49 protein-coding genes, 1 tRNA gene and 3 pseudogenes (2 of these 53 cut by a window edge) are annotated in these 57,671 nt (G+C 71.2%); 29 read left to right on the top strand and 24 right to left on the bottom strand.

Features of this window, described 5'->3' with window-relative positions:
* Positions 1-551, bottom strand: the start of a protein-coding gene (locus O7608_RS12385; protein WP_289210095.1) for a cobyrinic acid a,c-diamide synthase CobB. It extends 1,039 nt beyond the left edge of the window; the window shows 551 of its 1,590 coding nt (coding positions 1-551); its start codon is at positions 549-551; the stop codon falls past the left edge of the window.
* 146 nt (positions 552-697) lie between these two features.
* Between O7608_RS12385 and O7608_RS12380 the strand changes: the two genes are divergently transcribed.
* Positions 698-1,561: an SURF1 family cytochrome oxidase biogenesis protein gene (locus O7608_RS12380; protein ID WP_289210094.1), complete on the top strand. Its 864-nt coding sequence runs from the start codon at positions 698-700 to the stop codon at positions 1,559-1,561.
* Positions 1,558-2,826: an APC family permease gene (locus O7608_RS12375; RefSeq protein ID WP_289210093.1), complete on the top strand. Its 1,269-nt coding sequence runs from the start codon at positions 1,558-1,560 to the stop codon at positions 2,824-2,826. Before O7608_RS12380 ends, O7608_RS12375 begins: the two co-directional genes overlap by 4 nt.
* Before the next feature lie 31 nt (positions 2,827-2,857).
* On the opposite strand, the gene O7608_RS12370 is transcribed toward O7608_RS12375, so the two are convergent.
* Together O7608_RS12370 and O7608_RS12365 are read right to left on the bottom strand one after the other, a co-directional pair.
* On the bottom strand, positions 2,858-3,160 hold the full coding sequence (locus tag O7608_RS12370; RefSeq protein ID WP_289210092.1) for a hypothetical protein: 303 nt from the start codon (positions 3,158-3,160) through the stop codon (positions 2,858-2,860).
* A gap of 421 nt (positions 3,161-3,581) precedes the next feature.
* Complete coding sequence (locus O7608_RS12365; protein ID WP_289210091.1) at positions 3,582-3,854, bottom strand: winged helix-turn-helix domain-containing protein; 273 nt, start codon at positions 3,852-3,854, stop codon at positions 3,582-3,584.
* 345 nt (positions 3,855-4,199) lie between these two features.
* On the opposite strand from O7608_RS12365, the gene O7608_RS12360 reads away from it, so the two are divergent.
* A complete protein-coding gene (locus O7608_RS12360) occupies positions 4,200-4,625 on the top strand; it encodes a DivIVA domain-containing protein (RefSeq protein ID WP_289210090.1) in 426 nt (141 codons plus the stop codon).
* 100 nt (positions 4,626-4,725) lie between these two features.
* On the opposite strand, the gene araA is transcribed toward O7608_RS12360, so the two are convergent.
* The 7 genes from araA to O7608_RS12325 all read right to left on the bottom strand — a co-directional run bounded on the left by araA (position 4,726) and on the right by O7608_RS12325 (position 13,492).
* Positions 4,726-6,234: an L-arabinose isomerase gene (gene araA / locus O7608_RS12355; protein ID WP_289210089.1), complete on the bottom strand. Its 1,509-nt coding sequence runs from the start codon at positions 6,232-6,234 to the stop codon at positions 4,726-4,728.
* Positions 6,235-6,274: 40 nt separating this feature from the next.
* Positions 6,275-6,964, bottom strand: coding sequence for an L-ribulose-5-phosphate 4-epimerase (locus tag O7608_RS12350; protein WP_289210088.1), 690 nt, complete (start codon positions 6,962-6,964; stop codon positions 6,275-6,277).
* Positions 6,964-8,646 (bottom strand): ribulokinase, encoded by a 1,683-nt coding sequence (gene araB / locus O7608_RS12345; protein ID WP_289210087.1) that lies wholly within the window; start codon positions 8,644-8,646, stop codon positions 6,964-6,966. The genes O7608_RS12350 and araB overlap by 1 nt, the downstream gene beginning before the upstream one ends.
* Before the next feature lie 61 nt (positions 8,647-8,707).
* Complete coding sequence (gene yjfF / locus O7608_RS12340; protein WP_289210086.1) at positions 8,708-9,733, bottom strand: galactofuranose ABC transporter, permease protein YjfF; 1,026 nt, start codon at positions 9,731-9,733, stop codon at positions 8,708-8,710.
* Complete coding sequence (locus tag O7608_RS12335) at positions 9,730-10,911, bottom strand: ABC transporter permease (protein WP_289210085.1); 1,182 nt, start codon at positions 10,909-10,911, stop codon at positions 9,730-9,732. The genes yjfF and O7608_RS12335 overlap by 4 nt, the downstream gene beginning before the upstream one ends.
* Complete coding sequence (locus tag O7608_RS12330; RefSeq protein ID WP_289210084.1) at positions 10,908-12,434, bottom strand: sugar ABC transporter ATP-binding protein; 1,527 nt, start codon at positions 12,432-12,434, stop codon at positions 10,908-10,910. The genes O7608_RS12335 and O7608_RS12330 overlap by 4 nt, the downstream gene beginning before the upstream one ends.
* 113 nt (positions 12,435-12,547) lie before the next feature.
* On the bottom strand, positions 12,548-13,492 hold the full coding sequence (locus tag O7608_RS12325; protein ID WP_289210870.1) for an ABC transporter substrate-binding protein: 945 nt from the start codon (positions 13,490-13,492) through the stop codon (positions 12,548-12,550).
* 524 nt (positions 13,493-14,016) lie between these two features.
* Between O7608_RS12325 and O7608_RS12320 the strand changes: the two genes are divergently transcribed.
* The 5 genes from O7608_RS12320 (at position 14,017) to mmsB (ending at position 19,401) form a co-directional block, all read left to right on the top strand.
* Positions 14,017-14,169 carry a hypothetical protein gene (locus tag O7608_RS12320; protein WP_289210083.1) on the top strand — a complete coding sequence of 51 codons (153 nt, stop codon included), beginning with the start codon at positions 14,017-14,019 and terminating at the stop codon, positions 14,167-14,169.
* Positions 14,170-14,195: 26 nt separating this feature from the next.
* Positions 14,196-15,179, top strand: a complete 984-nt coding sequence (locus tag O7608_RS12315) for a LacI family DNA-binding transcriptional regulator (RefSeq protein ID WP_289210869.1) — start codon at positions 14,196-14,198, stop codon at positions 15,177-15,179.
* A gap of 355 nt (positions 15,180-15,534) precedes the next feature.
* Entirely contained in the window at positions 15,535-16,677 is a 1,143-nt protein-coding gene (gene chvE / locus O7608_RS12310; protein WP_502959198.1) for a multiple monosaccharide ABC transporter substrate-binding protein, read from the top strand.
* Between the two features lie 7 nt (positions 16,678-16,684).
* Positions 16,685-18,223 carry a multiple monosaccharide ABC transporter ATP-binding protein gene (mmsA, locus tag O7608_RS12305; RefSeq protein ID WP_289210082.1) on the top strand — a complete coding sequence of 513 codons (1,539 nt, stop codon included), beginning with the start codon at positions 16,685-16,687 and terminating at the stop codon, positions 18,221-18,223.
* On the top strand, positions 18,220-19,401 hold the full coding sequence (gene mmsB, locus O7608_RS12300; RefSeq protein WP_289210081.1) for a multiple monosaccharide ABC transporter permease: 1,182 nt from the start codon (positions 18,220-18,222) through the stop codon (positions 19,399-19,401). The genes mmsA and mmsB overlap by 4 nt, the downstream gene beginning before the upstream one ends.
* A 336-nt stretch (positions 19,402-19,737) precedes the next feature.
* Here the strand turns inward: mmsB and O7608_RS12295 are convergent, their stop codons facing one another.
* Together O7608_RS12295 and O7608_RS12290 are read right to left on the bottom strand one after the other, a co-directional pair.
* Complete coding sequence (locus O7608_RS12295; RefSeq protein WP_289210080.1) at positions 19,738-21,090, bottom strand: condensation domain-containing protein; 1,353 nt, start codon at positions 21,088-21,090, stop codon at positions 19,738-19,740.
* An 8-nt stretch (positions 21,091-21,098) separates the two neighbouring features.
* Positions 21,099-22,487 (bottom strand): condensation domain-containing protein, encoded by a 1,389-nt coding sequence (locus tag O7608_RS12290; RefSeq protein WP_289210079.1) that lies wholly within the window; start codon positions 22,485-22,487, stop codon positions 21,099-21,101.
* 237 nt (positions 22,488-22,724) lie between these two features.
* Here O7608_RS12290 and O7608_RS12285 point away from each other — a divergent pair, with 237 nt between their 5' ends.
* From O7608_RS12285 to O7608_RS12265, 5 genes are all read left to right on the top strand, one after another.
* Positions 22,725-28,316 (top strand): non-ribosomal peptide synthetase/MFS transporter, encoded by a 5,592-nt coding sequence (locus O7608_RS12285; protein ID WP_289210078.1) that lies wholly within the window; start codon positions 22,725-22,727, stop codon positions 28,314-28,316.
* Positions 28,313-29,869, top strand: a complete 1,557-nt coding sequence (locus O7608_RS12280) for a class I adenylate-forming enzyme family protein (RefSeq protein WP_289210077.1) — start codon at positions 28,313-28,315, stop codon at positions 29,867-29,869. The genes O7608_RS12285 and O7608_RS12280 overlap by 4 nt, the downstream gene beginning before the upstream one ends.
* A 17-nt stretch (positions 29,870-29,886) precedes the next feature.
* A complete protein-coding gene (locus O7608_RS12275) occupies positions 29,887-33,303 on the top strand; it encodes a non-ribosomal peptide synthetase (protein ID WP_289210076.1) in 3,417 nt (1,138 codons plus the stop codon).
* A 106-nt stretch (positions 33,304-33,409) separates the two neighbouring features.
* A complete protein-coding gene (locus O7608_RS12270; protein ID WP_289210075.1) occupies positions 33,410-33,655 on the top strand; it encodes an acyl carrier protein in 246 nt (81 codons plus the stop codon).
* 58 nt (positions 33,656-33,713) lie between these two features.
* Complete coding sequence (locus tag O7608_RS12265; protein ID WP_289210074.1) at positions 33,714-34,916, top strand: PP2C family protein-serine/threonine phosphatase; 1,203 nt, start codon at positions 33,714-33,716, stop codon at positions 34,914-34,916.
* A gap of 27 nt (positions 34,917-34,943) precedes the next feature.
* Here the strand turns inward: O7608_RS12265 and O7608_RS12260 are convergent, their stop codons facing one another.
* Positions 34,944-35,837 carry a helix-turn-helix transcriptional regulator gene (locus tag O7608_RS12260; RefSeq protein WP_289210073.1) on the bottom strand — a complete coding sequence of 298 codons (894 nt, stop codon included), beginning with the start codon at positions 35,835-35,837 and terminating at the stop codon, positions 34,944-34,946.
* Between the two features lie 169 nt (positions 35,838-36,006).
* Between O7608_RS12260 and O7608_RS12255 the strand changes: the two genes are divergently transcribed.
* The 7 genes from O7608_RS12255 (at position 36,007) to O7608_RS12225 (ending at position 42,397) form a co-directional block, all read left to right on the top strand.
* A complete protein-coding gene (locus O7608_RS12255) occupies positions 36,007-36,867 on the top strand; it encodes an SDR family NAD(P)-dependent oxidoreductase (RefSeq protein ID WP_289210072.1) in 861 nt (286 codons plus the stop codon).
* Positions 36,868-37,002: 135 nt separating this feature from the next.
* Positions 37,003-37,839: a CPBP family intramembrane glutamic endopeptidase gene (locus O7608_RS12250; protein ID WP_289210071.1), complete on the top strand. Its 837-nt coding sequence runs from the start codon at positions 37,003-37,005 to the stop codon at positions 37,837-37,839.
* Positions 37,836-38,990 (top strand): sensor histidine kinase, encoded by a 1,155-nt coding sequence (locus O7608_RS12245; RefSeq protein ID WP_289210070.1) that lies wholly within the window; start codon positions 37,836-37,838, stop codon positions 38,988-38,990. The genes O7608_RS12250 and O7608_RS12245 overlap by 4 nt, the downstream gene beginning before the upstream one ends.
* Positions 38,987-39,646: a response regulator gene (locus tag O7608_RS12240; RefSeq protein WP_289210069.1), complete on the top strand. Its 660-nt coding sequence runs from the start codon at positions 38,987-38,989 to the stop codon at positions 39,644-39,646. The genes O7608_RS12245 and O7608_RS12240 overlap by 4 nt, the downstream gene beginning before the upstream one ends.
* A 192-nt stretch (positions 39,647-39,838) precedes the next feature.
* Positions 39,839-40,840, top strand: coding sequence for an NAD-dependent epimerase/dehydratase family protein (locus O7608_RS12235; protein ID WP_289210068.1), 1,002 nt, complete (start codon positions 39,839-39,841; stop codon positions 40,838-40,840).
* A gap of 50 nt (positions 40,841-40,890) precedes the next feature.
* Positions 40,891-41,715, top strand: coding sequence for an enoyl-CoA hydratase/isomerase family protein (locus O7608_RS12230; RefSeq protein ID WP_289210067.1), 825 nt, complete (start codon positions 40,891-40,893; stop codon positions 41,713-41,715).
* 76 nt (positions 41,716-41,791) lie between these two features.
* On the top strand, positions 41,792-42,397 hold the full coding sequence (locus O7608_RS12225) for a TetR/AcrR family transcriptional regulator (protein ID WP_289210066.1): 606 nt from the start codon (positions 41,792-41,794) through the stop codon (positions 42,395-42,397).
* Positions 42,398-42,418: 21 nt separating this feature from the next.
* Here the strand turns inward: O7608_RS12225 and O7608_RS12220 are convergent, their stop codons facing one another.
* Positions 42,419-43,588 (bottom strand): FAD-dependent oxidoreductase, encoded by a 1,170-nt coding sequence (locus O7608_RS12220; protein ID WP_289210065.1) that lies wholly within the window; start codon positions 43,586-43,588, stop codon positions 42,419-42,421.
* A gap of 267 nt (positions 43,589-43,855) precedes the next feature.
* On the opposite strand from O7608_RS12220, the gene O7608_RS12215 reads away from it, so the two are divergent.
* On the top strand, positions 43,856-44,611 hold the full coding sequence (locus O7608_RS12215) for a helix-turn-helix domain-containing protein (protein ID WP_289210064.1): 756 nt from the start codon (positions 43,856-43,858) through the stop codon (positions 44,609-44,611).
* Positions 44,612-44,954: 343 nt separating this feature from the next.
* Positions 44,955-45,027: transfer RNA gene (locus O7608_RS12210), tRNA-Arg, on the top strand.
* Positions 45,028-45,269: 242 nt separating this feature from the next.
* On the opposite strand, the pseudogene O7608_RS32170 reads toward O7608_RS12210, so the two are convergent.
* From O7608_RS32170 to O7608_RS12200, 3 genes and pseudogenes are all read right to left on the bottom strand, one after another.
* Positions 45,270-45,413, bottom strand: a pseudogene (locus tag O7608_RS32170) (IS701 family transposase); the annotation flags it as partial.
* A 45-nt stretch (positions 45,414-45,458) separates the two neighbouring features.
* A protein-coding gene (locus O7608_RS12205; protein ID WP_421357131.1) for an IS3 family transposase occupies positions 45,459-46,627 on the bottom strand; the annotation gives its coding sequence in 2 pieces (ribosomal slippage) (positions 45,459-46,372 and positions 46,372-46,627; 1,170 coding nt in all).
* A gap of 52 nt (positions 46,628-46,679) precedes the next feature.
* Positions 46,680-47,942 (bottom strand): annotated as a pseudogene (locus O7608_RS12200) (IS701 family transposase); the annotation flags it as partial.
* A gap of 126 nt (positions 47,943-48,068) precedes the next feature.
* Between O7608_RS12200 and O7608_RS12195 the strand changes: the two are divergent.
* Both O7608_RS12195 and O7608_RS12190 read left to right on the top strand, forming a co-directional pair.
* A complete protein-coding gene (locus O7608_RS12195) occupies positions 48,069-49,046 on the top strand; it encodes a tetratricopeptide repeat protein (protein WP_289210062.1) in 978 nt (325 codons plus the stop codon).
* A 5-nt stretch (positions 49,047-49,051) separates the two neighbouring features.
* The gene (locus O7608_RS12190) at positions 49,052-49,213 is read left to right on the top strand and encodes a hypothetical protein (RefSeq protein WP_289210061.1); all 162 of its coding nucleotides are present in this window, start codon (positions 49,052-49,054) and stop codon (positions 49,211-49,213) included.
* 178 nt (positions 49,214-49,391) lie between these two features.
* Here the strand turns inward: O7608_RS12190 and O7608_RS12185 are convergent, their stop codons facing one another.
* Entirely contained in the window at positions 49,392-49,853 is a 462-nt protein-coding gene (locus O7608_RS12185; RefSeq protein ID WP_289210060.1) for a VOC family protein, read from the bottom strand.
* Positions 49,854-49,876: 23 nt separating this feature from the next.
* Here O7608_RS12185 and O7608_RS12180 point away from each other — a divergent pair.
* Positions 49,877-50,521: pseudogene (locus tag O7608_RS12180) on the top strand (helix-turn-helix transcriptional regulator); the annotation flags it as partial.
* A 158-nt stretch (positions 50,522-50,679) separates the two neighbouring features.
* Positions 50,680-50,955: a WCX domain-containing protein gene (locus O7608_RS12175; protein ID WP_289211158.1), complete on the top strand. Its 276-nt coding sequence runs from the start codon at positions 50,680-50,682 to the stop codon at positions 50,953-50,955.
* Between the two features lie 55 nt (positions 50,956-51,010).
* Here O7608_RS12175 and O7608_RS12170 read toward each other — a convergent pair whose 3' ends face one another.
* Positions 51,011-51,649 carry a TetR/AcrR family transcriptional regulator gene (locus O7608_RS12170; protein WP_289210059.1) on the bottom strand — a complete coding sequence of 213 codons (639 nt, stop codon included), beginning with the start codon at positions 51,647-51,649 and terminating at the stop codon, positions 51,011-51,013.
* 80 nt (positions 51,650-51,729) lie between these two features.
* On the opposite strand from O7608_RS12170, the gene O7608_RS12165 reads away from it, so the two are divergent.
* Positions 51,730-52,623, top strand: coding sequence for an SDR family NAD(P)-dependent oxidoreductase (locus tag O7608_RS12165; RefSeq protein WP_289210058.1), 894 nt, complete (start codon positions 51,730-51,732; stop codon positions 52,621-52,623).
* Between the two features lie 40 nt (positions 52,624-52,663).
* On the opposite strand, the gene O7608_RS12160 is transcribed toward O7608_RS12165, so the two are convergent.
* Positions 52,664-53,611, bottom strand: a complete 948-nt coding sequence (locus tag O7608_RS12160) for a ketopantoate reductase family protein (RefSeq protein WP_289210057.1) — start codon at positions 53,609-53,611, stop codon at positions 52,664-52,666.
* 154 nt (positions 53,612-53,765) lie between these two features.
* Positions 53,766-54,083: a hypothetical protein gene (locus O7608_RS12155; protein ID WP_289210056.1), complete on the bottom strand. Its 318-nt coding sequence runs from the start codon at positions 54,081-54,083 to the stop codon at positions 53,766-53,768.
* A 227-nt stretch (positions 54,084-54,310) separates the two neighbouring features.
* Between O7608_RS12155 and O7608_RS12150 the strand changes: the two genes are divergently transcribed.
* Together O7608_RS12150 and O7608_RS12145 are read left to right on the top strand one after the other, a co-directional pair.
* Positions 54,311-55,090, top strand: a complete 780-nt coding sequence (locus O7608_RS12150) for a DivIVA domain-containing protein (RefSeq protein ID WP_289210055.1) — start codon at positions 54,311-54,313, stop codon at positions 55,088-55,090.
* 196 nt (positions 55,091-55,286) lie between these two features.
* Complete coding sequence (locus O7608_RS12145) at positions 55,287-56,330, top strand: hypothetical protein (RefSeq protein ID WP_289210054.1); 1,044 nt, start codon at positions 55,287-55,289, stop codon at positions 56,328-56,330.
* A gap of 78 nt (positions 56,331-56,408) precedes the next feature.
* Here O7608_RS12145 and O7608_RS12140 read toward each other — a convergent pair whose 3' ends face one another.
* The 3 genes in view from O7608_RS12140 to O7608_RS12130 are tightly spaced (each overlapping or abutting the next) and all read right to left on the bottom strand, a layout consistent with a single transcriptional unit that may run on beyond the window.
* Complete coding sequence (locus O7608_RS12140) at positions 56,409-56,873, bottom strand: hypothetical protein (protein ID WP_289210053.1); 465 nt, start codon at positions 56,871-56,873, stop codon at positions 56,409-56,411.
* Positions 56,848-57,540 (bottom strand): RNA polymerase sigma factor, encoded by a 693-nt coding sequence (locus O7608_RS12135; protein ID WP_289210052.1) that lies wholly within the window; start codon positions 57,538-57,540, stop codon positions 56,848-56,850. Before O7608_RS12135 ends, O7608_RS12140 begins: the two co-directional genes overlap by 26 nt.
* Positions 57,537-57,671, bottom strand: partial view of a S8 family peptidase gene (locus O7608_RS12130; RefSeq protein ID WP_289210051.1) — the 3' end only. It continues 1,236 nt past the right edge of the window; 135 of the gene's 1,371 nt are visible here — the last part of the coding sequence; its start codon lies beyond the right edge, outside the window — the gene reads right to left on this strand; its stop codon occupies positions 57,537-57,539. The genes O7608_RS12135 and O7608_RS12130 overlap by 4 nt, the downstream gene beginning before the upstream one ends.

Here is a 57,671-nt window from a genome sequence, read left to right as displayed (position 1 = left end):
AGCTCGCCCCGGTGCAGCGCGCCCAGCACCGGCACCCCGATGTCGTCGAGCGCCTCGCGCAGCACCTGCTCGTGACGGGCCGAACTGACCCGGTTGAGGATCACCCCGGCGAGCCAGATCAGGTCGTCGTAGGCCCGGAAGCCGTGCACCAGCGCACCGATCGACTGGCCCATCGCCGCCGCGTCGACCACCATCACCACCGGAGCCCGCAACGCGGTGGCCACCGTCGCCGTCGACGCACTGTCCGCCCGGGTGCCCAGACTGTCGTACAGGCCCATCGCCCCACCGAGCACCGCGACGTCCGCCCCGGCCGCGCCGTGGGCCAGCAGCGGACCGATCCGGCCGGTGCCGACCAGCATCGGGTCCAGGTTGCGGCCGGGCCGGCCGGCGGCGGCCCCGAGGTACGCCGCGTCGGTGTGGTCCGGTCCGATCTTCGCCCCGGCGGTGCTCAGGCCGAGCTCGCGCAACGCGGCGAGCAGCCCGATCGCCACCGAGGTCTTACCGTGTCCAGAGGCGGGGGCACTCACCACCAGGCGGGGCACGGACGGCATCTGCGACTCCTCTGTGCTGGTCTGCGGTTGCGGCGGTCGGGCTGAGCTGGCCGGTGCGGTGGTCGTGCCGGTCGCCGCGCGGGCCCCGTCACCCCCGGACGGAGTGGAGGGACAGCCGCAAGACGTTACCGGGTAGCCTCCGACATGTGTACCGGTTCCTGCTGACGCCCCGATGGTTGGGTCACCTCGCGCTGGCGGTGGTGGCCGCCACGGTGATGGTGCAGCTGGGCAACTGGCAGCTCGACCGCTACCACCAACGCAGCGAGGTCAACGACCGGATCGACGCCGCCGCCGACCAGATCCCGGTGGCGGTGACGCAGGTCGTCGGCCCGCCCGGGGCGGCCGCCGGTACCGCCGGTGCGCCGCCGCCGCAGTCGGCGACCTGGACCCGGGTCACCGCGACCGGGCGCTACGACGTCGACAACCAGGTCCTGGTCCGCAGCCGGACGGCGAACAGCCGGGTCGGTTTCGAGATCGTCACCCCGCTGGTGCTGGCCGACGGCTCCGCCGTCCTGGTCGACCGGGGCTGGATCCCGCCGGCCGACAGCGGCGCCGACGCGCAGCCGCAACTGCCGGCCACACCCACCGGTGAGGTGACCGTGATCGGGCTGGTCCGCCAGCCGGAGCCGATGTCCGGTGCGGTCACCCGCCGCGACGGCAAGTTGGAGACCCGCCGGATCGCCACCGGAGCCCTCGCCACCGAGCTGCCCTACCCGGTACGCGGCGGCTACCTGCTGCTGCAGGAGCAGACCCCGACGCCGGACCCGGCGTTCGTCGCGGTCGCCATCCGGCACGAGAACAGCTGGCAGAACGGCGGGTACGTGGCCCAGTGGTGGATCTTCGCCGCGATGACCCTGGTCGGGTACGGCTGGCTGGCCCGCCGGGAGGCGCACACCCGCCGAGCCGCCGAGCCTGGACCCACCGACCGGGCGGCCGCGACATCCAGACCCACCGACCGGGCGGCCGCGCAACAGCGGCAGACCGACCGGGCGGCCAACCCGCCGGCATGACCGCCGCCGACACCCCGCTGGCCCGCCGGCTCGGCACCCGCGACGCCGTCGTCATCGGGCTCGGGGCGATGATCGGCGCCGGGGTCTTCGCGGCGTTCGCCCCGGCGGCGGCCGCCGCCGGCGGATGGCTGCTGGCCGCCCTCGCGATCGCCGCCGTGGTGGCGTACTGCAACGCGATGTCGTCGGCCCGGCTGGCCGCCCGCTACCCGGAGTCCGGCGGCACCTACGTCTACGGCCGGCAGCGGCTCGGCGACCTCTGGGGCCACCTCGCCGGCTGGGGCTTCGTGGTCGGCAAGACGGCCTCCTGCGCGGCGATGGCGCTCACCGTCGGCAGCTACCTGGCACCGGCGTACGCCCGGCCGGTCGCGGTCGCGGCGGTGGTCGCGCTCACCGTACTGAACCTGTTCGGCGTGCACCGGTCGGCGTGGGCGACCCGGGTGATCGTCACCGTCGTGTTGACGGTGCTGGCCGCCGTGGTCGTCGTCGGGCTGCTCGGCGGTGCCCGACCGGTCCTCGGCACAGCGGGGGCCGGCGCGGCCGGCGGCGGACCGGTCGACGGGTGGGGGGTGCTGCAGGGTGCCGGCCTGCTCTTCTTCGCGTTCGCCGGCTACGCCCGGATCGCCACCCTCGGCGAGGAGGTCCGCGACCCGCAGCGCACCATCCCCCGGGCGATCCCGATCGCGCTGGGCATCACCCTGGCCGTGTACGCGCTGGTCGCGGTCGCCGTGCTGCGGGCGCTGGGCCCGGCCGGGCTGGCCGACACGCCGGCACCGCTGGCCGCCGCCGTGTCCCAGGTCGGTGCCGGCTGGTTGACCCCGGTGGTACGCATCGGCGCGGCCACGGCGGCGCTCGGCGCGCTGCTGGCGTTGATCCTCGGGGTGTCCCGGACCGTGTTCGCGATGTCCCGGGGCCGGCACCTGCCCGCCGGGCTGGACGCCGTGCATCCGCGTCGGCAGGTGCCGCACCGGGCGGAGATCGCGGTCGGCGTCGCGGTGGTGGCCCTGGTCTGCGTCGCCGACCTGCGCGAGGCGATCGGCTTCTCGTCGTTCGGCGTACTGGTCTACTACGCGGTGGCCAACGCCGCCGCGCTGACCCTGCACCGCGACGAGGGCGCGTTGCCGAGGGCCGTACCACTCGTCGGGATCGTCGGCTGCCTGCTGCTGGCCGCCACCCTGCCCGGTGCGGCGGTGCTCACCGGGCTGGCCGTGTTCGCCGTCGGCGTCGTCGTCTGGTGGGCCGGTCGCGGCGTGCGCGCCCGACGCTGACCGACAACCTACGCGTGGTCTGAGGCCATGATCATGGTTTCGGGACTACCGTGACGCTTGGCTCAGGACGGTCCACCGAGAGCAAGAAAACGCTCATCAGTAGCGAAATTGCCACGGTGAGCAGAGAGATAGCGAGAAAAACCTGATACGCGGTCCGGTGCTGCCGATCGGCACGCAGTCCCCAGATTGAAGCAACCGCCCCGGCAGCCCCTACCGCACCGGCCAGCAGGAAGTTCACGATCAACGTCGCCAGACCAAGGGCGGACAGGACCGCCACAAAAACAATTCTGAAGTTCGTCCGCTCCGAACTGAGGGACTCTTGCTGGGTTGACATGGTATTCCTCCTGCGCTGTTGACAGATCGTACAGGATCCCCCTCACGTCCACACGCCGACGAGGGGCCGGCGCGAGAACCCATCGCAATTGCGGCGGCCCTCGCACCGGCGTAGCTCGATCAGAATATCGAGCAGGTGAAATTGCCCGAGTGACCACCATTCGCCATACCGTTCAGGCGAAGGCACTCGTCGACCGTCTGCACGTCCCAGCCGCCGACCCCCAAAATAAACCGTTGCTTAGCCCACCGCGGCAGATCCGAGTCGGTGCGGCCGCCAGCGACAGCTGCGAGGCTGACCCGACACGAGAAGCCCGCCTTCCCGACCCTCCTTGTCACTTGCCCGGCTACCAGCCGCTGAGGTGGGCTGGTTAGTGACGATTGGATGCCAGGAAGCCAGGCGAAGTGTCGCTATGCCGCAACCCTCAGATCTCGAAATCCGGCTCGTCATCATCGTCGCCGTCGGGCAGTAGCCATCGGTCGCTGGGCTCGACGAACGTGCCCTTGCCCTGGTGACGGCGGACCAGCCGGCGGGCTTCCAGCCGTACGAGGACCATCTTGATGGTCGTGGCGCCGACCTTGTAGCGCTGGCTCATCTCGGCGATCGAGAGCAGCTTCTCCCCTGGCTTGAGCCGCCCGCTGACGATCGCGGCGGCGTAGGCGTCCGAAATGCGGACATAGTCGGGCTGCGTAGGCATTTCGAGTCTCCTTGCACGGCAACCCGATTCGATCACGAGACACGTGACCGCGACAAGGATTCGTTGACATAGGCGGCTTAGCCGCCTAAGTTTTGACGCGAGCACTCCTTGCACGGCAGCTTGGGGCGCTCACCTCCGGTCGGGGCGGTCAGCGAGTCATGCCGCTCGTTGGGCGTCCCGGCCCCGAAGGTTTGCCCTGGTCGCCGTACTGCCAAGGAGGGCTGCGGCGATTGGGGTGGGGTGGCCCCGTCGGGATCGGCAAGCGGCAGGGCCACCCCCGTCCAGACACACCCACGACACCGCCCGAACGGCACCAGCAGCGAAGACAATGGGGAGGAACACGTGATGCGAGAGCTCTGGCGACGCTGGCGACTGCGCTGGCAACGCCGCAAGATGGCCACCACCCCGCCACGTGACTGGCCGCAGGGCAGCGGCGTCTACCGCGTACCCGCTGGTCGCAGCCGCAACCAGCGACCCACCGCGTACCGGCCGATCCGCCCTTGGCAGATCCGCAGCCACCGCTTCCCGACGGCCCCCCGGCGCGGCGGCGGCCGGGGCCTCGACCCCGGCGAAGTCGCCGCCTTCCTCGAACGGATCGCCCACGACCTCGGCATCGTCTACGCCGAACTCGACCGCACCTACGAACAGAACGACCGCATCAAGGACGCGCTCCGCCGCTGGCAGACCAGCCAGGCCCTCGCCGCGCAGACCACCATGCACCTGCCCGCCTGGACCGGCACCAGCGCCACCACCCGGTACGCGGGGCAGTGACCGACCAGCCCCCGACCAGGCGTCACCCCGAAATCTCTGATCCGGGCATCCACCCGTCCTGCTGCCCGGGGCGCCAGCACCCGGGCAGCAGGACGGCGGCTCAGAAGCCCCGGGCCAGCCGGTGGTACGCCTGACTCCAGCGCAACTCGGCGGCGAACCGCCGGGTCGTCGTATCGGCGTCGATGACCGCCAACTCGGTGCCGGTCATCTCGGCCAGATCGTGCAACTCGTCCACCCCGACGGCCTGGGAGAGGACGGTGTGATGCGGGCCGCCGGCGGTCAGCCACGCCTCCGCCGACGTCGGCAGGTCCGGCTCGGGGCGCCACACCGCCCGGGCCACCGGCAACTTCGGCAACGGCTGTGCCGGCGGCACGACCTCTATCTCGTTGGCCACCAGGCGGAACCGTTCGCCCAGGTCGACCATGCCGAGCACGACGGCCCGGCCGGGTGCGGCGTCGAAGACCAGCCGTACGGGGTCCTCGCGGCCGCCGATGCTCAGCGGATGGATCTCACACGACGGGGTGTCGGCGGCGATGCTCGGGCAGACCTCCAGCATGTGCGCGCCGAGGATCCGCTCCTGACCGGGGGTCAGGTCGTAGGTGTAGTCCTCCATGAACGACGTGCCGCCGTCGAGCCCGGTCGACATCGCCTTCAGGGTGCGGACAAGTACGGCCGTCTTCCAGTCGCCTTCGCCGCCGAAGCCGTAGCCGTCGGCCATCAGCCGCTGCACCGCCAGGCCGGGCAGTTGCCGCAGCCCGCCGAGGTCCTCGAAGTTCGTGGTGAACGCCCGGAAGCCGCCCTCGGTGAGGAAGCCGCGCAGGCCCAGCTCGATGCGGGCGGCGTAGCGCAGCGAGTCGTGCCGGTCGCCGCCGGCCCGCAGCGCCGGGTCGACCCGGTACCGCTGCTCGTACTCGTCGACCAGGACCTTGACGTCGGGGTCCGGCACCGCGTCGACCGCCTCGACGAGCTCGTTCACCCCGTACGTGTTGACCGAGACGCCGAACCGGACCTGCGCCTCCACCTTGTCGCCTTCGGTCACCGCGACGTTGCGCATGTTGTCGCCGAACCGGGCCAGCTTCAGCGACCGCAGCTCGCTGTGGCCGATCGCGGCCCGCGCCCAGCCGGCGATCCGACCGACGACCCGGGGGTCGCTGACGTGGCCGGCGACGGTCTTGCGGGCCACCCCGAGCCGGGTCTGCACGTAGCCGAACTCGCGGTCGCCGTGCGCGGCCTGGTTCAGGTTCATGAAGTCCATGTCGATCTCTGCCCACGGCAGTTCGACGTTGGCCTGGGTGTGCAGGTGCAGCAGCGGCTTGCGCAGCGCGTCCAGCCCGGCGATCCACATCTTGGCCGGCGAGAAGGTGTGCATCCAGGCGATCACGCCGACCACGTCGGGTTCGGTGTTGGCCGCCAGGCAGACCCGGAGGATCTCCTCCGGGCTGGTCAGCACCGGGCGCCAGACGATCTCGACCGGCAACCCGTCGGCGGCGCCGAGCCGGCCGGCGATCTCCTGGGACTGCTCGGCCACCTGGCGCAGCGTGTCGTCGCCGTACAGCCCCTGGCTGCCGGTGAGGAACCACACCTGCGCGGACCGTTTCCCTGCCTCCATCACAGATCCCCCTTTAGTACAACAATCCGCCGGTCGCAGCTCACCGCTGGCCGTACACGTTCTGGTAGCGCTCGTACAGCGCGTCGATCGCGGCCTGCGGCAGCGGCTCGACCGGGCCGAGCTGACGGGCCAGGTGGATCGTGCGGGCGACGTCCTCGCACATCACCGCCGCCTTCACCGCCGCCTTGGCGGTGGCGCCGATGGTGAACGGACCGTGCTGACGCATCAGGACGGCCGGCGAGCGGTGACCGGTGAGCGTCTCGACGATGCCCCGGCCGATCGCGTCGGAACCGATCAACGCGAACGGCCCGACCGGGATCTCGCCGCCGAACTCGTCGGCCATCGCGGTCACCGCGCACGGGATCGGCTCGCACCGGGCGGCCCAGGCGGTGGCGTACGGGCTGTGCGTGTGCACCACCCCGCCGACGGCCGGCATGTGCCGGTAGACGTACGCGTGCGCCTCGGTGTCGCTCGACGGCGCGTAGTCGCCTTCGACCAGGGTGCCGTCGAGGTCGGTGACGACCATGTGCGCCGGGGTGAGCTCGTCGTAGCTGACCCCGGAGGGCTTGATCACCAGCAGGTCGGCGCCGGGCACCCGGGCCGAGACGTTGCCGCTGGTCCAGGTGACCAGACCCCAGCGGGTCAGGTGCTCGTGCAGCCGGCACACCTCGGCGCGCAGCCGGACGATCTCGGCGGCCACGTCGGCGCTGGGCTGAGCGGTGGTGGTCATCAGACGGAAGCCTCCCGGTCGGAGCGGGCGAGAGCGGCGTTACGGATGTCCCGCAGCCGGTGCATCGCCTTGTCGGCGCCGGTGCCGAAGTGGTCGTGCAGCAGCTGGTACTCGGCGTACAGCAGGTCGTAGCCGGCGGCGCGGTCGGCGTCGGGCCGGTAGACGGCGGTCTCCACCGCGCCCATCGCACCGGCGGCGGTGACCACGTCCGGGTACGCCCCGGCGGCGACCGCCGCGTGGATCGCCGAGCCGAGCGCCGGCGCCTGGTCGGAGCTGGCCACGCTGACCGGCCGGCGCAGCACGTCGGCGTAGATCTGCATGATCAGCTTGTTGCGCTTGAGGCCACCGGCGACGACGAACTCGGTCACCGGCAGCCCGGCCCGTTCGAACGTCTCCACGATGGTCCGGGTGCCGAAGGCGGTCGCCTCGATCAGTGCCCGGTAGATCTCGTCCGGCCGGGTGGCCAGGGTGAGCCCGACGATCAGCCCGGACAGGTGGTGGTCGACCAGGACCGACCGGTTGCCGCTGTGCCAGTCCAGGGCGACCAGCCCGTGCCCGCCGACCGGCTGCTCGGCGGCCTGCCGGGTGAGCAGCTCGTGCACGCTGAGCCCGAGGCGAGCCGCCTCGTCGTGCACCGCCGGCGGTACGGCGTGGTCGACGAACCAGGCGAAGATGTCGCCGACGCCGGACTGGCCGGCCTCGTAGCCGTACGCCCCGGCGGTGATGCCGCCGTCGACGACGCCGCAGATGCCGGGGACCTCGACCAGGTCGGTGCCGTTCATCACGTGGCAGGTGGAGGTGCCCATCACGGCGAGCAGCTGGCCGGGGGCGACCGCGCCGGCGGCCGGCGGGGTGACGTGGGCGTCGACGTTGCCGACGGCGACCGCGATACCGGCCGGCAGCCCGGTCCAGCCGGCGGCCTCGGCGCTCAGCCCGCCGGCCCGCGCACCCAGCGGCAGGATCGGATGCTCCAGCCGGGTCGCCGCGAAGTCGGCGAAGTCGGGGTGCAGCGCCGCCAGGTACGCCGGGTCCGGGTACCGGCCGTCCTGGTGGATGCCCTTGTAGCCGGCGGTGCAGGCGTTACGGGTCTCGGTGCCGCACAGCTGCCAGACGATCCAGTCGGCGGCCTCGATCCACCGCTGGGTACGGGCGTAGACCTGCGGATCCTCCTCCAGCACCTGCAGCGCCTTGGCGAACTGCCACTCGGCGGAGATCCGGCCGCCGTAGCGGCCGATCCACGGTTCGCCGCGCTCGTGCGCGAGGGCGTTGATCCGGTCGGCCTGCGGCTGCGCCGAGTGGTGCTTCCACAGTTTCGGCCAGGCGTGCGGCCGGTCGGCAAGCTCGGGCAGCTGGCACAGCGGGGTGCCGTCGGCGAGGGTCGGCAGCACGGTGCAGGCGGTGAAGTCGGTGGCGATGCCGATCACCTGCGCCGGGTCGACGCCGGCGTCGGCCACGGCCGCCGGTACGGCGTGCCGCAGCACCTCACGGTAGTCCTCGGGGTCCTGCAGCGCCCAGTCCGGCGGTAGCGGTTTGCCGCTGCTGGGCAGGGCCCGGTCGATGACGGCGTTGCGGTACTCGTGCACCGCCGAGCCGAGCTCCGCGCCGTCGGCGACCCGGACCACGACCGCCCGTCCGGACAGGGTGCCGAAGTCGATGCCGATGGTGTACTGGTCGGTGTTCACCCGTTCTCCCTGTGGTGGAGTCCTGTCTGACCACTATGGTGGATCTGACCGCTATGGCGAGTCATCTGCGCCGCCGGGTCACCAGGCGTTGCAGGATGATGAAGGCGAACAGCAGGGCGCCGATGACGATCTTCGTCCACCAGGAACTCAGGTTGCCCTGGAAGGCGATGATCGTCTGGATGAGACCGAGCACACCGACGCCGAGTACGGTGCCGAGCAGGTAGCCGGACCCGCCGGTGAGCAGCGTGCCGCCGATCACCACGGCGGCGATGGCGTCGAGTTCCATGCCCTGGGCGTGCAGGCTGTAGCCGGAGAGCATGTAGAAGCTGAGCAGCACCCCGCCGAGCGCGGCGCAGAAGCCGCTGATGGTGTAGACGGCGATCCGGGTCCGGGCGACCGGCAGGCCCATCAGCAACGCCGACTGGGGGTTGCCGCCGACCGCGTAGACGTTGCGGCCGAACGGGGTGTAGGACAGCACGTACGCCGCGATCAGGACGACGATGAGCGCGATGACCACGCTGATCGAGATGAACAGACCGTCACCGAACCGGATCCGGTGCTGCGCCATCGTGGTCCAGAACCCGTCGGTGATCGTGATCGAGTCCCGGGTGATCAGGTGGCACAGGCCGCGGGCGAAGAACATGCCGGCGAGGGTGGCTATGAATGGTTGGATGTCGAAGAAGTGGATGACCAGGCCCATCAGCAACCCGATCGTGGTGCCGATCAGCAGCACCACCGGGAGCACCACTCCGGCCGGCCAGCCCTCGCGCAGCAGTACGGCGGCGCAGACCGTGGTCAGCGCGACCACCGCGCCGACGGACAGGTCGATCCCGCCGGTGAGGATGACGAAGGTCATGCCGACCGCCACGACCAGCAGGAAGGCGTTGTCGACGAAGATGTTCAGCGCGACCTGTGGCCGGGAGAACCGGGGGTAGTTGAGCGCGCCGAGCCCGTACATGGTGGCCAGCAGGGTGAGCGTGGCCACCACCGGCAGGTGCCGCGACTGCGGCAGGTACCAGCGGTGCCGGGGGGCGCTCACCGTCGCAGCGGCGGCGGCCCGCTGCTGGGGGTCGCTGATGTCGATCATGCCTGTACCTCCGCCGCTGCCTGTCCGGCCGGGGTCGTTGCCGTCGGTGCGGCCGCTCGTGGTGCGTCGTCACCGGTGCCGCCGGACCGGGGAGCGGATGGGCCACCCGGACCGCCGGGACCACCCGGACCGCCGGGACCGCCCGGCCTGGTCTGGCCGCCACGGCGACCGAGGCCGGTGACCCGGGCCCGGAACGCCGGCGACTGCGCCAGGCAGAGCACGATCACCACGACCGCCTTGAACAGCAGGTTCGCTTCGCTGGGAATGCCGATGGTGTAGATGGTGATGTCGAGGGACTTGATGATCACCGCGCCGAGGACGCTGCCGGCCAGGGAGAACCGGCCACCGGTCAGGGCGGTGCCGCCGATCACGACCGCGAGGATCGCGTCGAGTTCGATCAGGTTGCCGGCGTTGTTGCCGTCGGCGCTGGAGACGTTGGAGCTGAAGATCAGCCCGGCGATGCCGGCGCAGAGCCCGGCGAAGACGTACGCCAGGACGATCAGCTGCCGGGAGCGGATGCCGGCCAGCCGGCTGGCGGTCGGGTTGCCGCCGACCGATTCGACGAGCATGCCGAGCGCGCTGCGGCGGATCAGCAGCGCGGCGGCGGTGACGACCCCGGCCACGATCAGCACCGACACCGGCAGGGTCAGCGCGTACCCGGCACCGATCACCTTGTACGGCGCGGAGTTGACGTTGATGATCTGCCCGTCGGTGATCAGCTGCGCCAGTCCTCGACCGGCGACCATCAGGATCAGGGTGGCGATGATGGGCTGGATGCCGATCAGCGACACCAGCGTGCCGTTCCAGAGGCCGAGCAGCAGCGACAGGCCCAGCGCCATGGCCACCGCGAGCAGCACCCCGGAGACGCTGTTCTGGTCGGTCAGGCCGCTGATGTGCAGGCAGGCGATCGCACCGGAGATGGCCATGACCGAGCCGACCGACAGGTCGATGCCGCCGGTGGCGATGACCACTGTCATCCCGACCGCGGCCAGGATCAGCGGGGTGCTGGCCCGCAGGATGTCGATCAACGAGCCGTACAGATGTCCGTCGCGCATCGTGATCGAGAAGAAGCTCGGAGTGAAGAACAGGTTGCTGACCAGCAGCACCACCAGAATCAGCACCGGCCAGAACAGCCGCTGCCGGCCGAGTCCGATCAGTCGTCGGCGTGCCTCGCTCATGCCGCCACCTCCCCGGCGATCGTGCGCATGATCCGCTCGGCGTCGACTCCCTCGCCGTTGGCCAGCTGGTCGATCATCTGCCGGTCCCGCAGGACGGCGATCTTGTGACTGAGCCGGAGGACCTCCTCCAGCTCGGCGCTGATGAACAGCACCGCCATGCCGCCGCTGGCCAGCTCGACCACCAGGCGTTGGATCTCCGCCTTGGCACCGACGTCGATACCCCGGGTCGGCTCGTCGACGATCAGCAGCCGCGGCTCGGTGATCAGCCACCGGGCCAGCAGGACCTTCTGCTGGTTACCGCCGGAGAGGTTGCGGATCGGCAGGTCCGGGTCGGCCGGCCGGATCTGCAGGGCGGCGATGTACTTGGCCACCAGCTCGTCCTGCCGGCGGCGGGGAATCGGCCGGGCCCAGCCGCGGGCCGCCTGCAGGGCGAGGATCAGATTCTCCCGTACGGAGAGTTCCTCGATGACGCCCTCGGCGCGCCGGTTCTCCGAGCAGAAGGCGATCCCGTTGGCCATCCCGACCCGGGGGCCGCGCACCGTCGTCGGCCGACCGTCGATGGCGATCCGGCCCCGGTCGGCGCGGTCGGCGCCGAACAGCAGCCGGGCCGCTTCGGTGCGGCCGGAGCCGAGCAGGCCGGCGAAGCCGACCACCTCTCCGGCGTGGATGGTGAGGTCGAACGGGGCGATCGCCCCGGACCGGCCGAGTCTGGTGGCCTCGAGTACGGGTTCGCCGCCCTCGAGACTGTCCAGGTCGGGTTTGGACTGACCGTCGAGCTGCTCCAGGACGCTGAGTTCCTTGCCGATCATCTTGCCGACCAGCTCCAGCTGGCTCAGCTCGGCGACCGGCCACTCGCCGATCAGCCGGCCGTTGCGCAGCACCGTCATCCGGTCGGCGATCTCGTAGACCTGGTCGAGGAAGTGCGACACGAACAGGATCGCCACCCCCTCGTCCTTGAGCTGGCGGATCACCGCGAACAGCTCGGCGACCTCCGAGGCGTCCAGACTGGAGGTCGGCTCGTCGAGGATGAGCACCTTGGCGGAGATGTCGACCGCGCGGGCGATGGCGACCATCTGCTGTACGGCGAGCGAGTAGCTGGCCAACGGTGCGCTGACGTCGATGTCGAGGTGCAGCCGGCGCAACAGCTCGGTCGAGTGCCGGCGCATCGCCGCCCACCGGATCGCGCCGAACCGACGGGGTTCCCGGCCGATGAAGATGTTCTCGGCCACCGAGAGGTTGGGGCAGAGGTTCACTTCCTGGTACACGGTGCTGACCCCGGCCTGCTGTGCCTGCAGCGGCCCGGTGAACCGCACCTGGTCGCCGGCGAGCCTGATCTCACCCCGGTCGATCCCGTAGACCCCGGTGAGCACCTTGATCAAGGTCGACTTGCCGGCACCGTTCTCGCCCATCAGGGCGTGCACCTCGCCGGGGAACATCCGGAAGTCGACGTCGTCGAGTGCGACGACGCCGGGGAAGGTCTTGCCGATTCCCGTCATCTCCAGGATCGGCACCACGTCGGTCATCCGTACCTCTCACTGCTGTCGCTGCCGCCGGCCGCCGCCGGGCTCGGGCGTCGGGGAGACCGCCACCGGCGGCCCTGCCGGGGTGTGTTCCGGTCAGGGCCGCCGGTCGTGGCTCAGTACTCCCGGGTGGGCAGGGCTTCCTTCGCCTGCTCCTGGGTGAAGGTGGTCTCCTCGGTGACCACCCGCTTCGGTACGGTCTCACCGGCGTGCACCTGCTTGACCAGCTCCATCAGCTGTGGCCCGAGCAGCGGGCTGCACTCCGCGATGAAGTTGATCTTGCCGTCGGCCAGGGCCTGCATGCCGTCGCGGACCGCGTCGATCGTGATGATCGTGATGTCCTGACCCGGCACCAGACCCGCGGCCTCGATCGCCTCGATGGCACCCAGGCCCATGTCGTCGTTGTGCGCGAACAGCACGTCGATGTCGTTGTGCGCCTGCAGGAAGGCCTCCATGACCTCCTTGCCCTTGGCGCGGGTGAACTCGCCGGTCTGCGACGCGATAATCTCGAACTTCGGGTCGGCGGCGATCGCCTCACCGAAGCCCTGCTTGCGGTCGTTGGCCGGCGCCGAGCCGGTGGTGCCCTGCAGCTCGACGATCTTGACCGGTCCCGGGTTGTCGGCGAACTCCTCGACCAGCCACTCCCCGGAGAGCCGACCCTCGAGGACGAAGTCGGAGCCGATGAAGCTCTCGTAGAGCGTCTCGTCCTGCGAGTCCACCGCCCGGTCGGTCAGGATCACCGGGATGTCGGCGTCCTTGGCCTCCTTGAGCACCGTGTCCCAGCCGGACTCCACGACCGGCGAGAAGGCGATCACGTCGACCTGCTGGGCGATGAAGTTGCGGATCGCCTTGATCTGGTTTTCCTGCTTCTGCTGCGCGTCGGCGAACTGCAGGGTGATCCCGGCCTCCTTGGCGGAGTCCTGGACCGACTTGGTGTTCGCCGTACGCCAGCCACTCTCGGCGCCGACCTGGGAGAAACCGAGGACGATCGCGTCGTCCCCGCCACCTGCGGCGCCGTCGCCGCCGGAGTCACCGCACGCGGCGGCGGTCGCCACCATCATCGCCGCGATCGCGACGGCGGAAAAACGTCTGAGCACTGCCTACCTCCCGCTGAGGCTGATGCCGCCCGCCAGGGGGACGGACGGCCGGCGGTCGAAACGGCCGGCGGGGCCGGTGGACCGATTGTTAGCGTTAACGTTGTCGCGGGTCGAAGCCCTCGTGGTACGTCGTGGCCTTCGACCCGTTTGCGCCCTCTCCAGGTGGCCAGACTGGAGCGGAGCCGTGCGGCAGCTGGGGGGCAACCGCCGCGTTTCAGGAGTGTTACCGTTCTCATCGAGCGCGTCAAGGGGGTGAATCGGGGCCGTTACCGGTCCGTTGCGAGGAACGCCCGTGAATCCCCCGGGCGAGCGCGGATCCCGCAGATGAGCGATAACATAGACAGCTGTCGTCCGCCAGAGTAGCCGCTCCGTTGCCCACCGCGTGCCGCCCGCCCGGCGTACGACCGGCCGGGCGGTCGGTCACGGCGGTCACCTACACGCTGCCAGGCGTGATGGCGCGCCACGGTAGGTGACCGCTAACCTCGCTGGTGACGGAGCCGCCGCCGGTGGTGACCGGGCCGGCCGGCGTACCCGGCCCGGCACGTCGGACCGCCGCGCGGACCGGCACCGACGCCGGGCCGTCAGATCATCGGCACAGCGCCGGCTCGACCCGGCAGGACTTCGAGGGTGGGCAACGGTGAGCAGCAGAAGCGTCCGGGAACCGGCGATGACGGATGTGGCCCGGCTGGCCGGGGTCAGCCACCAGACGGTGTCCCGGGTGCTCAACGGCCACCCGAACGTACGGGAACAGACCCGGCTGCGGGTGCGGGCCGCGATCGCCGAGCTCGGCTACCGGCCGAACCGGGCCGCCCGGGCCCTGGTGACCGGGCGGTCCCAGGTGATCGGCGTGGTGGCCCAGAACTCCACTCTCTATGGTCCGGCGTCGCTGCTGGCCGCCTTCGAGCAGGCTGCCGGCGCGGCCGGGTTCGCGGTGAACGTCGGCAGCGTCCGCAGCCTGGACCGGCAGTCCATCGCCGGCGTGGTGGATCGCCACCTGGACCAGCGGGTCGCCGGGCTGGTGGTGATCGCCCCCGTGGTGAGCGCCGGGGAGGCCGTCGAGCAGGTGCCCGACGGCGTACCGCTGGTGACCATCGACGGCGATCCACGGCGCAACACCGCGCTGGTCACCGTCGACCAGGCCGCCGGCGCCCGGGCCGCCACCCGCTGTCTGCTGGAGGCCGGCCACTCCACCGTCTGGCACGTCTCCGGACCGGCGGACTGGTTCGACAGCGCCGGGCGGATCGCCGGCTGGGAGGAGACCCTGCGGGAGGCGGGCGCGGAGGTGCCGCCCCTGGTGCCCGCCGACTGGAGTGCCGCGTCCGGTTACCGGGCCGGGCAGATGCTGGCCCGGATGCGCGACGCCACCGCGGTCTTCGCCGCCAACGACCACCTCGCGCTCGGCATCCTGCGCGCCCTGAGCGAGCGGGGCCGCCGGGTCCCCGACGAGGTCAGCATCGTCGGCTTCGACGACGTGCCCGAGGCCGCCTACTTCACTCCCCCGCTGACCACCGTACGGCCGGACTTCGACGCGGTGGCCAAGGCGAGCCTGGCGTTGCTGCTGCGGCAGATCGAGTCCGGCGCCCGCAGCGACGAGCGACTCACCATCGAGCCGACCCTGGTCAGCCGCGACAGCGTGGCCCCGCCCCACTGACCCGCCGGCTCACTGACCGTCGACCCGCTGACCCGCCGACCGACTCGGGTCGACCGCTCACCGGCGCGGATCGACCGCCGGTCGCCACGGGTCGAAGATGTTTCGCACCGATTTCATCAACCTTGCACAGACTGCTTGACAGCGATCTTGTTAGCGATAACACTGCTGACTCACACGGCCAACGACCAGGCAACATATCCCTAATGTGGACGGCTGCGCCAGCCGCGCCGCCGCCCTGTCCCCGACCTCGGTCGGCGTACCTGCGGTCATGCCGTCCGGCCCGATCGCCGGTGCCGCACCCGGCACTCCCACCCGTGGCGACCGCCGCGGGCATCCCACCCGAGGGGAGACGTTCGTGTACCCACGCACCATCACCATGAGTCGACGCGCGGTCGCGGTCGGCGCGGCAGCCGTGCTGGCCGCCGCGCTGACCGCCTGCGGATCCAGTGAGAAGACCGTCGACCAGCAGGGCACCGGCGGCGACAACACCGGAGCCCTCGTCGGTGTCACCATGCCGACCCGGGTCTCCGAGCGCTGGATCAGCGACGGCGACAACGTCAAGGCCGCGCTGGAGGAGCTCGGCTACGAGGTCGACCTGCAGTACGCCGAGAACGACATCCCCACCCAGGCCAACCAGATCGAGAACCAGATCACCCGGGGTGCCCGGCTGCTGATCGTCGCCTCGATCGACGGCACCGCGCTCTCCACCCAGCTGGAGCAGGCCGCTGACCAGGGCATCCCGGTCATCGCCTACGACCGGCTGATCCGTAACAGCCCCAACGTGGACTACTACGCCACTTTCGACAACTTCAAGGTCGGCGTCCAGCAGGCCACCTCGCTGCTCGTCGGGCTCGGCATGCTCAACGCGGACGGCTCCGCCGGTGCGGCCACCGGACCGTTCAACATCGAACTGTTCGCCGGCTCCCCGGACGACAACAACGCCACCTTCTTCTTCAACGGCGCGATGTCGGTGCTGCAGCCGCACATCGACTCCGGCAAGCTGGTGGTCCGCAGCGGCCAGACCGACTTCGACACCGTCGCGATCCTGCGCTGGGACCCGGGCACCGCCCAGCAGCGGATGGAAAACATCCTCACCCGGACCTACCAGGGCGGCGTCACCGTCGACGGGGTGCTCTCGCCGTACGACGGACTCTCCATCGGCATCCTGTCCGCGCTCAAGAGCAACGGGTACGGCACCGCCGGCCAGCCCTACCCGGTGGTGACCGGGCAGGACGCCGAGGAGGCCTCGGTCAAGTCGATCCTGGCCGACGAGCAGTACTCGACGATCTTCAAGGACACCCGGGAGCTGGCCAAGAAAACGGTCGAGATGGCGCACGCCATCCTCAACGGGAACGAGCCGGAGGTCAACAACACCACCGACTACGACAACGGCGAGAAGGTCGTCCCGTCGTACCTGCTCGAACCGGTGATCATCGACAAGAGCAACTACGAGCTGTTGATCGAGAGCGGCTACTACACCGCGGACCAGCTGGGCTGAGCCGACGATGACCGCCGACGCCATCCTGCAGATGCGGGGAATCACCAAGACCTTCCCCGGCGTACGCGCTCTGCACGACGTGAACCTGAGCGTACGCCGGGGCGAGATCCATGCCATCTGCGGCGAGAACGGCGCCGGCAAGTCGACCCTGATGAAGGTCCTCTCCGGCGTCTACCCGCACGGGTCGTACGCCGGAGAGGTCACCTTCGACGGCCGGCCGTGCCACTTCGCCGGCATCCGCGACAGCGAGCACCGGGGCATCGTCATCATCCACCAGGAGCTGGCGCTGTGCCCGCAGCTGTCCATCGCGGAGAACATCTTCCTCGGCAACGAGCAGACCCGGCGCGGGCTGATCGACTGGAACCACACCAACCACCAGGCGGCCCGGCTGCTGGCCACGGTGGGTCTGGCCGAGAACCCGACCACGATCGTGTCCGAGATCGGCGTCGGCAAGCAGCAGCTCGTGGAGATCGCCAAGGCACTGTCCAAGCAGGTCAAGCTGTTGATCCTGGACGAGCCGACGGCCGCGCTCAACGACGAGGATTCCGCGCACCTGCTGGACCTGCTGCGTGGGCTGCGTGACACCGGCATCACCTGCGTGATCATCTCGCACAAGCTCGACGAGATCCTCGCCGTCGCGGACACGATCAGCATCCTGCGCGACGGTGAGCTGATCGAGACCCTCGACGTGGCCGACGACGGGGTCACCGAGGACCGGCTGATCTCCGGCATGGTCGGCCGGTCGATGGAGCACCGGTTCCCACCCCGGACCCCGTCGATCGGTGCCGAGGCGCTGCGGATCGAGGACTGGACGGTGCACTCCCCCGACGGTGACCGGCTGGTGATCGACCGGGCGAACCTGACCCTGCGCCGGGGCGAGATCGTCGGCCTCGCCGGACTGATGGGTGCCGGGCGGACCGAGCTGGCGATGAGTGTCTTCGGGCGGGCGTACGGCCGCGACATCAGCGGCCGGCTCGTCAAGGACGGCCGACCGGTGGAACTGCGCTCAGTTCGCGAGGCGATCGACCACGGACTGGCGTACGCCACCGAGGACCGCAAGCGGTACGGCCTGAACCTGATCGAGGACATCCAGCGCAACGTGTCGGCGGCCGGGCTGAGCCGGCTGGCCCGGCGCGGCTGGGTCGACGAGGGCGCGGAGCACCGGGTGGCCCAGGAGTTCCGGGCCAACATGAACATCAAGGCCCCGAGCGTGGCCAGCATCGTCGGCAAGCTCAGCGGCGGCAACCAGCAGAAGGTCGTGCTCTCCAAGTGGATCTTCACCGAGCCGGACGTGCTGATCCTCGACGAACCGACCCGGGGCATCGACATCGGCGCCAAGTACGAGATCTACTCGATCATCAACCAGATCGCCGACAACGGTACGGCGGTCCTGGTCATCTCCTCGGAGCTGCCTGAGCTGATCGGGCTCTGCGACCGGATCTACACGTTGTCGGCCGGCCGGATCACCGGCGAGGTCCAGCGTGCCGACGCCACCCAGGAACGACTCATGCAGCACATGGTGCAGGGACAGGAGGCCGGTCGGTGAACGCCGCCCGAATCAACATCCGCGAGAGCGGGATCTACATCGCGTTCGGGCTGATCGTCGCACTGTTCGCGGTGTTGACCGACGGCGCGCTGCTGCAGCCGCAGAACATCTCGAACATCATCGTGCAGAACTCGTACGTGCTGATCCTGGCGATCGGGATGATCCTGATCATCATCGCCGGGCACATCGACCTGTCGGTCGGCTCGGTGGTCGGGGTGACCGGGGCGATCGCCGCCGTCCTGATGGTCGAGCACGACGTGCCCTGGCCGCTGGCGCTGCTGATCACCGTCATCGCCGGTGCCGCGATCGGCGCCTGGCAGGGCTTCTGGATCGCGTACTTCGGGATTCCGGCGTTCATCGTCACCCTCGCCGGCATGCTGCTGTTCCGGGCGCTGACCCTGACGGTGCTCGGCAACCAGGGCATCGGGCCGTTCCCGGACCCGGTCCGCACCCTCGCCAACGGCTTCACCGAAGGCTATCTGGGCAACATCGGACTCGGTCCGCTCGGCGGCGCGGACCTGACAAGTCTGTTGATCGGCCTGTTCGCCGTCGGCGGGATCGCGGTCAGCCAGTGGCGGGCCCGGGCCGCCAAGCTCGGCTACGACCAGGCGGTCGAGCCGCTGCCGCTGTTCCTGCTGAAGATCCTCGGCGCGTCGGCGGTGGTGCTGTTCGTCATCGTGCAACTGGCCCGGTTCAAGAACCTGCCCTGGGTGCTGGTGCTGCTGGCAGCGCTGGTGCTCGGCTACTCCCTGCTGACCAAGCGCGCCGTCTTCGGCCGGCAGATCTACGCCATCGGCGGCAACCTGCAGGCCGCAGTGCTGTCCGGGGTGAAGGCCCGCTCGGTGGTCTTCTGGATCTTCGTCAACATGGGTGTGCTGGCGTCGGTCGCCGGGATCGTCTTCGCCGGCCGGCTCAACCTGGCCGGACCGACCGCCGGTAACACCTTCGAGCTGGACGCGATCGCCGCCGCCTTCATCGGCGGTGCCGCCGTGCAGGGCGGGGTCGGCAAGGTGATCGGCGCGGTCACCGGCGGCCTGATCATGGGCGTGATCAACAACGGCATGTCACTGATCGGCGCGTCCAGCGAGAACGTCATGCTGGTCAAGGGCGCGGTGCTGCTCGCTGCGGTCGCCTTCGACGTGTGGACCAAGCGTCGGGCCGGAGCCAGCGCCCGCTGACTCCCGCCCGCTGACTCCGCCCGGTGACCGCCGTCGCGCCGATGGGTGTCGGAAATGGGTGGCGGTGCGGCGCAGCTCACCATCGCCCGGCGCCGCCGCACCGCCGCAGACCACCGCCGCTAGCCTGCTGGAGCTCAGTGGCTCCGCCAGCACCGGCCAACCCGGTGACGGTGGCCTGATCCGGCCACCTGCGGAGGTCACCTCGCGTTCCGTAGGCAACCACGCCTACCGCGACCTGCCCCGCCCCCACACGACGGGGGCGGGGCAGGACACTTTCAGGTGGAACAGTGACCGGGCCATCCCCCACAGTGCAACCTCTGGGCCCCGGTCGCCGGGTCAGCCGCCGGCGGCCCGCACCAGGCTCGCCTCGACGGTGACCAGCAGGTCCTCGACGTCGCCGGGCGGCAGGTACCCGGTGTCCGCCGTGACCACCAGCGCGGCCCCGCCCGGGTCGTCCATCACCTGCCAGCGGCACCGCCAGGCAAACCGGTCCGGTGCCGGCAGCCAGGTCAGCACACTGCGGTCGGTCGCGGCCCACAGTGCCGCCCGGTCGGCGACCGGTGCCGGCCCGCTCTCCCGGGGCAGCCGCAGGTCGTTGACGTAACAGTGTGGTGCCAACGCGGAGGCGAGGTGGTGTCCACGCGCGGCGAACGCCGCCGCCAGCGTCGCCGGGTCGTAGTAGGCGTGCCGGTACGCCGCCAGTGCCGCCTGCCAGGTCGGGCCGAGCAGGTCGGTGAGGCGACGCCGGCCGGTCAGGTCGAGGTGACACAGTCCGATCTGGTTGAGGCTGGCGACGGCGGTGCGGTGGTGCACCCGGAACCGGTTGCTGGACATGGTGACCAGCCCACAGCCGTCGGTGCCGGCCCGGTCGGCGACCGCCAGGGCGATCGCGGCCAGCAGCACCGTGGCGGTGCTCACCCCGTACCGGGCGGCGACCGCCCGGGCGGCCAGGTCCACCGCGCCGGAGACCAACCGGGCGACCCGGTGCCGTGGCCCGGCGCCGACCGGATCATGCGACCCGGCACCGACCCCGGCCGGGAACATCTCGGCGGGCAGGCGCTCGAACTGCGCGAGCCAGTGCCGCGCCGCCCGCTGCGACCGGGGGCCGCCGTGGCGCGCCTCGTCGGCGGCGACGTCCGCCGGTTGCCAGCCGGCCGGTCCGGGTACGGCACCGCGCAGCACCGCCAGCCGCAGGTCCCGCAGCAGGATCTCGGCGGCGTGGAAGTCGACCACGGCGTGGCTGAAGGCGAGCGCCACCTGACGTATCCGGTCACCGCAGCGGACCAGACCGACCCGCAGGGCGAACTCGTCACGGTGGTCCACCGGGTCGGCGGCCAGTTCCGCGGCGAGCTCCGTCGCGGCCCGCGCACCGTCGGGGTCGGCCCGCGACGGCGGTACGGCGAGCAGGCGCACCGGCAGCGTGCCGGTGGCCGCGACCACCTGGCACAGGTCGTCGCCGGCCGGCTGGAAGCCGGTTCGCAGCGCCGCGTGCCGCTCGACGAGCAGCCCGACCGCCCGGCTCAGCCGCCCGACGTCGGCGTCGACCCGGTCGGGCACCCGCAGGGTGCGGGGCAGGTAGGGCACCGCCGGGGCGGTGTCGAAGGCGGCCCGGTCCGGCCAGGTGGCGCGTTGGCTCCAGGTCAGCGGTGCCACGGCGGCCGACGACGCGGCGACCCGAATGTTGGGCACCGGACGGCTCAGCCGCGCCCGCCGGGCTGCCAGGGCCAGCCGACGTCACGGTGGGCGGCCTCGATCAGCAGCCGCTCCAGGTCCCGCAGGTAGGGCTCGACCGTCTCCGGTGGCAGGAACCGGCTGTCCGCGCTCAGGGTGAGCCCGACGGCGTCCGGGGCGTCCACGACGTGGATCAGCCGGTGCCAGGAGGCGACGTCGAGCCCGTCGGTCCAGCTGAAGGTGCTGCGCTCGGCGGCGGCCCGTAGCTGAGGCTCGGACCGCTCGACGACGTCGTCGAGCGCGTTGCCTGCCGGCAACCGTACGTCGTTGAAATAGTAGTGCGGGAGAAATGCCGTGGTGTAGTCGTACCCCATCGTCTCGAAATTCTTTCGCATCGCTGCGGTGTCGTAGTAGGCGTGCGAATAGCCGTCTAGCGCGACCCGGTAGATCCGTGGTAGCAGCTCGAAGAAACTCGGCCGGTCGGCAACATCAAGGAAACAGAAGCCGATCTGTCCAAGATTGGCCACGGCGTCGACGTACTCGGGTCGGAATCGGTTGTGCGCCATGTTGAACAAACCGCAGACCTGCCGGTCGGTCGCGCCGGCGGCGAGCGCCGTGGACGCGGCGAGCAGCACCGTGGAAACGCTGGTGCGATGCGTGGCGGCGATCATCCGGGCGGCGGTGGCGACGGCCGGCGAGACCAGGGTGCCCCGGCGCAGCCGGGGGGTGAGCTCGGGCGCCACCTGGTCGAACGGGGTGCCGGCCAGCCGCTCGTACCGTCGGGCCCAGTACGCCACCGCCCGGTCCGACCGGGCCTGGTCGGGGCCGTGCTGACGGCGTGCCACGTCCAGCGACTGCAGCCCTGCGGGGGTGCGCAGGTCGCCCCGGAGCAGAATCAACCGCAAGTCACGCAGGACCACGTCGACCGCATAGGCGTCCACCGTGGAGTGACTGAAGATCAGTACCAGTTGGCGTACCCGATCGTCGACCTGGACCACGGCGAACCGCACCGGCCACTCCCGCGCGTGGTCGAACGCGACGTCGCCGAGGCGGCGCATCAACCCGGCGGCGGCCTCGCTGCCGTCACCGGCACCGGCCACGACCAGAATCGGCACCTGCCCAGCGGCGGCGACCTCCTGGCGGTCGGTGCCCTCCGGAGTCGGGCAGACCCGGGTCCGCAGCCCGGCGTGCCGGCCGACCAGGGTGCCGATCGCCCGCGCCACGCTGGTCAGGTCGTCGGGTGCCCGGCGGGGCACCGCGAGCACCCGGCGCAGGTTGAGGAACAGGTGCTGGGTCTTCGACAAGGTGGCGGCGCGCCACATCACCTGCTGGGCCCAGGTCATCGGGCCGCGGTCGGTGCGGCCCGCGTGAAACTCGGCGTGGATCAGATCGTCCATGGCCCACTCGGTGGGCACGACAGCATCCGCGAATCGCATTCCTGACGGTACGACGGCACGACGTGCAGCGAATCGATCGTTCGTCTGCACCACCTTGCACCAAAAGTTGATTCCCATGTCTCGATGACGCAAGTCAGGCTGATGGTTCATGACGAGAGATTGAGGGCGGCCTGGGTGACGAATCTTGACCTACCAGCGCAGGACATCCCTATTCAATCACACGTGATTCAGCACCGAAAAGGGCAAAGTCCGACTTTGTCGTTCGGCCAGGAGCGAATCTGGTTCACCGAGCAGCTGACCCCGGGCACCGCCGGCTACGTGGTGCACAGCACCGTACGGGTGCGCGGGCCGCTCGACGCCGGGCTGCTGCGCGCCGCGCTGGACACCGTCGCCGCCCGCCACGACAGCCTGCGCATGCGGTTCACCGAGAGCCCCGACGGTGAGCCGCAGGTCGAGGTGGTGCCGGAGGTCGCGGTGCCGTTCACGGTGACCGACGCGGTCGACGAGGCACACGCCCGGCGGCTGGTCGACGACGCCGTACGGTCGCCGTTCGACCTGGCGGCCGCCCCGCTGCTGCGGGCGCTGCTGGTCCGCCTCGGCGAGGGCGACCAGGTGCTGCACGTCGGGATGCACCACATCGTCAGCGACGGCTGGTCGCTGAACCTGCTGCTCACCGAGGTCGCCACCCTCTACGGCGCGCTCACCGACGGCCGGCCGGTGCCGCCACCGCCGGCCATCGACTACGTCGACTACGCCCGCTGGCAGCGCGACCGGGCCGACGGTCCGGCCGCCGAACGGGAGCTGGCGTACTGGACGACGACGCTGGCCGGGGTGCCGGCGCTGGACCTGCCGACCGACCGGCCCCGGCCGGCGGCGCAGTCGTACGCCGGTGACGTACACCGGTTCACCGTCGACGCCGAGCTGACCGCCGGGCTGCGCCGGCTCGGCCGCACGCACCGCAGCACCCTCTACATGATCCTGCTCGCCGGCTGGCAGTCCGTGCTGTCGCGCTACAGCGGTCAGCGGGACTTCGCCGTCGGCTCCCCGGTCGCCGGCCGGGTGGTGCCGGAGGTGGAGAACCTGGTCGGGCTCTTCGTCAACACGGTCGCGATCCGCGCCGACCTGTCGCGCACCGACGCCGCAGGCGAGCGCGGTGCCGTTGGGCAGCGCGGCGACGGCGACAGCGGGGAGCCCGGCGCCGACGACGGGGAGCCGAGCTTCGCCGAGGTGCTGCGGCGTACCCGCCGCCGGGTGCTCGGGGCGCTCAGCCACCAGCAGGTGCCGTTCGAACGGCTGGTCAAGGAGTTGAACGTCAGCCGCGACGTCAGCCGGGCACCGGTGTTCCAGGTGCTGTTCACGTTGCAGAACTACGGGCGGGCGCAGAGCCGGTGGCCGGCGGGGATCGAGACCGCGGCGTTCGGCAGCGACGCCGCCGCCGCCCGGTTCGACCTGTCGCTGTACGTCAGCGAAACCGACGACGGGCTGCTGCGGGCGATGCTGGTCTACGACACCGACCTGTTCGACGCCGCGACCGTGGCCCGGCTCGCCGGCCACTACCAGGCGCTGCTGCGGGCCGCCGTGGCCGCACCCGACCGGCCGGTGGTGGACCTGCCGCTGCTCGACGCCGCGCAGCGGCGGGAGCTGGACGGGTACGCGACCGGGCCGGTGCCGCCGGCAGACCGGCCCCGCCCGGTGACCGCCGGGGCGGCCACCCTGGCCGACCTGGTCACCCGGCACGCGGTGGCCGCCGGGCAGGCGACGGCGGTGGTCTGCGGCGACGACCGGATCAGCTACGCCGACCTGGACCGGCAGGCCAACCAGCTGGCCCACCACCTGCGCGAACACGGGGTACGCCCCGGCCGGGTGGTCGGCGTCTGCCTGGAGCAGTCGGTGCAGCTGGCCGTCGCCCTGCTCGGGGTGCTGCGCGCCGGTGGCGCGTACCTGCCGCTGGATCCGGAGCAGCCGACCGCCCGGCTGGCGCTGATGCTCGCCGACGCCGCGCCGGCCGCCGTACTGACCAGCACCACCGTGCGTACCGGGCTCGGTGGCGACGCGGCGCCACCGGCGGTGGCGGCCGCGATCTGCCTGGACCGGATCGGCCCGGAGCTGGCGCGTCGACCGACGCGCCCACCGGACGGCGGTGCCGGCGGCGACGACCTGGCGTACGTCATCTACACCTCCGGCTCCACCGGGGTGCCCAAAGGGGTCGCGGTCGCCCACCGGCCGGTGCTCAACTACCTCGACGGCGTCGCCGAACGGTTCGCCGTGGTGCCGGCCGCCCGGTACGCGCTGCTGCAGTCGCTGTCGTTCGACTTCAGCGTGACGGTCTTCTACCTGGCGCTGGCGACCGGCGGCTGCGTGCACCTGGTGCCCCGCCGGTGCACCGGCGACGAACTCGCCGAGGTGCTGCGGTCCGACGCCATCGACTACCTGAAGATGACCCCGTCGCATCTGCGGGCGTTGGCCGCCGAGGCGGGCACCGCCCGGCTGCTGCCCCGGCGGGCCCTGATCCTCGGCGGTGAGGCGGCCGACCTGGCCTGGGCCGCCGAGCTGGCCGGGCACGGGGTGCCGGTGTTCAACCACTACGGCCCCACCGAGGCGACGGTCGGCGTCACCACGTACCGGGTGTCACCCGACGAGCGGGGGCCGGGCAGCGTCCCTATCGGACGGCCGCTGCCGTACGCCCGGGTGTCCGTGCTCGACACCCGGATGCGGCCGGTGCCGGTCGGGGTGCCCGGCGAGATCTACCTCGGCGGCGACCGGCTCGCCGAGGGCTACCTGCACCAGCCGGAACTGACCGCGCAGCGGTTCGTCGACGACCCGTCCGGTGCCCCCGGCGACCGGCTGTACCGCACCGGCGACCTCGGCAGATGGCGCGCCGACGGCAACCTGGTCTTCCTCGGCCGCACCGACCACCAGGTCAAGATCCGTGGCTACCGGGTGGAGCTGGGTGAGGTCGAGACGGCCCTGCGGGAACTGCCCGGGGTCCGGCAGGCCGCCGCGCTGCTGCGCGACGACCGGCTCGTCGGCTACCTGGAACGGGCCGACCAGCCGGCAGCGCCCAGGGCCGACCCACCGGCCGCCCCGGAGCCCGCCGAGCTGCGTCGGCTGCTCGCCGACCGGCTCCCGGACCACATGATCCCCGCCCGGTTCTGCTGGCTGGACCGGCTCCCACTGCAGGACCACGGCAAGGTCGACCGGGCGGCACTGCCGGAGCCGTCCGACGGGCCACCCACCGGGGCGTACGTCGCGCCGCACGGCCCGGTGCAGACGATGATCGCGGAGATCTGGCAGGCCGTCCTGCAGGTGCCCCGGGTCGGTGCCACCGACGACTTCTTCGACCTGGGCGGACACTCCCTGCTGGCCACCCAGGTGATCGCCCGGCTGCGCCGGCAACTGCCGCAGGTCCGCCCCGACGTCGAACGGCCGTCGGTCACCGTGATGGACCTGTTCCGGCACCGGACCGTACGTGACCTCGCGGCGCTGCTTACCGACGGTGCCGCGCGGGCCGACGGCCTGCTGCACGAGCTGACCGCCCCGGTGACCACCGGACGGCCGGTCGCGACCCTGGTCTGTGTCCCGTACGGCGGTGGCAGCGCGGTCGTCTACCAGCCGCTGGCCGACGCCCTGCCGCCCGGATACCGGCTGTTGTCGGTGGCGATGCCCGGTCACGACATCGGCCTGGCCGACGAACCGGCACCGATCGAGGAGATCGCCGACGGGGTGGTCAGCGAGATCCTCGACCGGGTCGACGGGCCGGTGATCCTGTACGGACACTGTGGGCCGGGCGGCGCGGTCACCACCGAGGTGGCCCGCCGGTTGGAGGCGGCCGGTCGGGACCTGACGGCGGTCTACCTCGGCGCGGTCTTCCCGTTCGGCCGCCCGAGCGGCGGCCTCCTCGGACCGCTGCTACGGATGCGCCTGGTGGACCGGATCCGCAGTGACCGGATCTACCGGACCTGGTTGCAGGCGCAGGGCACCGCGGTCGGGTCCCTCGACCCGGACGAGATGGCGTTCCTGATCCGGGCGATGCGCCACGACGCGCAGGTCTCCGAGGAGTACTTCACCGCGCTGCTGCGTGACCGGGTCACCCCGCTGCGGGCCCCGGTGATCTCGGTCGTCGGCGAGCAGGACCGCAGCACCGACTTCCATCAGGAACGGTTCCAGGAGTGGCACTTCCTGACCGACCGCACCGCGCTGGCGGTGATCGACGAGGCGGGGCACTACTTCCTGAAGTACCGGGCGGCGGAGCTGGCGTCGATCGTCACCGGCAGCCACCTCGGCCTGTCCGACGCCACCGCCGACGGACCACGATCCTCCGGCCCGGTGCCGGCGGACAACTCACCGGCCGACGACTCCCCGGATCCGGGGTGGCGGCTGGTGGCGGTCTCCGACCGGGGGGCGGCGGCCGCCGTCAGCACGGCAGCCACTGCTCCCGCCACCGGCGATACCGCCGTCGGGTCCCGTACCGCCGCCGGGCCGCCCACCGACCAACCGGCCGGGCCGCCGCCCAGCCTGCGCCGGTTCGGCCTGGTCGCGGCCGGCCAGATCATCACCACCACCGGTACGGCACTGACCAACTTCGCCGTACCACTGTGGATCTATCTGGAGACCGGCTCGCTGGCCCGGTTCGCGCTCTTCTCGATCGTCAGCCTGCTGCCCGGCCTGCTGCTCGCGCCGCTGGCCGGGGCGGTGATCGACCGGACGAGCCGCCGGCGGGTGCTGCTGGCCGCGAGCGTCGCCGCCGGTGGGGCCAAGGCGGTGATGGCCGGGCTGCTGCTCACCGACCGGGCCGAGATCTGGCACTTCTACCTGCTGGTCGGCTGGCTGTCGGTGGTGCTGGCGTTCCAGCGGCTGGCGTTCGTGTCGGCGGTGCCGCAGCTGGTGCCCAAGCGGTTCCTCGGCCACGCCAACGGGGTGACCCAGACCGCGCTCGGGCTGACCCAGTTCATGGTGCCGCTGCTCGCGGTCGGCGCACTCGAGGCGGTCGGCCTGGCCGGCATCATGGTCATCGACGTGACCGCGTACCTGTTCGCCATCGCGGTGCTGATCGCCATCCGGTTCCCCCGCACGTTGGCGCTGCAGCGACGGGAGAGCCTCGGGCAGGAGATCCTCGGCGGGTTGCGCTACTCGCTGCGCCGCCGCGAGTTCCGCAGCATGCTCGCCTTCTTCGCCGCGCTGAACCTCTTCCTGTTCCCGGTGCTGTTCCTGCTCTCGCCGCTGGTGCTCGGCTTCGCCGACCTCGCCGAGGTGGCGCGGATCGCGCTCACCGGCGGCGTCGGCGCGGCCCTCGGCGGCCTGGTGATGCTGGTCTGGGGCGGGCCGCGCCGGTACCGGATGCGGGCCGTGCTGATCGGCACCCTCGGCATCGCAGTGGCCTGCGTGGTGACCGGGCTACGCCCGAGCCTGCTGGTCATCGGCGCCGGAGCCTTCGGCATGTACTGCGCGTTGGGCCTGGTCAACGGCATCTACAACACGATCATCCAGATCAAGGTGCCGGCCCGGTTCCACGGCCGGGTGTTCGCCCTCAACCAGATGGTCGCCTGGTCGACGATGCCGCTCGGCTGGGGGGTGATCGCGCCGCTGGCGACCGCCGTACTGGAGCCGCTGCTGATGCCCGACGGCGCGTTGGCGACGTCGGTGGGCGCGGTGATCGGCGTCGGGCCGGGCCGGGGCATCGCCCTGCTGTACGTCGTGTTCGGACTGTGCATCGGGCTGACCGCCGTCGTGTCGCTGCGGACCCGGGTGTTGTCCCGCTTCGACGACGAGGTCCCCGACGCGCCCCCGGACGACCTGGTCGGCATCGAGGTCCGACAGGCCCGACTGGCTGCCCGGAGCGCCCGGTGACCGCGCCCGTGCGGACCGTACCGGAGCTGCTCGACTGGCGCTGCTCCGTGCACCCCGACCGGGTCGCGGTCGAGGTGCCCGGCGTCGACCAGCTGACCTTCGCGCACTGGCGGCGCGACGCCGGACGGATCGCCCGGGCGCTGCGCGACGCCGGGGTCGGTGCCGGCGACCGGGTCGGACTGGTCTTCGGTGCCCGCGACTGGACCGGGTACGCGGTGGCGTACTGCGGCGTGCTGCACGCCGGGGCGGTCGCGGTGCCACTGTCCGACCGGCTCGCACCGGGTCAACTGGCGTACGCGCTGGGACACTGCGACGCCCGCTGGGTGATCCACGGAGCACGCATGGGCGACGGATCCGGGTCCGGACCGGGGTCCGCGTCCCGATCCGGGCCCGTCGCCGCGCCGGTGGTGCCGGCCGGGGTGACCGTCCGGTCCGTCGCCGACCTGCTCACCACCGACGGGACGGAACCGTCCGGTGCCGCCGATGAGGGCGGCGTCGGTCTGCCGCACCCCGGTGACCTGGCGCAGATCCTCTACACCTCCGGCACCACCGGCCGCCCCAAAGGAGTCGGTGCCAGCCACGCGAACCTGGTCGCCGGGGCACCGACCCACCCCCGCCGGCTGGCATTGGCGCACTCGCAGCGGTTCCTGCACGCGTTCCCGATCGGCACCAACGCCGGGCAGACGATGCTGTTCAACGCGATGACCGCGAAGGCGGCGGCGCTGACCCTGCCCCGGTTCACCCCGCTGCGGTTCGCCCGGCTGATCCCCACCGCCGGCACCCTGTTCCTGGTGCCGTCGATGGCGATCGAACTGCTGGAGTCCGGCGTACTGGACGACTGCGACACCTCCGGGGTGGCGCTGGTCGGCTCCACCGCGGCGGCACTGGCCCCGGCGGTGGCCGCCCGGCTCGCCGCGGCGTTCCCGGCCGCGACGATCGTCAACTACTACTCGTCGACCGAGGCGGCACCCGCGCAGACCGTGATGATCTACGACCCGGCGCGGCACGCCGCAGTCGGCCGGCCGGTCGACGGCGCGCTGCGCATCGCCGACGACCAGGGCCGCCCGCTGCCGCCCGGCACGGTCGGCGAGGTCTGGCTGCGCTGCGCCCATCCGCGCGCCTACTTTCGCGACGACGAGGCCAACCGGGCCACCTTCCGGGCCGGCTGGGTACGGATGGGCGACCTCGGCCGGCTCGACGACGACGGCTACCTCTACCTGACCGACCGCCACCAGGACGTGATCAAGTCGGGTGCGTACAAGATCTCCACCCTGGAGGTGGAGGCGGCGCTGCACGAGCATCCCGCCGTCGGGCAGGCGGCGGTCGTCGCCGTACCGCACCCGGTGCTCGGGTCGGCGGTCGCCGCCGTCCTGGTGGCCCGCCCCGGCAGCGACCCCGCCGCGCTGCGGCTGCCGGCGGTGCGGCAGTTCCTCACCGGCCGGCTCGCCGACCACCAGCTGCCGGCCCGGCTGGTGGTGACCGACGCGTTGCCCCGCAACGAGGCCGGCAAGGTCCTTAAACGACAACTGACCGCTCTGTTCGACCTGAAATGACCACCAGGAGGAGTTCCGTGGGCATCGCCGACGCCACGTACGCACAGCACGCTGTCTGGTTCACCGAACAGGCCGGGGTGGCCGGTACGGCGTACCACATGGCTCTGGGGGTGTGGTTCGGCGACGGCCTGGACCGGGCCGCGTTGGCCGCCGCCTGCGATGCCGTGGTCACCCGGCATCCGATGCTCGGCTGCCGCGTCGACGAGGTCGACGGCGTACCGCGACTCGTGCCGGCCGCCCGACGGCCGCAACTGACCGACGGCGACCCTGCGGTCGACGCCACCGACCCGGCCTGCGTCGCCGCCGAGATCGCCCGGGCCCACGACCTGCGGACCGGTCCGCTGGCCCGGTTCGGCCTGCTCGCCGGCACCGACGGGCGGCACCTGCTGCTGGTCACCGCCCACCACCTGGTGTTCGACGGGATGTCCAAGGACGTGCTGGTCCGCGACCTGGCGGTGGCCTACAACGCGGCGCGGGCCGGCCGGCCTGTCCGGCTGCCGGCCCCGGACGATCCGGCCGGTCGGGCGGCCGACGGTCCGGCGGACGCGGTGCCGGCGGCCGGCCCGGCGAGTTGGGCGACGGCGGAGCGTGACCGGGTCGCGGCCGGGATCCCGGCCGCCCGGGCCCACTGGGCCGCTCACTGGTCCGGACCCGGCGGCGTCGTCCTGCCCGGTCTCACCCGGGTGCCGGTCGCCGCCGAACCTGGTGCCAGCATTCCGGTCACCCTCGACGCGGACCTGGTCCACGGGCTGGACCGGGCCCGCCGCACGCTCGGGGTGACCCGTTTCGAACTGTTGCTCGCCGTCGTGCTGGCCGTGTTCGACCGGTACGGCAACCGGCAGGTGCCGGTCGGCGTCGGACTGTCCACCCGCACGCCGGGCACCGCCGACGAGATCGGGCTGTTCGTCAACGAACTGCCGGTGTGCGTCGCCGTCACCGACGGCGGCTTCGGCGACCACGCGGCGGCCGTGCGGCGGCAGGTCCGCGCGTTGAACGCGATCCGGTCGGTGCCGTTGGCGCAGGTGGTCACCGGCCTGCGCCCGGCACCGTCGGTCACCCCGGTGTCGGTCGGCTACCGACGACGCGGCGCGGCGCCGGTGTTCGACGGCGTACCGAGCAGCGTCGAATGGTCACTGTTCTGCGGAGCGGCCCGCAACGCGCTGCACCTGCAGGTCGTCGACGGACCCGGATCCGGATCCGGATCCGACGGCGGGTCCGACGGTGGCGGCGATGGTGGCGGTGGCGGGTCCGACGGTGGCGGCGGAGGCGATGCCGCTGTCGGTCTGGTCGAGCTGAGCCTGCAGTACAGCCCGTCGGCGATCCCCGCCGACGCGGTCGCCCGGATCGGCACGCACCTGCGCATCATGCTCGCCGCCGTGGTCGCCGACCCGCACCAGCCGGTCCACGGCCTTCCGTTGCTGTCCGCCGACGAACTCGACCAGGTGACCCGGGTGTTCGCCGCCGGCGACCGGGGCCGCCCCGAACCCGCCACCGTGCCGGAGCTCTTCGCCGCGCAGGTGCGCCGGGATCCGGCGGCGGTCGCGGTGATCGACGGCGACCGGCAGCTCAGCTACGCCGAACTGGACGCCGCCAGCGCCCGCCTCGCCGCGATCTTCCGCCAGTTCGGCGTCGGGGCGGGGTCGCTGGTCGCGGTGGCGCTGGACCGGTCCTGGCAGGCGATCGCCGCGCAGCTCGCCGCCATGCGCTGCCGCGCCGGGTACGTGCCGGTCGACCCCGGACATCCACCCGTACGGCAGACGATGATCGTCGGCGACGCCGAACCGGCGCTGCTGGTCACCACGGCCGCCGTGGCCGCCCGACTGCCGACCGGCGTCCCGGTGCTCGCCCTCGACCGGACCGAGCCTGCCGACGGTAGCGAGCCTGCCGACGGTAGCGAGCCTGCCGACGGTGGCGACCCGGGCGCCGGTGGCGACCCGGGCGACCTCGCCGGACTGCCCGACCTCGCCGGACTGTGCGTCCTGCCCGGCCCGGTGGAGCCGACGCAACGGCCCGGGGCCGACGACGTGGCGTACGTGCTCTACACCTCCGGCTCGACCGGTCGTCCCAAGGGCGTGGTGGTGCCGCACGGTGCCCTGGCGCACCTCGTGCAGGCGATGCGCGACCGGTTCGGTGGCGGCCCCGGTCACCGGTGGCTGCAGTTGACGTCACTGTCGTTCGACATCAGCGCGGTGGAGATCTACCTGCCGTTGACCACCGGTGGGACGGTGGTGGTCGCGACCGGGGTGAGCGCCCTGGACGGTGCCGGCGTGCTGCGGCTGGTCCGCCAGACCGGCGTCACCCACCTGCAGGCGACACCGTCCGGGTGGCAGGTGCTGCTGGCGGCCGGCCTGGCCGACCCGCTGGTCGCGGTCACCGGCGGCGAGGAGCTGCCGGTGCCGGTGGCCCGCCAGTTGCGCGCGCGGGTGGACCGGCTGGTCAACGGGTACGGGCCGACCGAGGCGACGATCTACGCGACGATGGCGGAGATCCCGCCCGATCCGGCGGCGGTGACGATCGGGCGGCCGCTGCCGCACACCGCCGCGTACCTGCTCGACGAGCGTGGCCGGCCGGTGCCGGTCGGCGTACCGGGTGAACTGGTGCTCGGCGGGGCCGGCGTCGCCGCCGGCTACCTTCGCCGGCCGGAGCTGACCGCCGAACGGTTCGTGACCGACCCGTTCGCCGCCGGGGACGCCGCCGCCCGCTGCTACCGCACCGGGGACGTCTGCCGGTGGCTGCCGGACGGACAGATCGAGTTCCTCGGCCGAGCCGACGACCAGGTCAAGATCCGCGGCCACCGGATCGAACTCGGCGAGATCACCGCCCGGCTGCTGGAGCATCCGTCGATCGCCCAGGCGGCGGTGCTGCTGCACACCGGGACGGCACCGGACGACGGCAGCGCCGTGCCGGACGACACCCGCCAGCTGGTCGCGTACCTCGTCCCGGCCGGGACGGCACCGACCGTGACGCAGCTGCGCCAGCATCTCACCCGGACGCTGCCAGCGGTGATGGTGCCGGGTGCCTGGGTGCTGCTGGACCAGCTGCCCACGGGCCCGAACGGCAAACTCGACCGCGCCGCCCTGCCGGCCCCGACCCGCGACGTCGCCGGCCGGGCGCCGACAGACCCGGAGACGGTGGTACCGACGGACCCGGAGACGGTGGCGCCGGCGGCGGACCCCGCCGCGACAGACCCCGAATCGGCGGACCCGATCGTGGCCGAGATCCGGACGATCTGGCAGGACGTGCTGCAGATCCCCGAGATCGGTCTGCACGAGGACCTGTTCGACCTGGGCGGGCATTCGCTCACGGTCACCCGGATCAGCAGCCGGATCCACCGGCGGCTCGGCGTCGAGGTGCCGTTGGAGACCTTCTTCGACGCCCCGACGATCGCCGAGATCGCCGACGTCGTCCGCGACGCGGCCACCATCCGGGCCTGACACCTCCGGCGGCCTGACACCTCCGGCGGCCCGAGACCTCCGGTGCCCGACACCTCCCGCGCCTGATCCGACGGTCGGGCACCGGGCGAGAACGAAAGGAACGACGATGGACGACGTACGGCTGCGTCGCCGGGTCGCGGACCTGGTCAGCGACGCCACCGGCGGCGACGTGGCGGCCGAGCAGGTCCTCGGCGGCGGATCGCTTGTCGCTCTGGGGCTCGACTCACTCGGACTGCTGCGGCTGGTCGACGCGATCGAGTCCGAATTCGGAGTCGAGGTCGAATTCGACGGCGCCGACCGACCGGTCGACACAGTGGACGATCTGGTGCAGGCGGTACGGGCCGCCGCGTGACACGCGTATCGCCGCTCTTCGTTGCGGCCCCGACCGACTGCTGGACTAGGCTGCGGACGTGCAGGCCGAGGGCGAAAACGCGGGTGAGCGCCTCAAACGTATCGAGGCGGTGACCGACCCTGCCCTGTCCGGACTCAGCTTCGACGCCCTCCTCGTCGAGTCACTGGCCAGGACCGGCCAGTTGCTCCACGTCGACACCGCAGCGGTCTGCCTGCTCGACGCCCACTCGCAGCAACTCGTCACCGCCGCCGCCTGGGGCATCGAGGCGTTCCACGGTCACCCGGTGCGGCTGCCGCTGCGTCGCGGGTACGCCGGGCAGGTCATGTCGTCCGGGTCGGCGGTGCGGCTGGCCGACCCCGACGACGACAGACTGGCCCACCCCGGGCTGCGCGCCCAGGGCATCCGGTCGCTGCTGGCGGTCCCGGTCACCATCGGCGGCAGCGTCACCGGCGTACTGCACGTGGCGAGCCGGGAGCAGCGGATCTACCGGGCCGACGACGAACAGATGTTGCGTCTCGTCGCCGACCGGATCGCCATGGCCAGTCAGGCCCGGGAACGTCAGGTCGACCGCACCACCACCGTCGCGCTGCAGCACGACCTGCTCCCCACCGACCTGCCGACGGTGCCGGGTCTGCAGTTCGCGGCCCGCTACGTCGCCGGGCACGACGTCGGGGTCGGCGGCGACTGGTACGACGTACTGCCGCTGCCGGACGGCTGGGTCGGGGTCGCGATCGGCGACGTCACCGGACGGGGCCTGCACGCCGCCACCGTGATGGGCCGGCTGCGCAGCGCACTGCGCGCGTACGCTCTGGAAACCACCGACCCGGCCGACGTCCTCGCCCGACTGGACCGCAAGGTGCAGCACTTCGAGCCGGGGATGATGGCCACCGTCTGCTACGCCACCATCGACCCCACCGCCACGGTGGTGTCGATGTCCACCGCAGGGCACCCGCCACCGGTGGCGGTCGACGGCGACGGGGCACGTTGCCTGCAGGTCCCCGCCGATCTGCCGTTGGGCACCCGGATCGACCGGCCGCGTCGGGTCAGCACCGTCGACCTCACCCCCGCCTCCCTGCTGTTCTTCTTCACCGACGGGCTGGTGGAGCGCTGCGGGCCGACGATCGACAGCGGGCTGCGGCAGGTATGCGAGGCGATCACCGCGTCGAGCGCCGAGACGGCCTGCGTATCGGTGATGAGCGCCCTGGTCGACGGCCGGCCGCTGGTCGACGACATCGCGATGCTCGCGCTACGCCGCGACTGACCACCACAGGCACGGCTGAGGGCCGGCTCAGGCAGGACCGGGAACAGCGCGCGTGGGCTTCGGCCGCGGGTTGGTCTGCTGATCGGTCCAGAGGGCGAGCAGACGCAGGTTGTCGTGTGACGGGCTGCCCGGGTCGGTGGTGTAGATGAACAAGGTCTGGTCCGCGTCACCGGGCAGCGCCAACGCTTCGTACCGGATGGTGATGGGGCCGACCACCGGGTGGACCATCTGTTTGGTGCCGTGGGTGCGTTCGTGCACCTGGTGGCCGTTCCACCAGGCGCGGAACTCCGGGCTCTTGATGGTCAGTTCGCCGACGAGTTCGGTGAGCTGCGGATCGTCGGGAAATCTGCCGGCGTAGAGGCGCAGCGTGCCGGCCACCTCGGCTGCCACGGTGGGCCAGTTGAGGAAGGCGGCGCGGGCGTCGGGGTCGAGGAAGAGCCACCGGGTGTAGTTGCGGTGCTTCGGCGGCAGGCGGGTCCAGTCGGTGAGCAGGGCGCGGGCGAGGGCGTTCGAGGCCAGGACGTCGGTACGCCGACCGATGACGAAGGCCGGATGGTCGGTCATCGAGGCGATCAGCTGCGCCATGGCGGGCCGGACCCGCTGCGCCGGGATCCGGACCGCGGTGGCGCGGCGGCGGGCCGGGCGGGCCAGGTCGGTGAGGTGGGTACGGGCTGCGGCGTCGAGTTGAAAGACCCGGGCCAGGGCGTCGAGAACCGCCTCCGACGGGCTGGCGTGCCGGCCCTGTTCCAGGCGGGTGTAGTAGTCGACGCTCACTCCGGCGAGGTGGGCGACCTCCTCGCGGCGCAGCCCGCGTACCCGCCGGCCGCTCTGACCGGGCGGGACGGCGAGGCCGGCGGCTTCGGGCGTCATCGCGGCCCGACGTCTTCTCAGGAAGTCACCGAGGTCCGCGTGTCCCGCCATCTCCCCATGATTGCCGCGCCGCCGCCCCTGGTGCCAGCGCCAGGGTGGGCATGCTGTTCCCAGGCAGAGCTGGGCTCGGCAGACGGTGTCGAGGGTCTGGAACGCGGCGGCAGCATGGTGCCCGTCCCCCGACCGGAGGGACGCCGACACACCGACAAGGAGACACACCGTGCCGTACCCCACCACCGGACCCGCGACCTGGTTCGTCACCGGCGCATCGCTCGGGCTCGGCCTCGAGCTGGTCAAGCAGTTGCTGGCGCGCGGCGACAACGTCGCGGCGACCACCCGCTCGACCGCACGGCTGACCGCGGCCCTGGAGTCCATCGACACGTCGCGGCTGCTGGCTCTGCCGGTGAACCTCGCCGACGAGCAGGAGGTCGTCGACGCCGTGGCGGCGGCCACCGACCGCTTCGGCGCCATCGACGTCGTGGTCAACAACGCCGGCTACGGCCTGCTCGGCGCCGTCGAGGAGATCAGCGACACCGAGGTACGGGAGCTGTTCGACGTGCAGGTCTTCGGGGCGTGGAACCTGCTGCGCGCCGTCCTGCCCGGGATGCGCGTCCGCCGCAGCGGCCACGTCATCAACGTCTCGTCGATCCTCGGGCTGACCGCGTTCCCCGGCTGGGGCGCGTACTGCGCCGCCAAGTACGCGTTGGAAGGTCTCACCCAGTCCCTGGCCGGCGAGGTCGCCGATGCCGAAATCCGGGTCAACCTCATCGAACCCGGTTATCTGCGCACCGACTTCCTGCGCGCCAGCCTGCGCCTGCCCGGCCGGACCGCCGACGGATACGCCGCCATCCGCGAGATGACCGACGCCCACCTGGCCATGCCCGGCACCCAGCTCGGCGACCCGGCGAAGGCCGCCACCGCGATCATCACCGTCGCCGAGACCGGCACGGCGCCCCTGCACCAGATTCTCGGATCCGACTCGTACGGCCTGGCCACGGCCCGCGTCCAGAGCCTGACCAGGGACATCGAGACCGGCCGGCCGCTGGCCGTCAGCACCGACATCACCGAGACGGCCGGGTAGCCGACGGCAGGTCTTGTCCCCCGCGCGAGCTACCCGAAGTGTCCACCCGACGGTGACGACCCACCGGTCGGTTCCTTCATAGCCTTTCGACGATGACCGCGGCGCATCGGCCACGGTCACGTCGAAGGAGCACTCATGCGTCTGGTGAAACAACTCGTGGCGGTCGCGGCGGTCGCATTCGTCGGCAGCCGGGTGGTCGCCGGCGTCGGCGGCAACCCCTGGCTGACGCTGGCAGCGGGTGTCGCGACAGCCATCGCCGCGATCCTCGTCTACGCCTGGGTGGTACGGCGTACCGAACGCCGGGCACCGACGGAGATCGCCCGGTCCGGCGCGGCGACGCGGACCGCGTGGGGCGGGCTGATCGGCGTCGCCATGTTCGTGGCCGTCATCGTCACCATCGCCTCCCTCGGCGGCTACCAGGTGCACGGGCTGGGTTCGGTGACCGGCGCGGTGGCGCTGATCGGATTCATGGCTGCCGCCGCCGTGACCGAGGAGCTGATCTTCCGGGGGGTGCTGTTCCGGATCGTCGAGGAACGCACCGGCACCTGGATCGCGCTGCTGCTGACCGGGGTGGTGTTCGGCCTGGCGCACCTGCCCAACCCGGACGCCGGGCTGTGGGGCGCGACCGCCATCGCCATCGAAGCCGGCTTCATGCTCGCCGCCTGTTACGTCGCCACCCGCAACCTGTGGCTGCCGATCGGGCTGCACTTCGGCTGGAACTTCGCCGCCGGCGGCATCTTCGGCACCGCCGTCTCCGGCACCGGCCAGCCGGACGGGCTGCTGGACGCCACGACCTCGGGCCCGGCTCTGCTCACCGGCGGCGCGTTCGGACCGGAGGGGAGCCTGTACGCCGTAGCCGCCGGGGCGATCCTGACCGTCGTGTTCCTGTGGCTGGCCCACCGGCGCGGGCACATCGTCGCCCGCCGTCGGCGGGCCGTCGGCGTCGGGCCGGTTGCTACGGTCACCCGGTGATCGACCTCCGGGGAGTCCGGGAGCGGTGGCAGCGCTGCGACGTCACGGTCCGGGACCTTCCGCTGGCGCTGCTGCTCGCCGTCGCGACCATGGTGCCGGCGCTGGACAACCGGGGTACGCGGCTCGGTGACCTGCCCGACCGTCCGTTCGACGCGCTGGCTGTCGCCGTGGTCGCCCTGCAGTGCCTGCCGCTGGCCGGCCGCCGGCGCTGGCCGGGCAGCTGCCTCGCCCTGGTGTCGGTCGGTTTCGCCGCCGATCAGCTGCTCGGCTACCACACGGTCGCGGGCACCGCGCTGCCGGTCGCGCTGCTGAGCGCCGGAGCCCACCTGGACCGGCACCGGCGCGCCACCCTCGTCGCGGTCTCCGCCGCGTACGTGCTGTTGGCCGTCGCTCTCGACCAGCGCGGGTCGGCCGAAGGCCTGGCCGGGTTCGTCACGTTCTACCTGGCCCTGGCCCTGGCCTGGGGTGCCGGGGCGTGGCTCCGGACGACCCGGGCGGCTGAGGCCCGGCACCGCCGGCACGTCGCCGAGAGCACCCGGATCGCCGAACGCACCCGGATCGCCCGCGAGCTGCACGACGTCGTGACGCACCATGTGACGGCGATGGTGGTGCAGGCCGAGGCGGCGCGCTACCTGACCGCCGCCCCGGACCGCCTCGACCAGACGCTGACCACGATCACCGGCACCGGCCGGCGGGCGATCTCGGACCTGCGGAACCTGCTCGACCTGCTCGACCCCGACCACAGCGGTACGCCAGCCACCTCGTCCACAGGCCACCTGCACGCACTGGTCGAGCAGACCAGGCAGGCCGGCCAACCGGTGGAGTTCACGCAGGAGGGCGGGCCGCCGGAGTCGACCGGCAGCGCCGAGGCGACCACCTACCGGGTCGTCCAGGAAGCCCTGACGAACGCACTCAAGTACGACCACGGCGGGCCGACAGCGGTGCACGTCCGGTACGACGAGACGGAGATCAGTGTGACGGTCAGCAGCGCGGGATCGGGGTCGAGCGCCGGGTCTCCCGGCGGCGCGGGACGCGGCCTGGCCGGCCTGGCCGAACGGGTCGGCCTGCTCGGCGGCGACTTCGGCGCCGGCCGGCAGCGGTGCGGCGGTTTCCTGGTCCGCGCCCGCATCCCCACCGGCGGCCCGTCGTGACCGCCCCGGTCCGGGTGCTGATCTGCGACGACCAGGCGCTGATCCGTACCGGCTTCGCGACGATCATCGGCGCGCAGCCAGACCTTGAGGTGGTCGGCGAGTGCGGCGACGGGCAGGCCGCCGTCGACCTCGCCGGCCGGCTGCGCCCCGACGTGGTGGTGATGGACGTACGGATGCCGGTGCTGGACGGAATCGAGGCCACCCGCAGGCTCGCCGGGGCCGGCGTCGCGGATCCCGTCAAGGTGCTCGTGGTGACGACCTTCAACCTCGACGAGTACGTGTACGACGCGCTACGCGCCGGGGCGAGCGGGTTCCTGCTCAAGGACGCGCCCCCGGCCCAGTTGCTGCACGGCATCCGGACCGTCGCCGCCGGCGCGGCGCTGCTGGCCCCGGAGGTGACCCGCCAACTCGTCGGCCGGTACGCCGCACGCATCCGCCCCGCCGACGACACCACGGCCGGCGTTCCGCTGACCCTACGCGAGCTGGAGGTGCTCCGGCTGATCGCCAACGGCCTGTCCAACAGCGAGATCGCCGCGACCCTGGTGATCAGCCAGGAGACCGTCAAGACGTACGTGTCACGCATCCTCACGAAGCTGGACCTGCGCGACCGGGTCCAGGCCGTGGTGTACGCGTACCGCCGGGGTCTGGTGACCTGACCCCGCCGCCCGGTCCGGGCCCCTCGACCGGTTCCCGCTGATGACAAAGTCATCCCAGACAGTTGACAGCGTCATCTCGGCTGCCTACGCTGACCGTGATGACGTTGTCATCTCACAACGCCGGAGCTCTCGGTCGCGGGAGTCAGAACCGCAGGAATGCCGTAGGCCCGGCGCAATCGTCGAGGAGTGTCGATGAAAATCTTTCTCACGGGTGGATCGGGCTTCGCCGGAGGAGCAATCCTGCGGCGGCTGGTCGATGACGGACACACTGTGCACGCACTCGCGCGGTCCGCAGCGGCCGCAGACGCGATCACATCGGCCGGCGGGCTCCCGGTCAGCGGTGACCTGTCGGACCTGACCAGGTCCGGCAGCGGGCAGGCATGGCTACCGATTCTCGACGAGGTCGACGCCGTGGTGCACGCGGCGGCCTTCATGGCGTTCTGGGGGCCCGACCAGGTCTTCGTCGACCGCAACCTGCTGCCGACCAGAGCCCTCTACCAGGCCGCCGTGAACGCGCAGGTCAAGCGATTCGTCCTGGTGTCCGCAGCCAGTGTCTCCACCGGCACCAATCACGACCACACCGTCGACGAGAACTCCGACCCGGGCAAGGCGAACATCGCGTACAGCCGGGTGAAGCTCCGTACCGAGCAGGAACTGCTTGCCCTGCCGCACGGGAACACCTCCCTGGTCGTCATCCGACCGCCGTTCCTGTGGGGCCAGGGCATGACCCATACCTTGCAGGGATTCATCGACTCCGTCGAAGCCGGCCGATTCTCCTGGATCGACGGAGGGCGGCACCTGGTCGACTTCTGCCACGTCGACAACCTCGCCCACATCCTCACGCTGGCACTCGACCGTGGGGAACACGGCTTGATCTGCTACGTCACCGACGGCAGCCCTCGCCCCGCCCGTGACTTCTTCACCCCGCTGCTGGCCACCCGCGGCATCGACGTCAGCAAGGCCAACAGCGTCCCCCTGGCAGTCGCCTCACCGCTGGCCACGGTCTTGCAGGCCGTCGCGAAAGCGCGTCGCAGCGCCACCGCGCCGCCGATCACCCCGTGGATCGTCTCGTTCATGGGCCGCGACCGCGTCTACGACATCTCCCGCGCACGGCTTCGACTGGGCTATCAGCCGGTGATCACCGTGGAAGAAGGACTCCGGCGAATGGCGCAATCCCCCACCATCGGCCGCTGAACCTCGCGCCTACGCCACACTCCGCCACTCGACCAGCGAAAGGAAACTTCATGAAGCAGTTCACAGTGGATGACCAGTCGTCGAAGGTACGTCGAGTCACCTTCGCCAATCCACCGTTCAACCTGATCGGCGCGGACACGATGGCTGAGCTGTTCGACATCGTCGACCGGCTGAGCGGCGAGGAAACGGTCAGCGTCGTCATCTTCGACAGCGCAACGCCGGGATTCTTCGTCAACCACGTCGACGGCGAGCAGATCCCGGCTGTCGCGGCGATGGCCGGCAGCGGACCTCTGCCCGGGTTCGTCGAACTCGGCGTACGCTTGGCTGCCGCACCGTTCGTCAGCATCGCGTCGATCCGGGGACGTACCCGTGGCGGCGGCGCGGAGTACACCGCCGCCTTCGACCTGCGCTACGCCAGCCGGGAACAGGCGATCTTCGGCCAGCCCGAGGTCGGCTTCGGTCTGATCCCCGGCGCCGGCGGCACCGAACGACTGGCCCACCTCCTCGGCCGTGACCGGGCTCTGGAGGTGCTCCTGACCGGTCAGGACTACGACGCGGACCGCGCCGCGCAGTACGGCTGGGTTACCCGGGCGATCCCCGACGCCGAACTCGACGACTTCGTCGACGCTGTGGCCCGGCGTATCGCCAGCTTCGACAAGCAAGCCATCACGGCGGTCAAGACCCAGGTGAACCGCTCCACCTTGCCGCCGGAGGAGCACCTGCTGGCGTCGTTCGTCGAATCCGCCCGATCCACCACGGGACCTGCCGCCCAGGCGCGAGGGCGGGCCCTCGGCAAACTCATCGCGCAGATCGGGATCGACGATCTCGAGCGAAACCTGGGGGACCACCTCGAGTCGCTGGCCGAACGGCCGTAGCATCCTCAGGGGCGGGTAGCCACAACCTTCGGCTACGGTCGGCAAAGACGTTCCAACCCGGCCATAGGATGAGCGAATGATCCGGGCTGAAACCGCCGCCGCGACACGCCAGGCCCTGCTCGAAGCGGCGGCCGAGCTGCTTGACCACGGCGGCCTCGAAGCCGTGACTCTCCGTGCCGTTGGAGCGCGGGCTGGGGTCACCCGTGGAGCACCCTACCGGCACTTCCCGGACAAAGAACACCTCATGATCGCCGTCGGCAGCCAGGCCTGGGACGAGCTCGGTAAACGCATCGGCACCATCCACCGAGACCCGGGCCTGACACCGGCCGGAAAGCTGCGGGCCCTCCTCGCCGCTTTCATCAACCTCGCCCGCCGCCAACCCCATCTCTACCGTCTGATGTTCAGCAGCCCCGCCAGCGATCCCACCGCGTTCGCCCGGGTTGCCCAACCCACGCAGGACGAATCCCTGCGAGTAGTAGCCGCCGTGACCGGCGAGCACGATGCCCGCCGATACGCCGCACTGCTCCTCGCCAGCGCCGACGGCATCGCCGGCATGGAACTCACCGGTCAGCTCGAAGGCGACAAATGGCACACCACCGCCGAAGAGCTGATCGACACCCTCGTCACCATGGTCGCCGCTCAAACCCACGGCAGCGCCACGGAGGCGGCGGTCAGTTCCTGACACATCCTCGACCAGGCCCAATCATTTTGGCGGGGCCGTCGCTTCGGACTTTCGCTGCATCCAGGTCCTGGCCTGGTCGACCAGTTGTTGCGGCGCGTCGGGGGCGAAGCTGGCGACGAGATTGTCCGCCGACGCCCGGCCGGCCGCCTCGGCACGGGAGAACATCGCGGCTTCGTACGCGGTAAGCGCGGATTCCACGTCGGAGTGTTCCGCCAACGCGGCACCGAGATCCGCGGCGTCGAGCAGCGCGAGGTTCGCTCCCTGCCCGGCGAACGGGGACATCACATGCGCCGCGTCGCCGAGCAGGGTCACGCCGGCGGTACGCGCCCACCTCAGCCCCACCGGAAGTGCGTTGATCGGGCGCGGAACCAGGGGCCCTTCACCCTCGCCGATCAGCGCGCGGAGGCCGGGCGCGAAGTCGTGGAAGATCTCCAGCAGTCGCTGGCGAGTGCCACCCGGGTCGGTGGGCTCCACGAACCTGCTGGCCCAGCTCTCATCGCCCTGAACCGCATAATAGATTCTGATCACGCCACCACCGTTACGCTGGGCGATTATCCCGCGGCCTTCCGCCAAGGCGTACATCGACCCCGGCCCGACCAGATTTGCCGCCTCACGATGCTTTGCATCGACATCAGTCAGAAGATCCTCGACGAAGGACACGCCGGAGTAGCCAGGGACCGCGTCCGTCAGCAGCGAGCGCACCTTCGACCAGCAGCCGTCTGCGCCGACCAGGACCTCGGCCTCCACGATCTCACCGTTGTCCATGGTGAGCTCCGTGCGCCCGCCGCCCGGCCTTGTCACCGAGGTCACCTTCGTGTTCCAGCGGACAACACCCTCGGGTAGCGATTCGACCAGCAGACGCCTCAGGTCGCCGCGGTCCACTTCGGGCCGCACGCCGGCACCACCCTCGTACGCCAGGTCGAAATGCACGGTCCCGAACCTGTCGACAAGGCGCGTCGTCTCCCCTGCGTCCCGCGAGATCGAGCGAAACTCCTCGAACAGACCGGCATCGACGAGCCCCCGCTGGCCTGAATCCGCGTTCAGGCCGAGCGTGCCGCCCGCGTCGCGGACCCGCGACGACGCATCAAGCTCGTAAACCGTCGACGGGATCCCGCGCAGGTGCAGGATGCGGGCCAGAGCCAGACCGCCCAGGCCACCCCCGACAATCGTCACGTGTCTTGTGGCCGCCAATTCCCCACCATCCCTCGTTGTCGGCTGGCTTGCCTGCCAAACCTAGGAACACACGCCCGGCCTCGCTTGGACAGCCGAGCCAGCCGGTGGGACTTGCGGGACAAGTGGTTCGATGGGTGGATGAACGCTTCCCGCCGACATGCGGCACGACCCGGGCAGGTCGACGCGACGGCGCGGTCGCCCAGCTGCGCGCCGCCCCCGGCAGCCGATCAGGGCGCGGCCGTCGGAGCGCGTGTTCGTAGCCGTGAGGCCCGAGCACGGGATGTCGTGGTCACGGACTTCCACACCCCGACGGGGGTGCGGGCGCAGACCTCTCCGGCGGACGAAACGGAGTTCCGGTTGTACGCGGTACGCCGCGGCACCTGGACGTTGCGCTACGACCGCGCGGTGCTCCCGGTCCGGGAAGGCCAGTTCATGATCCATCGTGCCGGCGGCCTGGCCGGCTTCGACGCGGACCCACGAACCGCCGGGCGGACAATCGGGATCCCGATCGCCGAGATCGGCGGCTACCACGGTGACGCGCTGGTGGCCAGGCCGGCCACCGCACCCGAGGTGCGGCTCCTGCTGGCGCACGCGAGCCTGCTACACGACACGGTCACAAACCTCAGGGGCGTCGGCTTGTCGGCGGCCCGGAATGCGTTGATAGAGCTCGCCCGAGGCGTGGTACGCCAGTACATCGACGACACCGAGCCCGCCCTGTTACCCGCCCTGGCACGGGCCGCTCGCGAGCTTGCCGACCACCGACTCACCGACCACGACCTGACCCCCGGGCTGCTGGCACGCGAGTTGCACGTCTCCGTACGCACGCTGAGCCGCGCCTTCGCCGCCACCGGGGAGACGACGGCCGGCTACATCCGGCGCCGCCGCCTGGAGGAAGCACGCAGAGCCTTGACTGCCGGCTACCCGGTTTCCGACGTCGCGGCCCGATGGCAGTTCGCCGACAGCAGCCACTTCATCCGTGCCTTCCGCAAGCGCTACGACCAGATCCCTACCCAGTACGTCTCCACCCGAGAGGACGTCTGATCCAAGTTTCGACGGCCCGCCGAGACCGCCGAGCGCTCTCCCAGGGAGGCGAGGAGCACGAGTACGGGCGGCTTGCGCCGCAGTTCGCCGGCGGGCGGTGCGTACGGTAGGTAGGCGAGCGTCGGCGATCTCGATGATGTGAGCGAGGTGTGCTCGTCAGCGGATGCCGGCCCGGGTGAACCGGCGCCGACGCGGGTCACCACAGCCCCGTCGTCTCACCCGGGTTTCACGTGCTCGAGCTGTGACCCTGGGCTGCGCGAACCCAGGTCCGGGTGACGTGGGTGAACGTGGGCGATCCCTGCCACCTGAGGTGAGCCCTCAGGTCGCTAGACTGGGCCCTCGCGCCCTCGTAGCTCAGGGGATAGAGCATCGGTTTCCTAAACCGTGTGTCGCAGGTTCGAATCCTGCCGGGGGCACGCAGAGCATCCGCGACAACTTCAACGGGGTCCGAGGCATCTGCCTCGGACCCCGTCTCCTGTGTTTGTGGGTGCTCGCTCATGATCGTCTCGATGGTGGCGGCGAGGGTGGGCGCCGTCTCGCCAGTGACGCTGACGCGGATGGTGACGTCGCGCCGGTGGGCGTTATAGCGCAGTTCGAGGTGGAAGGCATCGTAGATCCGACGTTGTTGATCTTCGGGTAGTACGGCAGCCGCCATTTGCTAGTTGACCAGGGCGTATTCGCGGTTGAGGCGGGTGCGTTGGTGGAACCAGCGGGCGCGGGCCTGGTGTCGTCGTCGCCAGGTCAGCCAGTTGAGGGCGTGGTCGGGTGGTTGTGGGTGGTGGAGGACGTCGGCGAGAAGCCGTGGGCTGTGTCAAGGATCTTGGACAGGTCTTCGTAGGTTTGCTGGTCAGGCGGCTATCAGGGCCTGGTAGCCGGTGAGGGCTTCGGCCGGGGTGCGGTAGTCAAGGCTGGAGTGCAGCCGTTGTCTGTTGTAGAACACCTCGATGTACTCGGCGACGGCGAACCGGGCGCGGGCACGGGTGTCGAAGCGTTCCCGGTGGTACATCTCGTTCTTCATGGTGGCGAAGAACGATTCGGCGGCGGCGTTGTCCCAGCAGACACCGGTACGTCCCACGCTCACCCGCACCTGGTTGTCGGCGCAGTGGCGGGCGAACCTGGCCGAGGTGTACTGCGCGCCCCGGTCGGAATGGAACACCGCATCCGGGCGGACGTGGCCGTGTCGGATGGCCATGGCCAGGGCGTCGACCACCAGGCTCGTGCGCATGTGCTCGGCGGTCTGCCAGCCCACGACCATCCGGGTGGCCAGGTCGATGACGGTGGCCAGGTACAGCCAGCCCTCACCCGTCCTCAGGTAGGTGATGTCGCCGACCAGGCGGGTGCCCGGGGTGTCGGCGGTGAAGTCCCTGTCGATCAGATCCTTCGCGGTGACCGGGTCCCGGCCGGGCACCGTGGTCCGCTTGTACGCCCTGGGTTGACAGGCCCGCAGGCCGAGCTCGCGCATCAGGTCGGCGACGAGCCCGACGCTGCACGCGACACCCTTGCGGTTGAGCGCGGCGGTCACCCGCCGGCAGCCGTAGGTGCCCCGGGAGGCGTCGAAGACCCGCCGCACGTGGTCGGCGAGGGTCCGACGTCGGGCGGCGGTGACCGTCTCGGCGCGTTCCCGCCAGGCGTAGTAGGTGGAGCGGGGCACGCCCAGCAGGCGGCACATCCAGGCGATCGGGTAGGTGGCCTTCTCCGCGTCGATCACCGCGCACCGCAGGGCTACGGGTGCGTCCGGGCGAAGAAGGCCGCGGCTTTTTTCAGGAACTCGTTCTCCATCCGCAGGCGGCGGATCTCGTCTTCCATCTCCTTCACACGGGTGTCCTCGGTCCGGTCGGTGTGCGGCGGTACGGGCGTGGCGTGTTCACGGCGCCAGGTGTTGACCCAGTTGCCCAGGGTGGCTTCGTGGACCTCCAGATCACGGGCCACCGCGGCGATCGGTCTACCGGTCTCGACGACCATCTGCACAGCCTCGGCCTTGAACTGCGGACTGTATCGACGACGTTGCTCGGACATGGATCCATCCTCTCAACTCGGAGGACATGTCCAAGATCCTTGGTACACCTCACCGTCCGATCTCGGGCACGGTCAGTGGGATCAGTCCGGGCTCGGCCGGTGGCGGCTGGTCGGGTGTGACCGGTGGGGGTGCCTGGCTGTCGGTGCGGTGGCGTAACCGCGCGGCGGTGACCGCGCAGACGGCGAGAGCGGCCATGACCAGTACGGTGTGCCGGGCGATCGCGTCGTGGAGGCGGGCCTGGCACTGGTCCAGGCCGAAGTGGTCCTTGCCGAACTCGAAGCATTCCTCGACCGGCCACCGCAGCCCGGCGGCGCGGACCAGCCGCGACACGACCACCGGTTGCCCCTCGGGCACGAAGCAGTAGTGGAACGCCAGTTCGCCGGTGGCCAGGTGACGGCGCACGAGGAGGTGGTGGCGGGGTGAGGCGGTGGCGATCCATGCCCACGCGTACCAGCGGTGTCCCTTCGACCCGGCACCGGCCGAGCGGACCTGCCAGCCACGACCGCGCCTGCCGGCGAGTTCCGTAACGGCTTGCGCGCAGGTCAGCCTGTCACCGGACGGCGTCTGGATCACGCACGTCGAGGCGACCCGCAGCACGTACGCCTGCCCACGGGCTTCGAGGAACTCCCTCAGTTCGGTGCAGCCGCCGTACACCTCGTCACCGCAGATCACGTCGAAGGTCAGCTCGTCGGCGTAGGCGTGGGTGCACAGGTCGATCGCGAGTTGGCCCTTCGTGCGGAACTGCGTGTCCGTCGGCAGCCCTGTCCGCGCGGCGGTGTCCGGGTCGGTGATCTGCTCGGCGGGGATCCACCGCCGGGCTGCGACCAGGGCGTGCCCGGTCCGTTCCCGCACATAGGCCAGGTGGACCGTGTTGATGCCGTTGGCGACCCGACCGGCGCAGCCCATGTACTGCCGTTTCACCCCGGCCGTCGCCGTGCCCTGCTTCGGGTGCCCGGTCTCGTCCAACGCCCCGACCGCCAGCCCACGCCGCCGCCGACGGCCGGCAGCGGTGTCCAACCCGGCCGCCGCGTACCGCCGTACCTGGCTCGCCATACCCTCGGTGTCCCACACCGCCCTGTTCAACAACCGCTGGGTCCGGTCCGGCGTGGCATCCCCGACATGCTCGGCGATGGTCCACCCGTTGCGTTTCGGCATCCTGCTGACCAGCGCCGACACGTACCGGCCCGCGTGCAGCCACGTCCGCACTTGGACGAAACAGGACCGCGTTCGCTCCAACAGCTCGGCCCGTGCGCGCTCAGCGCGGTCGGCCGCTACCCTGGCAGCAGCAGCCGCCTTCGATCTTGTAGTCCTCACAAACACATGATCAACAGGCGGCTGCGTCTACGTTGCACCACCCTGCCAACGCGTCCTACCTGGTCACAGCCCTAATGGCGGCTGCCGTACTAGCGTCGCGTCGACCCACCGTGCAACCATCGATGAATGGTCGCCTCTGGATCCTCGGCGGAGGAGAGGCCACTGGCCGACATTCTGCGGTTGACCGGCGGGCCGGTCGTCGGCGATCCACCCGAAACCGCCGCGTCGGTCCAGCTCGCGCGCGGGATCGCGCTCGTGCAGGTGCACCGGTACGCCGAGGCCGTCATGCTGGCCGAGGCGGCAATCGACTCGGCCAGGCGGGTGCCTGGCGACGACCCAGAGTTCGTCGCCGAGCTCGTTGATGGGCTGCACACGTTCAGTAGGTTGGCGGCCGCATCCGGTAGCCGCGAGGAAGCACTGCGGGTGATGAAGGAGGCTGTCGCGCTCGCCGAGCCGCTACCGGAGCCGGACGAGACGCTGCCCCGGGCGCTGAACCAGCTCGGGTTGCTCCTGCTGGAGTGCGGTCGGGCCGAAGAGGGGCGGGCGGCGACCGAGCGTTCGGTCGCCATCCGCCGGCAGGCAGCCGAAGCCGACCCGGCAGCCCTCCCCGGCCTGGCCACGTCGCTGTACAACCTCAATCACCACCTGACGACCGCAGGACTGCACGCCGAAGCGCTCGCCAGCATCGAAGAGGCGGTGGAGATCGCCCGGCTCCTTGCCGATCGAGAGCCCGACACCTACTTGGCCGACCTGGCATCGGCGCTGCACAACCTGAGCATGACGCTCCGCGAGACTGGACAGATCGATCGGGCCATCTGCACCGTCGAGGAGGCCATCGAGATATATCACCGTCTTGCTGACCGGGATCCGGCCCACTACCTGCCAGAACTGGCCGAGTCGCTGGAGGTCATGTGCCATCAGGTCGCCGGCACCGGACAGTATCGCGCCGCCGCTGCGCTCGCAGACCGTTGCGCGCAGGCCTACCGTGCCGGTGGAAATCCCGGCGCCGCACTGGGCATGCGGGTGCACAAGGTGCGCTACCGGCTCCGCGGGTTGACCCGTCGCGGCTCCGGCCCTGAGCACGACTCCGATCGGCATAGTTAATGATCATGGCCATTCTGGACTGGATCGTCGTCATCGCCTCGGCGGTCCTCCTGGTGGTTTTCGGCATCGCGTCGTTCTCGACCGACCTGCCACTGGGCATGTTCCTGTTCCCACTGGCTGCCGGCACCTGCGCTGGAATCGATCTCTACGCACGCTATCGCCGGTGAAAGTGGCAGGTACGGCGGGTTGCCGTTGCGGTCCGACAGCATGCGTTCGGTTTCGCCGTCACCGCCGTAGGCATCGGCGGGTCGATTAGGTCGCTACCGGCGTCCGATGCTTGGTGGACGAAAAGGCGAGGCGGACCCAGGGCGGCCGGTCTGCCGCCCTGGGGTGAAGTGGTGTGGCTCAGCCGGCGTACGGGGCGGCGACGTCGAGAATCCACGTGACGCCGAAGCGGTCGGTCAGCATCCCGAAGCCCGGCGCCCACTGCGAGGGCCCGTACTTTTCGATGATGTCGGCGCCGTCGGCGAGCTTGTCCCAGAGGGCGGCGACCTCCTCGGCGGTCTCACCCCGGACGGAGACGAAGAACCGGTCGCCGGTCAGGGTCATGCCGTGCTCGCGCGCGGTGGGGGCCGGCGCGGTCGGGGCGGGTGCCTGGCTGGGCACGTCGTAGGCCATGATGCTGAAGCCGTTGTCGGCCGTGACCTGGCCGAAGACGACCTTGTCCGCGTCCGGCAACTCCTTCGGCATGCCGAAGTCGCCGTACGCCACGACGTTGAGCTGGCCGCCGAACACGGACTGGTAGAACTTCAGCGCGGCACGGGCGTCGCCGCGGAAGTTCAGGTGGGTGGTCGTGGAGATGCTCATGCTGTGAACTCCTTGGCGGTTATGTGCGAGCCGGCGGCTGGCCGGTTCGGACCAAGATTCGCAGCGGTAGGTGCCAGGTTGTGGCACCTACCCGGGGCAGAATCGGTGACGTGCCGAAAACCTCAGCTCGACTGCTGGCAGTGCTGTCGCTCCTGCAGGCCCGCCGGGACTGGTCCGGCACGGCGTTGGCCGAACGCCTGGGCGTCAGCCTGCGCACCGTACGCCGCGACATCGACCGGCTCCGTGACCTCGGCTATCCCATCGCTGCGGTCAAGGGACCCGACGGCGGCTACCGGCTCAGCGCCGGCACAGACCTGCCCCCGCTGCTGTTCGACGATGACCAGGCCGTCGCTCTCACCGTCGCCCTGCAGATCGCCGCGACCACCAGGGGTAGCGGCGTCGCCGAGGACGCTGCCCGCGCGCTGAACACGATCCGTCAGGTCATGCCCGCCCGGCTGCGACACCGCATCGACGCGGTGCAGGTCACCGCCGTCGACCGGCCCAGTCGCCGGCCTGCCGCTCCGGTGGACGGGCAGGTGCTCACGGCGATCAGCGCGGCCGCCCAGGCGCACGAGATCCTGCGTTTCGACTACGGCGCGGACAGCACAGACAAGCCTCCCCGCCGGGCGGAACCGCACCACGTCATCACCTGGGACGGCCGCTGGTACCTCGTCGCCTTCGAACTCGACCGCGACGACTGGCGCACTTTCCGCATCGACCGGATCGCTCTGCGCACACCCAACGGGCCACGGTTCACGCCCCGCACGGTGCCAGGAGGAGACGTCGTCAGCTACGTCACAGCAGCTTCCGTGGCTCCGGCGACACCTTGGCCGGGTGGCCCTGTCAGGGAACGGTCATCCTCGATCTGCCCGCCGCCACCGTGGCGAACTACACCCGCGACGGGCACATCGAGGAGATCGGCCCCGACCGTTGCAAGCTCACCCTCGGTTCCTGGTCCTGGCCCAGCCTGGCCGCCGCCATCGCCCGATACGACGCTGACATCGAAGTCGTCGGCCCCGACGAACTCTCCGATGCCTTCACTCACCTCGTTCAACGATTCAACCGGATCACAGCCCGCCGGCACGCCCCACCGGCAGGTTAGGCCGGACCGGCAACCACGCGGCACCGGCGGTGTCGGGGTGGATGTCCACTAAAGACTACGTTGACTGCGCTGGGCCCGGCTGGGGCTTCAGCCCGTCGCGCAGGACGGCGAGGATTCGTTGCTGACCCGCCGTATCCGGGCCGACGTGTTCCAGGGTCCGCGCGGTGCCGATCATCAACCCGATCAGCTCGGGCGTTGCGACGTCCGGGCGTACCGCTGCGGCCCGCTGCGCCTTGACCAGCAGTTCACCGACGGCGTCGCGCAGGTCCACACCGGCGGAGGCGATCGCCGCCCACACTGCGGCCATCGCCTCGTCGCCGGAGTCGATGGCGTCGGTGAAGGCGTGCTTCACCGACGACTGCCGGACGGCCTCGGTGAAGAACGCGAAGAAGCCGGCGTCGACGTCCTCGGCGGCGGCCATCTCCCGCGCGTAGGCGGTGAGCTCCCGCAGCCGGGACACGAACACCGCCTCGATGAGGGCGGCCTTCGTCGGGAAGTGCCGGAAGACGGTGCCGATCGCCACTCCGGCGAGTTCGGCGAGGTCCTCGGTCGAGGCCGACGGGCCGGCCGCCGCGAACACCTGCTCGGCGGCGGCCAGGATCCGGGCCCGGTTGCGCTGGGCGTCGGCCCGCATCCGCCTGGGCTGCGGCGACGGCGACGGCGACGGCGGGGGCGAGGAGGACGTGGTGGCCACCGGAGCATTATCCACCAGGCGATCATGAGTCACACACTCCGTTTGACAACATGAGTGAGTTACTCATATTGTCCTGGGCCATGACGACCACCGTGATGACCGGCGGCACCTCGGGGTTCGGTGCGGACGCCCGGGCCCGGCTGGCGGCACGACCCGGAGCCCGGGTCCTGTCCGGCTCCCGCAGCACCGACTCGACCGACCCCGACGCGCTGTCCCTGGACCTCGCCCGGCTGGACAGCGTGCGCGCCTTCGCACAGGCCGTCATCGACCGGCTCGACGGCACCCGGATCGACGCCCTGGTCCTGAACGCCGGCCTCAGCTTCCGCACCGGCGACCGACGCACCGCCGACGGCTTCGAGACCACCTTCGCGGTCAACCACCTCGCGCACTACCTGCTGATCCGGCTGCTGATGCCCCACCTCGGTCCAAAGGCGACGGTCATCCTCACCACGAGCGGCACCCACGACCCCGACCTCAGGACGTTCCTGCCGACGCCGCCACGACACGCGGACGCCCGCCTGTTGGCCCACCCCGAGACCGACCCGCAGCGTGACACCGACCCACGGTCGGCCGGTGGTCGCGCGTACACGTCGTCGAAGTTGTGCAACATCCTGACCGCGCGGGCGCTGGCCGCCCGGCCTGAGGCCCGCGACGGACACTGGCGGGTCCTGGTGTTCGACCCCGGACCCACCCCTGGCACCGGGCTGCTCCGCGACACCCCGCCGGCCCTGCGGCTGACCTGGCGGTTGCTCGGCGGCACGACCCGACTGATGCCCCGGTTCAACAGCCGTACGGCGGTCGCCGCAGCCCTGACCGACCTCACCCTCGGCACCGTCGCGGCCCCGCCCGGGCACTACTACGCCCGCGTCGTCGGCAACCGACTCACCTGGACCACCCCGTCCCGGCTGGCCCGCAGCGACGACGCCCGGGACGCCCTGTGGGCCGACAGCGCCGACCTGCTGGCCCTACGCTGAACGGCGACGTTTCTCGCCGCCGCGCAGCTCACGACGACCGTCAGATCGTCCTCTCGCCGGCGAAGTAGGGCTCGGCCGCCTCCAGCCGGGGCACTGGGACGCCCAGCCGGCGCGCTTCGGCGAGGGTGTCGCGGCAGACCGCGCGCAGCTCCTCAGGGTTGGCGTGGGCCTGCATCACCGCGCGCGACGGCGGGAAGTGGCCGAACAGCCAGGCGAGTGCCGGTGCCGCCAGCCAGATGGGAGCCCGGAACGGCAGCAATTCTTTCCGATGCCGCCGCAGATCGATGCCACGGGCCTCGACGAGCGGCAGCAGCTCGCGGGTGGCGAGGATCGCTTCGCGTACGTGGCCCGTCGCCAGCCCGGAGAGGGAGCCCAGCTTCAGGCTCTGCGTGTGCAGTCCGGCGTTCTGGACGAAGTGGACGGCCAGCCAGCCTCGGAAGTCGGAGTTCTCCAGGATCCGCAACCCCGCCTGGCGAAACACCTGGCGCACGGCCCGCTCCCGCTCGGTCGGCGGCCGGTCTAGCGTGCCGAAGAAGACCATGGGCAGCAGCGCCGCGCGCAGCACCCCGTCGTCGCCGAAGCCGCCGCCGGCCCCGGGGAAGCCCCAGGCGACCTGGTCGGCGGGGAGGTGCTCGGTCGCGGTCAGCGGCTCGACCCACAGGTTGTTGAAGACGAGTACTGTGGCGCCGCCTGCGCGCGGCCCCAGGAATTCCGCAGCCTCCGCGAAGCCGTAGTGCTGCACGCTCAGCACGATCAGATCGAAGTCGTGGTCCGGCTCCAGCGACTCGCGGTAGCGGACCGGCCAGCTCTCGGTGACCCGCTTTCCCCACGGCCGCCGCCGCGCGTCGAGCAGATCAAGATCGACGACATCGCCGTACGCCGCTGCCCGACCCGGCCGGACGTAGAACTCGACGTGGTGCCCGGCCCGTTCCAGGGCCCAGCCGTACGCCACGGCGATCACGCCTCGGCCGAACATCAAGATCTTCACGCGGCACCCCATGCCCGATAACCGGAGACTGTCTCCACATCCAAAATATGGAGACAGCCTCCACTTGTCAACCGGGGGCCGGGGCGGGGCGCAGCCCTTCGCCACCGTCGGCACCCCACGTCGGGAGCGCATCGAACGGCGTACGCCCTGGCGGTCAGCGTCGTCTGAGGGGACTCACGGCGTCTCGCCACAGCATGCCCACCATCGCCTGCCGGCGGTTGATGTCACGCGGCATCAGCCCGCCCGCGTACAACATGATCATCCCGGTGAGTCCGAGCACCACCGTGGGGATCAGGACGGCCGCCAGGCAGATCGCAAGAATGTCCGTCAGGACCGCAACGTCGACACCAGTCGACGCCACCGCCAGCCCGCCCAGCATCAGAGCGACCGGCTGACAGCGAAGGGCCCACACGAGGAGCCGGTACCCCCGGGTCCGACGCAGCGGAACGGCCTTTCGCTGGGGTTCGGCCACGACCCACCTTCCTCGCCCGAGCGTCGGCGCAACGACCCGCGCCGCGTCGCGCAGCTTGGCGGCGGCGCACCCCGCAGCGCACCAGTAGGGTTCCATGGCTGCGCAAGCTCGGCCGGTTCCGGTCAGGACCACGACCTTCCTCGGCCCAGCGACACCGGCGCGGCCTTGTCGATGCCTTCTACGATGTGCGCCGGCAGAGGTACGCGAGCCGGACTCAGGAGGACGATGTGGAGCTGCACAAGCGTCGGGGCGCAATCGCGACAGGTGTGGCCCTGCTCATCGTTGCCGCTCTTGTCCTGCTGTGCCTGCCGATCGGCTGGACCACACGGATCCTGCTGTGGGTCGGCGGGGCGGCCGTCCTCGGCGTACTGATCGTCCGCGCGGTCCGGCCGTTCCGGTTCCGGATCGGACCCGACGGCCTGACCTTCGGAAGTGGCGGCGCCACCCGCTCGGTGCCGTGGGACGACGTGCAGGCCGTCGTGCTCGACCAGCCCGCGCCGGGCGCGGGCGGCGGCGACCGACCCTCGCCGCGACTGCTACTGGCACCCGCTGGCGGAGCGGACGTCGGTTTGCCGACGACCGCCAGCAGTATGGCGTACGACGGCGGCTGCGCGGTGCTGCTCGACCTCGGCGACGTCGTGGAGTCGCCCGACCAGGTGGCCGAGGCCCTGACCCGGTACGCCGGGGACCGGTTCGTCGACGCGCGCCCGTCGCGCGGAACCGACGCAGTGGATCTGGACTTCACCGTGGTCTTGCGCGGGTACGACCCGGCTGCCGTCGACGAGGTGATACGCATGGGCCGTGAGGCCCTGTCGTCGCCTCCGGGCGACCAGCGGCGGGTCACCGCCGCAGGCAGGATCCGGGACTCGAGGTTCCCGACCGTTCTGCGTGGATACGACCGGTGGCAGGTGGACGAGTTCCTCGACGGGCTCGCCGCCGAGTTGGCGACGCCGGTCGACGCCCCGGACGGCACCGGCACCGGCACCGGCACCGGCACCGAATCCTGAGCTGTCGGCCAGGGCGCTTGCGCCGCCGGCAGCCGGCAGCCGGCTCATCCTGGTTTCGGGTCAATGTGCGCCATCTGACAATGAGCACGGCGCGCCCAAGGTATTTCTGAACATCGATCCCGCTCGGTATGAGTGTCCACCTTGGCGACCGTCGGCACCACGCCGGTCGCCGCACTCCTACCTTCGGGAGGAAACCTTGTCCACGCGACTGACACCACGCGTACGTCGGTCCTCGCTCGCCCTGATCGGCGTGGCGGCCCTGGCGCTGCTGCTCCCGGTCACCTCGGCGAGCGCGGCGGCGCTCGACCGGTCGACCGACAGCGGCGCCGCCAGCACCGCCGCCGACGTCTGGATGATGGACAACTCGTCCGACATCGGGCTCCAGCCGCACAACATCGGTTCGATCTGGCAGAGCCCGGACATCAAGGTCTGCAACACCGCCGTGGAGTGTGCGGTCAGCCAGAACCCGATCATCGGTCAGACCAACTACATCTTCGTCAAGCTGCGCAACCCCGGGCCGTACGGCAACCCGGTGACCGAGCAGGGCGAACTGCACGTCTATCGGACCACTCCGGGTGGCGGCGCGTCCTGGCCCACCGACTGGACCGAGATCGGTTGGACCTCGGTGTCGGTCGCCCCGGGCGTCACCACGGTCACCATCCCGTGGAACGGGGTCCCCGGGCCGGGGCACTTCTGCCTGCTCACCCGGTGGATCTCCGCCAACGACCCGATGACCGTCGAGGGCCCGGACACCCCGCAGAACACCCGGAACAACAACAACATCGCCTGGCGCAACGTGGACTCGGTGGCGCTGGCACCCAACGGGCCGACCGAGGAACGGCCGTTCGCCATCGGCAACGTCCTGCGGGAGCCGACCCGCAACAGCGTGGTCTTCGCCCAGGAGGGCGCCCCTCTGCGTACCGCCGGTGGGCGCCTGGTGGTGGATCTCGGGCCGACGCTGTTCGCCCGCTGGGTCGAGGGCGGCATGGCCGGCAAGGGCATCCGCGAGGCGGGCCGCAACCAGATCGAGATCGTCGAGCCGGGCCAGGCCAGCCTGGACAACCTGGTGCTGCGCGGCAACGAGCGACTGACCATGCGGCTGCTGTTCACCGCGACCACAGCGACGGACAAGCCGATCGCCGTACTGGTCACGCAGGTCGGTCGGGACATCACCGGCAAGGAGCGGGCCGACCTGGGCGGGGTCCGCTACGACGTGACGGTCGGCAAGCGGCAACGGTAGCCACGGTGCCGGGCAGGAGCGTCAGGTCACGTCCGGGACCCGTGACCTGACGCTCCGACAGGGTCCGGATCTGCCGGGTCAGCGCAGGCTGACCCAGCAGGTCCGGACCCTGTACGTCGTGCTGGTGGCGCGCAGTTGCACCGGGCCGGCCGGTGGTACGCCCATCGAGAAGAACCCGAGCTCGTCGACCGGCACGTCGGCGTACTGCCCGGCGGCGGACCGGGCGCTGATCCGGCCCGGACCGGCCGGGGAGAGCTGGCCGACGACGCCGGTGGCGGTGACCTCGATCGCCAGGACCACCGGGCCGGAGCGGAAGGTCATCGTCCGGTCGGTGGCGGCGGAACGGGTCAGCCCGGCCGGTTCCCGGTCACAGGCCGAGTCGAAGATCAACTCGGCGACCGCCAGTTCCGCGTCGACGGTCCGCCAACTGAACGCGGCCAACGCCGCGTCGATGAACTGCTCCGACACCGGCCCGGAGTCACGCAGCGCGGCACCAAGCTCGATCAACAGCGCGTCGTCACTGTCTGGTGACCACTGCCGCATCGCGTTCACCTCCATTGCCCGGTGCCACCCCGCTCGGTGCGGGGCCGATGTAGGCGGCGAGCGCCGCACAGTTGCGCAGCTTGGCCAGGCATCGGGCCTGGGTGGGACCCACGCTGCCGGTCGGCATGCCGAGTCGTTCGCCGATCTCACGGTAGCTGGCCGGCGGGTCGGCGACGAGTAGTGCGAGCAGTTCTCGACAGCGCGACGGCAGTTCGGCGAACGCGTCGCGCAGCGCCTGACGCCGCTCGGCGCGCAGCAGGTCCTCGTCGGGAGTGGCGGGGTCGACCAGTAGCAGCGCTCCGACGTGTGCGTCGACCGACTCGTCGTACGGGTCGAAGGGCTGGGTCCGCCGGCCGAGCCGCAGCATCCGCAGGCACTCCCGGCGGGTCGTGGTCACCAGCCAGGCGGGCAGCGCGTACGACTCCCGCAGCCGGCCGAGATTCTCGACCAGCCGCAGCCAGACCGTCTGGTTGACGTCGGCGGCGTCAGCGGGATCGAGCCCGTGGCGGCGGATCACCGTCGCCACCAGCGGCGCGTAGCGGCGGACCAGCCCCGCCCAGGCGGTCTCGTCGCCTGCGGCGGCGGCGGAGACCAGGTCCGCGACGGCTTCACCGGGGTCCGCCTCGCTGGCGTCGCGGTGGCCCCCGGCGGCGGCGGGCCGGTTCATCCGACCAGCACGCCGTAATCGGGGTGCCAGGCCGGGCCGGCGGTCAGGGCCGCCGCGGCGGACACCGCGTCCAGCCCGGTGCCGGTCATCAGGGCGGCGAGCCGGCCCGAGACGTGTCCGGTGGCGAAGGA

Source organism: Solwaraspora sp. WMMA2056, from assembly GCF_030345095.1.
Classification (GTDB): Bacteria; Actinomycetota; Actinomycetes; order Mycobacteriales; family Micromonosporaceae; genus Micromonospora_E.
The sequence above is the reverse complement of the archived record's forward strand: the minus strand, read 5'-3'. Positions and strand labels throughout refer to the sequence as shown.

Excerpts from the sequence above, each read along its gene's own strand:
- O7608_RS12315 (WP_289210869.1), top strand. The coding sequence starts at position 14,196 with ATGACGGATGTGGCCCGGCTGGCCGGGGTCAGCCACCAGACGGTGTCC.
- O7608_RS12350 (WP_289210088.1), bottom strand. The coding sequence starts at position 6,964 with ATGACCACCACCGCTCAGCCCAGCGCCGACGTGGCCGCCGAGATCGTC.
- O7608_RS12195 (WP_289210062.1), top strand. The coding sequence starts at position 48,069 with ATGGTCGCCTCTGGATCCTCGGCGGAGGAGAGGCCACTGGCCGACATT.
- O7608_RS12230 (WP_289210067.1), top strand. The coding sequence starts at position 40,891 with ATGAAGCAGTTCACAGTGGATGACCAGTCGTCGAAGGTACGTCGAGTC.
- O7608_RS12375 (WP_289210093.1), top strand. The coding sequence starts at position 1,558 with ATGACCGCCGCCGACACCCCGCTGGCCCGCCGGCTCGGCACCCGCGAC.
- mmsA (WP_289210082.1), top strand. The coding sequence starts at position 16,685 with ATGACCGCCGACGCCATCCTGCAGATGCGGGGAATCACCAAGACCTTC.
- O7608_RS12260 (WP_289210073.1), bottom strand. The coding sequence starts at position 35,837 with ATGGCGGGACACGCGGACCTCGGTGACTTCCTGAGAAGACGTCGGGCC.
- O7608_RS12190 (WP_289210061.1), top strand. The coding sequence starts at position 49,052 with ATGGCCATTCTGGACTGGATCGTCGTCATCGCCTCGGCGGTCCTCCTG.
- O7608_RS12370 (WP_289210092.1), bottom strand. The coding sequence starts at position 3,160 with ATGTCAACCCAGCAAGAGTCCCTCAGTTCGGAGCGGACGAACTTCAGA.
- O7608_RS12225 (WP_289210066.1), top strand. The coding sequence starts at position 41,792 with ATGATCCGGGCTGAAACCGCCGCCGCGACACGCCAGGCCCTGCTCGAA.
- O7608_RS12185 (WP_289210060.1), bottom strand. The coding sequence starts at position 49,853 with ATGAGCATCTCCACGACCACCCACCTGAACTTCCGCGGCGACGCCCGT.
- O7608_RS12235 (WP_289210068.1), top strand. The coding sequence starts at position 39,839 with ATGAAAATCTTTCTCACGGGTGGATCGGGCTTCGCCGGAGGAGCAATC.
- O7608_RS12140 (WP_289210053.1), bottom strand. The coding sequence starts at position 56,873 with ATGCGGCAGTGGTCACCAGACAGTGACGACGCGCTGTTGATCGAGCTT.
- O7608_RS12365 (WP_289210091.1), bottom strand. The coding sequence starts at position 3,854 with ATGCCTACGCAGCCCGACTATGTCCGCATTTCGGACGCCTACGCCGCC.
- yjfF (WP_289210086.1), bottom strand. The coding sequence starts at position 9,733 with ATGATCGACATCAGCGACCCCCAGCAGCGGGCCGCCGCCGCTGCGACG.
- O7608_RS12165 (WP_289210058.1), top strand. The coding sequence starts at position 51,730 with ATGACGACCACCGTGATGACCGGCGGCACCTCGGGGTTCGGTGCGGAC.
- O7608_RS12250 (WP_289210071.1), top strand. The coding sequence starts at position 37,003 with ATGCGTCTGGTGAAACAACTCGTGGCGGTCGCGGCGGTCGCATTCGTC.
- O7608_RS12270 (WP_289210075.1), top strand. The coding sequence starts at position 33,410 with ATGGACGACGTACGGCTGCGTCGCCGGGTCGCGGACCTGGTCAGCGAC.
- O7608_RS12360 (WP_289210090.1), top strand. The coding sequence starts at position 4,200 with ATGCGAGAGCTCTGGCGACGCTGGCGACTGCGCTGGCAACGCCGCAAG.
- O7608_RS12135 (WP_289210052.1), bottom strand. The coding sequence starts at position 57,540 with ATGAACCGGCCCGCCGCCGCCGGGGGCCACCGCGACGCCAGCGAGGCG.
- O7608_RS12330 (WP_289210084.1), bottom strand. The coding sequence starts at position 12,434 with ATGACCGACGTGGTGCCGATCCTGGAGATGACGGGAATCGGCAAGACC.
- araA (WP_289210089.1), bottom strand. The coding sequence starts at position 6,234 with ATGGAGGCAGGGAAACGGTCCGCGCAGGTGTGGTTCCTCACCGGCAGC.
- O7608_RS12325 (WP_289210870.1), bottom strand. The coding sequence starts at position 13,492 with ATGATGGTGGCGACCGCCGCCGCGTGCGGTGACTCCGGCGGCGACGGC.
- O7608_RS12335 (WP_289210085.1), bottom strand. The coding sequence starts at position 10,911 with ATGAGCGAGGCACGCCGACGACTGATCGGACTCGGCCGGCAGCGGCTG.